The organism is Paracoccus sediminilitoris (assembly GCF_003259195.1).
Taxonomy (GTDB): domain Bacteria; phylum Pseudomonadota; class Alphaproteobacteria; order Rhodobacterales; family Rhodobacteraceae; genus Paracoccus; species Paracoccus sediminilitoris.
Map to the genome: position 1 here is coordinate 169874 of NZ_QJPK01000006.1, position 56415 is coordinate 226288.

Annotated in this window: 53 protein-coding genes and 1 tRNA gene (2 of these 54 only partly in view); 30 read left to right on the plus strand and 24 right to left on the minus strand. The window is 63.7% G+C overall.

All coding sequences use genetic code 11. From position 1 onward, the window contains the following. Together DKT70_RS08610 and DKT70_RS08615 are read left to right on the plus strand one after the other, a co-directional pair. Positions 1–569, plus strand: partial view of a pyridoxal phosphate-dependent aminotransferase gene (locus tag DKT70_RS08610; RefSeq protein ID WP_111558739.1) — the 3' end only. Its footprint begins 640 nt before the window's first position; only the last 569 of its 1209 coding nucleotides appear in the window; its start codon lies off the left edge, out of view; its stop codon occupies positions 567–569. A gap of 46 nt (positions 570–615) precedes the next feature. Next, entirely contained in the window at positions 616–1002 is a 387-nt protein-coding gene (locus tag DKT70_RS08615) for a baeRF12 domain-containing protein (RefSeq protein WP_158529979.1), read from the plus strand. 193 nt (positions 1003–1195) lie between these two features. Here DKT70_RS08615 and DKT70_RS08620 read toward each other — a convergent pair whose 3' ends face one another. Then, a complete protein-coding gene (locus tag DKT70_RS08620; protein WP_111558741.1) occupies positions 1196–1978 on the minus strand; it encodes a 3-hydroxybutyrate dehydrogenase in 783 nt (260 codons plus the stop codon). A gap of 262 nt (positions 1979–2240) precedes the next feature. Between DKT70_RS08620 and DKT70_RS08625 the strand changes: the two genes are divergently transcribed. From DKT70_RS08625 to DKT70_RS08630, 3 genes are read left to right on the plus strand one after another with little or no spacing between them, the layout of a single operon-like run. Next, complete coding sequence (locus DKT70_RS08625; protein WP_111558825.1) at positions 2241–4097, plus strand: extracellular solute-binding protein; 1857 nt, start codon at positions 2241–2243, stop codon at positions 4095–4097. Next, complete coding sequence (locus DKT70_RS18630; RefSeq protein ID WP_267895643.1) at positions 4097–4228, plus strand: hypothetical protein; 132 nt, start codon at positions 4097–4099, stop codon at positions 4226–4228. Before DKT70_RS08625 ends, DKT70_RS18630 begins: the two co-directional genes overlap by 1 nt. Beyond that, the gene (locus DKT70_RS08630; protein WP_111558742.1) at positions 4228–4563 is read left to right on the plus strand and encodes a hypothetical protein; all 336 of its coding nucleotides are present in this window, start codon (positions 4228–4230) and stop codon (positions 4561–4563) included. Before DKT70_RS18630 ends, DKT70_RS08630 begins: the two co-directional genes overlap by 1 nt. A 56-nt stretch (positions 4564–4619) precedes the next feature. Here DKT70_RS08630 and DKT70_RS08635 read toward each other — a convergent pair whose 3' ends face one another. Continuing rightward, positions 4620–5789: a BCCT family transporter gene (locus tag DKT70_RS08635; protein ID WP_111558743.1), complete on the minus strand. Its 1170-nt coding sequence runs from the start codon at positions 5787–5789 to the stop codon at positions 4620–4622. A 307-nt stretch (positions 5790–6096) separates the two neighbouring features. Here DKT70_RS08635 and DKT70_RS08640 point away from each other — a divergent pair, with 307 nt between their 5' ends. Continuing rightward, on the plus strand, positions 6097–6984 hold the full coding sequence (locus DKT70_RS08640; protein ID WP_111558744.1) for a cation diffusion facilitator family transporter: 888 nt from the start codon (positions 6097–6099) through the stop codon (positions 6982–6984). Here the strand turns inward: DKT70_RS08640 and xth are convergent. Further along, a complete protein-coding gene (gene xth / locus DKT70_RS08645; protein ID WP_111558745.1) occupies positions 6981–7766 on the minus strand; it encodes an exodeoxyribonuclease III in 786 nt (261 codons plus the stop codon). The genes DKT70_RS08640 and xth overlap by 4 nt on opposite strands. 57 nt (positions 7767–7823) lie before the next feature. On the opposite strand from xth, the gene DKT70_RS08650 reads away from it, so the two are divergent. Continuing rightward, positions 7824–8366 carry a hypothetical protein gene (locus tag DKT70_RS08650; RefSeq protein WP_111558746.1) on the plus strand — a complete coding sequence of 181 codons (543 nt, stop codon included), beginning with the start codon at positions 7824–7826 and terminating at the stop codon, positions 8364–8366. Here DKT70_RS08650 and erpA read toward each other — a convergent pair whose 3' ends face one another. Beyond that, positions 8367–8690, minus strand: a complete 324-nt coding sequence (erpA, locus tag DKT70_RS08655; protein WP_111558747.1) for an iron-sulfur cluster insertion protein ErpA — start codon at positions 8688–8690, stop codon at positions 8367–8369. A gap of 76 nt (positions 8691–8766) precedes the next feature. On the opposite strand from erpA, the gene DKT70_RS08660 reads away from it, so the two are divergent. Beyond that, on the plus strand, positions 8767–9930 hold the full coding sequence (locus DKT70_RS08660) for a deoxyguanosinetriphosphate triphosphohydrolase (protein WP_111558748.1): 1164 nt from the start codon (positions 8767–8769) through the stop codon (positions 9928–9930). A 59-nt stretch (positions 9931–9989) separates the two neighbouring features. Further along, a complete protein-coding gene (locus DKT70_RS08665) occupies positions 9990–10412 on the plus strand; it encodes an OsmC family protein (RefSeq protein ID WP_111558749.1) in 423 nt (140 codons plus the stop codon). Positions 10413–10465: 53 nt separating this feature from the next. Here DKT70_RS08665 and DKT70_RS08670 read toward each other — a convergent pair whose 3' ends face one another. After that, entirely contained in the window at positions 10466–12061 is a 1596-nt protein-coding gene (locus DKT70_RS08670) for a peptide chain release factor 3 (protein WP_111558750.1), read from the minus strand. 142 nt (positions 12062–12203) lie between these two features. Here DKT70_RS08670 and DKT70_RS08675 point away from each other — a divergent pair, with 142 nt between their 5' ends. Beyond that, positions 12204–13625, plus strand: coding sequence for a hypothetical protein (locus tag DKT70_RS08675; protein ID WP_111558751.1), 1422 nt, complete (start codon positions 12204–12206; stop codon positions 13623–13625). Here DKT70_RS08675 and DKT70_RS08680 read toward each other — a convergent pair. The 4 genes from DKT70_RS08680 to DKT70_RS08695 form a co-directional block, all read right to left on the minus strand. After that, positions 13622–15292 (minus strand): formate--tetrahydrofolate ligase, encoded by a 1671-nt coding sequence (locus DKT70_RS08680; protein WP_111558752.1) that lies wholly within the window; start codon positions 15290–15292, stop codon positions 13622–13624. The genes DKT70_RS08675 and DKT70_RS08680 overlap by 4 nt on opposite strands. A 36-nt stretch (positions 15293–15328) precedes the next feature. Further along, positions 15329–15754 (minus strand): universal stress protein, encoded by a 426-nt coding sequence (locus DKT70_RS08685; RefSeq protein WP_111558753.1) that lies wholly within the window; start codon positions 15752–15754, stop codon positions 15329–15331. Continuing rightward, the gene (locus DKT70_RS08690) at positions 15747–18551 is read right to left on the minus strand and encodes a TRAP transporter permease (RefSeq protein ID WP_111558754.1); all 2805 of its coding nucleotides are present in this window, start codon (positions 18549–18551) and stop codon (positions 15747–15749) included. The genes DKT70_RS08685 and DKT70_RS08690 overlap by 8 nt, the downstream gene beginning before the upstream one ends. Positions 18552–18632: 81 nt before the next feature. Continuing rightward, on the minus strand, positions 18633–19598 hold the full coding sequence (locus tag DKT70_RS08695) for a TAXI family TRAP transporter solute-binding subunit (RefSeq protein WP_407672199.1): 966 nt from the start codon (positions 19596–19598) through the stop codon (positions 18633–18635). A gap of 356 nt (positions 19599–19954) precedes the next feature. On the opposite strand from DKT70_RS08695, the gene DKT70_RS08700 reads away from it, so the two are divergent. Genes DKT70_RS08700 through DKT70_RS08715 form a run of 4 tightly spaced genes read left to right on the plus strand, consistent with a single transcriptional unit; the run spans position 19955 to position 24543 of the window. Beyond that, on the plus strand, positions 19955–20608 hold the full coding sequence (locus DKT70_RS08700) for an ABC transporter ATP-binding protein (RefSeq protein WP_072297339.1): 654 nt from the start codon (positions 19955–19957) through the stop codon (positions 20606–20608). Further along, positions 20592–22406, plus strand: a complete 1815-nt coding sequence (locus DKT70_RS08705; RefSeq protein ID WP_111558755.1) for a capsule biosynthesis protein — start codon at positions 20592–20594, stop codon at positions 22404–22406. The genes DKT70_RS08700 and DKT70_RS08705 overlap by 17 nt, the downstream gene beginning before the upstream one ends. Beyond that, entirely contained in the window at positions 22403–23245 is an 843-nt protein-coding gene (gene kdsA / locus DKT70_RS08710; RefSeq protein WP_111558756.1) for a 3-deoxy-8-phosphooctulonate synthase, read from the plus strand. Before DKT70_RS08705 ends, kdsA begins: the two co-directional genes overlap by 4 nt. Next, on the plus strand, positions 23242–24543 hold the full coding sequence (locus DKT70_RS08715; RefSeq protein WP_111558757.1) for a mechanosensitive ion channel domain-containing protein: 1302 nt from the start codon (positions 23242–23244) through the stop codon (positions 24541–24543). Before kdsA ends, DKT70_RS08715 begins: the two co-directional genes overlap by 4 nt. Here the strand turns inward: DKT70_RS08715 and DKT70_RS08720 are convergent. Beyond that, the gene (locus tag DKT70_RS08720; RefSeq protein ID WP_111558758.1) at positions 24540–25715 is read right to left on the minus strand and encodes a BaiN/RdsA family NAD(P)/FAD-dependent oxidoreductase; all 1176 of its coding nucleotides are present in this window, start codon (positions 25713–25715) and stop codon (positions 24540–24542) included. The two genes, DKT70_RS08715 and DKT70_RS08720, sit on opposite strands and share 4 nt — an antisense overlap. A 97-nt stretch (positions 25716–25812) precedes the next feature. On the opposite strand from DKT70_RS08720, the gene DKT70_RS08725 reads away from it, so the two are divergent. The 6 genes from DKT70_RS08725 (at position 25813) to DKT70_RS08745 (ending at position 29436) form a co-directional block, all read left to right on the plus strand. Further along, a tRNA-Gln gene (locus DKT70_RS08725) sits at positions 25813–25887 on the plus strand. A 115-nt stretch (positions 25888–26002) separates the two neighbouring features. Next, positions 26003–26167 (plus strand): DUF6538 domain-containing protein, encoded by a 165-nt coding sequence (locus DKT70_RS18015; RefSeq protein ID WP_158529981.1) that lies wholly within the window; start codon positions 26003–26005, stop codon positions 26165–26167. A gap of 22 nt (positions 26168–26189) precedes the next feature. Next, positions 26190–26633 carry a hypothetical protein gene (locus tag DKT70_RS08730; protein WP_111558759.1) on the plus strand — a complete coding sequence of 148 codons (444 nt, stop codon included), beginning with the start codon at positions 26190–26192 and terminating at the stop codon, positions 26631–26633. Between the two features lie 146 nt (positions 26634–26779). Continuing rightward, positions 26780–27619: a site-specific integrase gene (locus DKT70_RS08735; protein WP_146612609.1), complete on the plus strand. Its 840-nt coding sequence runs from the start codon at positions 26780–26782 to the stop codon at positions 27617–27619. A gap of 547 nt (positions 27620–28166) precedes the next feature. Next, entirely contained in the window at positions 28167–28592 is a 426-nt protein-coding gene (locus DKT70_RS08740; protein WP_111558761.1) for a VOC family protein, read from the plus strand. A 301-nt stretch (positions 28593–28893) separates the two neighbouring features. After that, positions 28894–29436 (plus strand): P-loop NTPase family protein, encoded by a 543-nt coding sequence (locus tag DKT70_RS08745; RefSeq protein ID WP_233490504.1) that lies wholly within the window; start codon positions 28894–28896, stop codon positions 29434–29436. A gap of 72 nt (positions 29437–29508) precedes the next feature. Here the strand turns inward: DKT70_RS08745 and DKT70_RS08750 are convergent, their stop codons facing one another. Next, positions 29509–29961, minus strand: a complete 453-nt coding sequence (locus DKT70_RS08750; protein ID WP_111558763.1) for a GNAT family N-acetyltransferase — start codon at positions 29959–29961, stop codon at positions 29509–29511. 643 nt (positions 29962–30604) lie between these two features. Here DKT70_RS08750 and kdpF point away from each other — a divergent pair. From kdpF to DKT70_RS08770, 4 genes are read left to right on the plus strand one after another with little or no spacing between them, the layout of a single operon-like run. Then, positions 30605–30706 (plus strand): K(+)-transporting ATPase subunit F, encoded by a 102-nt coding sequence (gene kdpF, locus DKT70_RS08755; protein ID WP_199559556.1) that lies wholly within the window; start codon positions 30605–30607, stop codon positions 30704–30706. A 10-nt stretch (positions 30707–30716) separates the two neighbouring features. Beyond that, positions 30717–32420 carry a potassium-transporting ATPase subunit KdpA gene (gene kdpA / locus DKT70_RS08760; RefSeq protein ID WP_111558765.1) on the plus strand — a complete coding sequence of 568 codons (1704 nt, stop codon included), beginning with the start codon at positions 30717–30719 and terminating at the stop codon, positions 32418–32420. A 39-nt stretch (positions 32421–32459) separates the two neighbouring features. Further along, entirely contained in the window at positions 32460–34469 is a 2010-nt protein-coding gene (gene kdpB, locus DKT70_RS08765) for a potassium-transporting ATPase subunit KdpB (RefSeq protein ID WP_407672200.1), read from the plus strand. Between the two features lie 11 nt (positions 34470–34480). Next, positions 34481–34882: a potassium-transporting ATPase subunit C gene (locus tag DKT70_RS08770; RefSeq protein ID WP_111558767.1), complete on the plus strand. Its 402-nt coding sequence runs from the start codon at positions 34481–34483 to the stop codon at positions 34880–34882. On the opposite strand, the gene DKT70_RS08775 is transcribed toward DKT70_RS08770, so the two are convergent. Continuing rightward, positions 34871–35218 (minus strand): hypothetical protein, encoded by a 348-nt coding sequence (locus DKT70_RS08775; protein ID WP_111558768.1) that lies wholly within the window; start codon positions 35216–35218, stop codon positions 34871–34873. The genes DKT70_RS08770 and DKT70_RS08775 overlap by 12 nt on opposite strands. A 160-nt stretch (positions 35219–35378) precedes the next feature. Here DKT70_RS08775 and DKT70_RS08780 point away from each other — a divergent pair, with 160 nt between their 5' ends. Continuing rightward, positions 35379–35864: a hypothetical protein gene (locus DKT70_RS08780; RefSeq protein ID WP_111558769.1), complete on the plus strand. Its 486-nt coding sequence runs from the start codon at positions 35379–35381 to the stop codon at positions 35862–35864. Between the two features lie 821 nt (positions 35865–36685). Here DKT70_RS08780 and DKT70_RS08785 read toward each other — a convergent pair. Together DKT70_RS08785 and DKT70_RS18710 are read right to left on the minus strand one after the other, a co-directional pair. Continuing rightward, positions 36686–37087, minus strand: a complete 402-nt coding sequence (locus DKT70_RS08785) for a hypothetical protein (RefSeq protein ID WP_111558770.1) — start codon at positions 37085–37087, stop codon at positions 36686–36688. A gap of 64 nt (positions 37088–37151) precedes the next feature. Next, positions 37152–40496 (minus strand): M10 family metallopeptidase C-terminal domain-containing protein, encoded by a 3345-nt coding sequence (locus DKT70_RS18710; protein WP_111558771.1) that lies wholly within the window; start codon positions 40494–40496, stop codon positions 37152–37154. A 694-nt stretch (positions 40497–41190) separates the two neighbouring features. Here DKT70_RS18710 and DKT70_RS08795 point away from each other — a divergent pair. Continuing rightward, a complete protein-coding gene (locus DKT70_RS08795) occupies positions 41191–41436 on the plus strand; it encodes a hypothetical protein (protein WP_146612610.1) in 246 nt (81 codons plus the stop codon). A gap of 17 nt (positions 41437–41453) precedes the next feature. Beyond that, entirely contained in the window at positions 41454–41867 is a 414-nt protein-coding gene (locus tag DKT70_RS08800) for a c-type cytochrome (protein ID WP_111558773.1), read from the plus strand. Here the strand turns inward: DKT70_RS08800 and DKT70_RS08805 are convergent. Next, positions 41861–43027: an iron-containing alcohol dehydrogenase gene (locus tag DKT70_RS08805; protein ID WP_111558827.1), complete on the minus strand. Its 1167-nt coding sequence runs from the start codon at positions 43025–43027 to the stop codon at positions 41861–41863. The genes DKT70_RS08800 and DKT70_RS08805 overlap by 7 nt on opposite strands. Positions 43028–43286: 259 nt before the next feature. On the opposite strand from DKT70_RS08805, the gene DKT70_RS08810 reads away from it, so the two are divergent. Further along, positions 43287–44090 carry a DUF4394 domain-containing protein gene (locus DKT70_RS08810; RefSeq protein WP_111558828.1) on the plus strand — a complete coding sequence of 268 codons (804 nt, stop codon included), beginning with the start codon at positions 43287–43289 and terminating at the stop codon, positions 44088–44090. A gap of 181 nt (positions 44091–44271) precedes the next feature. Then, entirely contained in the window at positions 44272–45249 is a 978-nt protein-coding gene (locus DKT70_RS08815; protein WP_111558774.1) for a LysR family transcriptional regulator, read from the plus strand. Here the strand turns inward: DKT70_RS08815 and DKT70_RS08820 are convergent. The 7 genes from DKT70_RS08820 to DKT70_RS08850 all read right to left on the minus strand — a co-directional run bounded on the left by DKT70_RS08820 (position 45237) and on the right by DKT70_RS08850 (position 53671). Next, complete coding sequence (locus DKT70_RS08820; protein WP_111558775.1) at positions 45237–46619, minus strand: FAD-binding oxidoreductase; 1383 nt, start codon at positions 46617–46619, stop codon at positions 45237–45239. The two genes, DKT70_RS08815 and DKT70_RS08820, sit on opposite strands and share 13 nt — an antisense overlap. After that, complete coding sequence (locus DKT70_RS08825) at positions 46612–47565, minus strand: ornithine cyclodeaminase family protein (RefSeq protein WP_111558776.1); 954 nt, start codon at positions 47563–47565, stop codon at positions 46612–46614. Before DKT70_RS08825 ends, DKT70_RS08820 begins: the two co-directional genes overlap by 8 nt. Positions 47566–47586: 21 nt before the next feature. Continuing rightward, a complete protein-coding gene (locus DKT70_RS08830) occupies positions 47587–48606 on the minus strand; it encodes a histone deacetylase family protein (protein WP_111558777.1) in 1020 nt (339 codons plus the stop codon). Between the two features lie 9 nt (positions 48607–48615). Next, complete coding sequence (locus DKT70_RS08835; RefSeq protein WP_111558778.1) at positions 48616–50244, minus strand: ABC transporter ATP-binding protein; 1629 nt, start codon at positions 50242–50244, stop codon at positions 48616–48618. Continuing rightward, the gene (locus tag DKT70_RS08840) at positions 50241–51080 is read right to left on the minus strand and encodes an ABC transporter permease (protein WP_111558779.1); all 840 of its coding nucleotides are present in this window, start codon (positions 51078–51080) and stop codon (positions 50241–50243) included. Before DKT70_RS08840 ends, DKT70_RS08835 begins: the two co-directional genes overlap by 4 nt. After that, on the minus strand, positions 51077–52048 hold the full coding sequence (locus DKT70_RS08845) for an ABC transporter permease (protein WP_111558780.1): 972 nt from the start codon (positions 52046–52048) through the stop codon (positions 51077–51079). Before DKT70_RS08845 ends, DKT70_RS08840 begins: the two co-directional genes overlap by 4 nt. Before the next feature lie 63 nt (positions 52049–52111). After that, on the minus strand, positions 52112–53671 hold the full coding sequence (locus tag DKT70_RS08850; RefSeq protein ID WP_407672201.1) for an ABC transporter substrate-binding protein: 1560 nt from the start codon (positions 53669–53671) through the stop codon (positions 52112–52114). Between the two features lie 367 nt (positions 53672–54038). Here DKT70_RS08850 and DKT70_RS08855 point away from each other — a divergent pair, with 367 nt between their 5' ends. Beyond that, a complete protein-coding gene (locus tag DKT70_RS08855; RefSeq protein WP_111558781.1) occupies positions 54039–55292 on the plus strand; it encodes a cation:proton antiporter in 1254 nt (417 codons plus the stop codon). Positions 55293–55311: 19 nt separating this feature from the next. Here the strand turns inward: DKT70_RS08855 and DKT70_RS08860 are convergent, their stop codons facing one another. Together DKT70_RS08860 and DKT70_RS08865 are read right to left on the minus strand one after the other, a co-directional pair. Beyond that, positions 55312–56040 carry an SDR family oxidoreductase gene (locus DKT70_RS08860; protein ID WP_111558782.1) on the minus strand — a complete coding sequence of 243 codons (729 nt, stop codon included), beginning with the start codon at positions 56038–56040 and terminating at the stop codon, positions 55312–55314. A gap of 55 nt (positions 56041–56095) precedes the next feature. Next, positions 56096–56415, minus strand: partial view of an SDR family oxidoreductase gene (locus DKT70_RS08865; protein WP_111558783.1) — the 3' end only. The gene runs 406 nt beyond the window's last position; only the last 320 of its 726 coding nucleotides appear in the window; the start codon falls outside the window, past its right edge; it ends in the stop codon at positions 56096–56098.

The following is a 56415-nucleotide window of genomic DNA, read 5'->3' on the forward strand; positions in this document are numbered from 1 at the left end:
GGTTCGAATTCTGTACGCCCGCGCAGGTCGAACCGCGCCTGAAGGAGCGCGTCTTGACCATGAACGGCGTCAGCAAGTCCTATGCCATGACCGGCTGGCGCATCGGTTACGGCGCGGCCCCCGAACCGCTGATCCGGGCCATGGCCAAGCTGCAGTCGCAATCGACATCGAACCCCTGTTCGGTCAGCCAATATGCAGCCGAAGCCGCGCTGACCGGCCCCCAGGATTACATCCACGACAGCCGGGCGGTCTTTCAGCGGCGTCGCGACTTGGTGGTGGCGGGGTTGAACGACTGTCCGGGGCTGGACTGCCCGGTGCCCCAAGGGGCGTTCTATGTCTATCCGTCGATCGCGGGGCTGATCGGTGCCACCACGGCGGCAGGCACGGTGATCACCGATGACGAGACCTTCGCCAATGCCCTGCTGGACGAAGAAGGCGTGGCGGTTGTCTTTGGCGCGGCCTTCGGGCTCAGCCCGCATTTCCGCATCTCCTATGCAACGGCGGATGACGTGCTGCGCAATGCGGTGTCACGCATCTGTCGGTTCTGCGAGGGGTGCAACCTGCGTTGATCGGACGGCGTTGGGTCCCGAACGAAGACCAAGGAAAGGACCTCTCATGCTGCCCCATAACACCATGGTGGTCGTCGCTGACGGCCATTCCGCGACGATCTATCGCAACACCGCCAAAAACGGGATCGAACTTTCGCAGACCGATCAGGTGACCCCTGCATCGCTGACCAAGCCGTCCCAGATGGCGATCCCCGATGAGGCCGCGCCGAATGACGAAAACGACGAGGCCGCTTTCGCCGTGGATCTAACGCATCACCTGAACACGCTGATGCTGCAGCAAGGCATGGATGACGTGGCGATCATCGCCGATCCGTCGACCCTTGGCGTGATGCGCAAGCATTACCACAAGGAATTGCAGCTACGCCTGCGCAAGGAAATCGCCAAGACCATGACGAATTCCGACATCCCCAGCATTCAGACCGCCCTGCAATAGGCCTTGGCCGGGCCATCGTGACTAAAGGGCGCCCTGCAATCGCAGGGCGCCCTTTTTGCATCAGAAGATGCCCAGAACGTACAGAACGACGATCACGACAACCGGCACGCCCAGAAACCAAGCCACGATACCCTTCATTGCGCTACTCCTTACGCGATATGACGGGTAACGCCGACGTGAGGGGCCGGTTCCGTCACAGGGCCGTCCATCCCCCGTCAACGCTGATCGTGGTGCCGGTGATCTGCGCCGCCGCGTCGCTGCACAGGAAGACAGCCGTGTCGCCCAGCTGATCGGTGGTGGCGAATTCCTTGGAGGGCTGGCGTTCCAGCAGGACTTTCTCGATCACCTCGTCGCGGTCCATGTCGTATTTCTTCATCGTGTCCGGGATCTGGGATTCGACCAGCGGCGTCAGGACATAGCCGGGGCAGATGGCATTGCAGGTGATCGGCTCGCGCGCGGTTTCCAGCCCCGTGACCTTGCTGAGACCCACGATGCCATGCTTGGCGGCGACATAGGCCGATTTGTAAGGACTGGCCGTCAGGCCGTGCGCCGAGGCGATGTTGATCACCCTCCCCCATCCCCCCTTGCGCATCATCGGCAGGGCCGCAGCCGTCGTGTGAAAGGCCGATGACAGGTTGATGGCGATGATCGCATCCCATTTCTCGGCCGGGAAATCTGGAATGGCTGCGACATGCTGGATGCCCGCGTTGTTCACGAGGATATCACAGGCCCCCGCCTGTTCGATCAGGGCGCGGCATTCGTCGCCCTTGGACATGTCGGCCTTGATGTACCGCACGGTGACGCCGTGTTCGGCGGCCATGTCGCGGGCCAGCTGGTGGTCCTGAACGCTGTCGGTGAAGCTGTTCAGCACGACATCGGCACCCGCGCGGGCCAGCCGGTGGGCCACACCCAGCCCGATGCCGGAATTCGATCCGGTGATGATTGCGGTCTTGCCTGTCAGGAATTTCTCGAACATCGGCTGCTCCTCGGGGTTGGCCCGACCGGCGCGCGGGGGCCGGTCGATGTTGCAGGCGCAGCATGGGCAAAAAAAAACGCCCGCACAAGGCGGGCGCAAGTTATGAGGCAGGTTTCATACAGGCAAGAAACCTATCGAGCAGTGCCCTATTTATACGCGAGGAACCGCCCGAGTCCAACACAGTTCTTGACCGCTTGGTTGACGCCCCCTTGGCGAGCCTGTTGATAATGCGGTCAAACAAGGACAAATGGGGCGGCGGGCGATGCGAATCTTAAAAATCCTTAACAATTGCGGAAGGGTTCGCGCCATTTCCGTGATCGCGGCCTTGACATGCGGTGTTGCAGCAATGCCGCTGACAACCCTTGCCGAACCTTCACATGGTCTTGCAATCTATGGCAAACCTGCCCTTTCGCCCGATTTTTCCCATCTTCCTTATGCAAATCCTAAGGCGCCCAAGGGCGGTGTGATTCGGCTGGCCGAACCGGGCGGGTTCGATTCCCTGAAACCCTGGGTTCTGAAAGGCAATGCCGCATGGGGCGTGGGCGTCCATGTGACCGAAACCCTTGCCATGCGCTCGATCGACGAGCCCTTCACCGTCTATGGGCTACTGGCCGAAACCATCGACACCGCCCCCGACCGGTCCTGGGTCGAATTCACACTGCGCCCCGAAGCCCGGTTTTCCGATGGCAGCCCGGTCACTGTCGAAGATGTGATGTGGTCCTATCGCACCTTGGGGACCAAGGGTCATCCGCGCTATCTGGGCACATGGTCCAAGGTCGCCAGCATGGAACAGACCGGCCCGCGCAGCGTCAAGTTCACCTTCACCGAACAGGACCGCGAGCTGCCCTTGCTGATGGGCCTGCGCCCGATCCTGAAGAAGGCCCAGTGGGAGGGTCAGGATTTCAGCGATTCCAGCCTGGAACCCCCGATCGGCACCGGTCCCTATGTGATCGACAAGGTCGATCCGGGGCGGGCCGTCACGTTCCGTCGCAATCCCGGCTACTGGGGCAAGGACCTGCCGCTGATGACCGGGATGAACAATTTCGACACCATCCGCTATGATTACTTCGGCGACGCCAATGCCATGTTCGAGGCCTTCAAGGCTGGCGAGGTGAACGCCTGGCGCGAGCTGTCGGCCCAGAACTGGGACAGCGAATACGATTTCCCGCTGGCCACATCGGGCGGCATCGTCAAGGACCAGATCCCCAATGAACGCCCGTCGGGGATCATGGGTCTGGTAATGAACACCCGCAATCCGATCTTCGACGACTGGCGCGTCCGGCAAGCGATGATCGAGATGTTCAATTATCGCTTCATCAACCGCACGCTGAACGGCGGCGACGATCCGCGGATCACGTCGTATTTTTCGAACTCGGTTCTGGCCATGTCGCACGGGCCCGCATCGGGTCGCGTCGCCGAACTGCTGGAACCCTTTGCCGCCGACCTGCCCCCCGGCACGATCGAAGGATATGCCCTGCCCGAGGGAAGCGAACGCCCGATGGACCGCGCCGCCGTGCGTCGGGCGCTGGCGCTGATGGCGGATGCGGGGTGGACCGTTCAGGACGGGCGCCTTGCCGATGCCGAAGGCCGTCCCTTCACCTTCGAGATCCTGCTGAACCAGTCGGGGTCCGCCATGCGCACCGGGTCGGAAACCCAGCAGATCGTGAACATCTATGTCGAGGCCCTGCGTCCCTTGGGGATTACCCCCCGGATCACGCTGCTGGATTCCGCGCAATACGTGGAACGTACCAATAATTACCAGTTCGACATGACCTGGTACGAACGCGGCCTGTCGCTGTCACCGGGCAACGAACAGCGTCTTTACTGGGGCAGCGAAGGCGTCACGACGCCCGGCAGCCGCAACTGGATGGGCATGGACAGCCCCGCCGCCGAGGCGATGATCGACGCCATGGTCACCGCGGAGGATGCCGAAGACTACACCGCCGCCGTCAAGGCGCTGGACCGCGTGTTGACCGCAGGACGCTATGTGATCCCGGTCAACTTTTCCCCGTTTTCACGTCTGGCCCATTCGGCCGAGCTGAAATACCCCGATGAAATACCGATTTACGGAGACTGGCCGGGATTTTTACCGGAAGTCTGGTGGCAGGAGACGAACTGATGCGCATGTTTTGGGTTACATTGCTGGCCTGCATCACGCTGGCCGGATGCAACACGATCGCCGGCATCGGCGAAGATATTACCGGAGTGGCCCGCTGGTCCCAGGGCGGCATATCCGGAGGAGGTTATTGATGAAGTGGCACCACGTTAAGGAAAACTGGCCGGCATTCTACGAGGCCATCGTCGACAAGTGGCCGCAGGTCGATGACAGCGACCTGGACGAGATCGACGGCGACCAAGGCGCATTCGTCTCCTACCTCGTCGAGGTCACGGGCCAGGATCGCGAGGAAATCCGCGAGGAACTGCGCGAATGGCTGGTTGGCGAGATCCCGTCGGACATCGTGATGGACCCCAGTCACGACAATCACTCGATCGCCCTCAGCGCCAAATATGTCAATGAAGGCGAGGACGAATACAGCGACGACGCGGCCTTCGGCGATGATGGCGAAAGCCCCGACGACGATTGATCAGCCGAAGCGGCAGCCGCCCAACCCCACGGGGTCGGGCGGCGCCTCCCGTCGCGTCAGGTGACGGGCTTGATGACCTGCCTGTCGCTCAGCTTCGACAGCTTGCCGATCTGCATGACCAGCAGCGCATAGATCACCGCATAGAGTCCCGCCACGATCAGGCCGACCCACTGGATCTTGAACGGGGTGAAGAAATAGGCCCCGACCAGCGCCAGCTGCAGCAGAAAATGCAACGGATAATACTTGCGGTCCCCCAGCGTCTCTCTCGACCAGTCCAGGTTCGCCGAATAAAGGCGGATCAGGCTGTCCAGCGAATTGACCACGAAGACGACGCCCACGAAGATCATGAACCAGTTCAGCCATCCGGGAATGACGACATGCCCCTGATGATAAACGAACAGGACACAGAACCACAGGCCAAGCGGGATCGCCGGCAGGATGACCATCGCCGCCGCCAGTTGCCAGACGCGCAGGCCGCTGACGAAGCGGGCGACGAACTGGCCGATCATGATGCTCCAGGCGAACCACCAGAACAGGTAGAATTCGTGGTAATCCGAGATCGGGGTCGCGAAGCGGCGGATATGGACGAAGTAATCCATCAACAGCCCGATATTGGCATAGAAATCGGTCATGCCCACGCGGCTGTAGAAGAAGGCGATCATTGCCAACGCCGTGAAGGCCAGCATCCCGAAGCCATAGCTGGACAGGATCGCCAGCCATTTCATCACCCGCATGTCGCCGCTGCTGATGACGGCGGTGGCAATGACCGCGACCACCAAGGCCCAGACCACGTTCATGGGCAGATTTGGGGCATAGGTCGGCAGGTTCGTCATGAACAGATAGCAGGTGAAGGAACAGGTCGCGATGACCGTCAGGTTATAGATCCATTTCACCACCGGGATCTCGAACAGCTTCAGGCGGGGTTCGATGGCGACGAAATAAAAGGTCGTGACGAAATACATCAGCCAGACCAGGGGCCCCCACATGCCAAATTCGACGGCCAGGGCGTTGGTGAAGCCGAAGGCCTCATCCGCCTCGTAGACCGGAAATTCGCTGAGAGGCAGCATGACCAGCCCCATGTCCAGCCCGGCGGTGAAAAGAAGGGCGATCAGCGTGAACAAGCCGACGGGCTGTTCCCCCTGCACACGCATGGTAGGCCAGCGGATCAGGACGAACAGCGCGCAGGCCAGCACGCTGAGATATGCAATTGTAATGATCGGCGTCATAGACGATCCTTTTCTGCTTCGGATTTTGTCTTGGCAGGGACCGACCCGCCTCAGCGCAGCCGCGACCGAAAGGCACAACTGCCGAAACGTTGCCGGCACAGCGCGTCAGCGCCGTTGTTCATTTGGTGTGGCGGCAGTATCCGGTAAATTGAGTGATTAGTCAATCAAGAAACCGCAAGCGATCGTTTGGGTTCCCTTGCCTCGGGCGATTGATGCGCTTACGCGACCCCGAGGGTTGAGTTCGACACCATATTCTGACAGATGCTCGGCGCTTAACATCGGGCTGACGGACAAAGGAACCGGGACCATGTCAAGCACCTTGAAAATCGCTGTGGGCAGCATTCTGGTGGGGTTGATGGTGCTGGGGCTCAAGACCCTTGCATGGTATCTGACCGGTTCGGTCGCGCTGCTGTCGGACGCGCTGGAAAGCATCGTGAACGTCGCGACCGCGCTGGCCGCCCTGGTGGCCATCAAGGTCGCGCAGCGGCCCGCCGATCAGGGCCACCCCTATGGTCACCACAAGGCCGAATTCCTCAGCGCTGTCCTGGAAGGCGTGCTGATCATCGTCGCCGCCATCCTGATCCTGTCCGAAGCCTGGCGTGCCTTCCAGGCGCCGGTCGTGATTCAGGACGCGGGCATCGGCATGGCCATCAACGCCGGCGCGGGCCTGATCAACGCCTTCTGGTGCGCCGTGCTGATCCGCCAGGGACGCAAGCTGCGGTCCCCGGCACTAGAGGCCGACGGCAAGCATCTGCTGACGGATGTGATTTCCTCGGGCGGGGTGCTGGTGGGCGTGGCCTTGGCCGTGACGACCGGTTGGGCGGTGCTGGACCCGATCCTGGCGATGCTGGTCGGCGTGAACATCCTGTGGTCGGGCTGGAAGGTGATGACGGCGTCGCTGTCGGGTCTGATGGACGAGGCCGTGCCCGACAACACCCTGAGCCAGATCCGCGACATCATCTCGGACAAGGCCACCGGCGCGATCGAAGCGCATGATCTGCGCACCCGTCATGCAGGCGCGGTCACCTTCATCGACTTTCACCTTGTGGTGGACGGACAGACCACCGTCTGTGACGCCCATGCGATCTGCGACCGGATCGAGGCGTCGCTGAAATCCAACCTGCCCGATGCCCAGATTACCATCCATGTCGAACCGGAACACCATGCCAAGCATTCCGGCGTCCTGGTGATCTAGGCCTCCAGGCGCACCCAGACTGGAACGTGATCGCTTGGCTTTTCACCGGCACGGGCTTCGCGGTCGACGCCGGTTTCGCACATCAGGTCGGCCGCTTGGGGTGACAGCAGCAGGTGATCGATGCGAATGCCGTCATCCTTGCTCCACGCCCCCGCCTGGTAATCCCAAAAGGTGAAGGGTCCGCGCGTGGCCCAAGGGTCGCGGGCGCGGATCGCCTCGGTCCAACCCTGGTTGACGATGGTCCGGAAGGCGGCGCGGCTTTCGGGCAGGAACAGCGCATCATCAACCCATTTCTGCGGTTGGGCCGCGTCGCGCGCCTCGGGGATGATATTGTAATCTCCCAGCATGACGACCGGCATTTCCAGCGCCAGCAGGTCCAGCGCGCGCAGGCGCAGGCGTTCCATCCAAGCCAGCTTGTAGTCGTATTTCGGACCCGGCGCGGGATTGCCGTTGGGCAGGTACAGCCCCGCAATGCGCACGGCCTGATCACCGACCACCGTCGCCTCGATATAGCGGGCCTGGTCGTCGTCATCGTCGCCGGGCAGGCCGCGGATCACGTCCTCCAGCGGCAGCTTGGACAGGATCGCCACCCCGTTGAAGCCCTTCTGGCCATGGGTTTCGACCGTCCAGCCAAGATCCTGGAAATGTTCGCGCGGGAACCCTTCGTCGACGGATTTGATCTCCTGAAGGACGACCACGTCGGCATCCGTCGCGGCCAGCCAGTCGCTCAGCGCCTGGATGCGGGCTTTGATGCCGTTGATATTGAAGCTTGAGATTTTCATGGCTGCATCTTTAGCGTGGTCCCTGTGTTTGGCAACCGCAAGCGCGAAAGGACCCTGATGCTGCGCGCGCTGATGCTGGTCGCCACCCTGCTGCCCGGCGCGGTCGATGCCGCCCCGCGTCCCGTGACGGGGCTGCTGGCCAAGAACGGCCCCCTGCCCGCGACCATCCCGCTGCAGATCCGGACCGATGCGGGCCACGATTACAGCATCGCCCTGACCGATCCGGCGATCGACGCGCCGGTCATCAGCGGCTATCTGCGTGGAGGAGAGTTCTTTCGCCTGCTGGTCCCGCCCGGCACCCATCGGGTGACAATGGCCGCAGGGCAGCCCGGTGACTGGCAGGGCATCGATACGGGATTTTCAGACGGGACGCAGGCCAAACTGACCTTGGATTTCGACATCAGAGCCAATCGGCGGCAAGGCCACCAGATGACCGTGGCCATTGTCGATGGCGGGCTTCGGGTGACCGACAGGCGCGATCAGGTCATCTGCCAAATCGCGGATTGGGACGTCGTCCAGAAGGAGTACGCCGTCGGGCGCCGGATCCTGCTGCGCTATCTGGACCAGAGCCTGACGACGCGCAGCAGGTTCTGCGACTGATCACATCGAGAAGGACGTCCCGCAACCGCAGCTGCTGGAGGCGTTCGGGTTGTCGATGACAAATCGCGCGCCGATCAGTTCATCGCTGAAATCGATGACGGCCCCGGCAAGGAACGGCAGGGATACCGGATCAACGACGACCTTCTGTCCATCGTTTTCAAGGATCAGGTCATCGGCCTCGGGCTGATCGAAGCGGATATCATATTGAAACCCGGAACATCCGCCTCCGGACACGGCCACGCGAAGCGGCAGCGACTCGCGGTCGGCGTTGATCTGGGCAAGGCGCTGAAACGCGCGTTCGGTAACTTTCGGCGGCAGGTTCATGGGGCGTTCCCGTTTTCGTCCGTAGGGTAGGAATATAGGGTTTCGGACGAACACTCGCAAGGAAGGGCCCTGCCCCGTGACTGCACTCGCGCCATATGCCTGCCATCCCGCCGACAGCCGCGGGCGGCTTCTCACCGAAAAGCTGTCCACCTTCCGCTCGCCCTGGCAGCGCGACCGCGACCGGATCATCCATTCCAGCGCCTTCCGCCGGTTGAAGCACAAGACGCAGGTCTTCGTCGAACATGACGGCGACGCCTATCGCGGCGATTACTTCCGCACCCGTCTGACCCACACGATCGAGGTCGCGCAGGTCGCCCGCACCATCGCGGGCGCGCTTGGGCTGAACACCGATCTGGCCGAAACCGTGGCGCTGGCCCATGACCTTGGCCACCCGCCCTTCGGCCATACGGGCGAAGACGCGCTGGCGGAACTGATGGCCCCCTATGGCGGCTTCGACCACAACGCGCAGGCCCTGCGGATCGTGACGCAGCTGGAACGGCATTACGCCGATTTCGACGGGCTGAACCTGACCTGGGAAAGCCTGGAAGGCATTGCCAAGCATAACGGCCCGATCACCGGCGATCTGCCCTATGCCCTGGCGCAGGTGAATGCCCAGTGGGACCTGGAACTGCATACCAATGCCAGCGCCGAGGCGCAGGTCGCGGCCGTGGCCGACGATGTCGCCTATAACCACCACGACCTGCATGACGGGCTGCGCGCCGAGCTGTTCACCGAGGCCGAGCTGGCCGAACTGCCCATCATCGGGCCGGCCTTCGCCGAGGTCGACCAACTCTACCCCGGTCTGGACCCCACCCGCCGCCGCTACGAGGCGCTGCGCCGCGTGTTTGGCGTCATGGTCGAGGACGTCATCGCCGTCGCCCAGAACCGCCTGACCGGGCTGCAGCCGCAATCGGTGGACGACATCCGCAACATGGACGGGCCGATCATCCGCTTTTCCAAGCCGGTCTATCAGAACATCAAGGCCATCAAGTCTTTCCTGTTCCAGCGCATGTACCGCGCCCCATCGGTGGTGGTCGAACGGAACAACGTGACGCGCATGTTGCACGACCTGTTCCCGCTGTTCCTAGACGACCCCGCCAAGCTGCCCGATCAATGGGGGCAGATCGCGCAGCAGATGGACGACCGGACAGAACGGGCGCGGCTGGTGCTGGATTACGTCTCGGGGATGACCGACCGCTATGCCATCGCCGAACACCAGCGCTTGATCGGGCCCGACTGAACCATCCGGCGGGGGGCTGCGTTGAGCGGGCGAAACGACGAACAAGGAAGGATCCTGTCATGATCAATCGTACCGGTTCTGCAAAATGGGACGGCGGCCTGAAAGAGGGCAAAGGCCAGGTCTCGACTGAATCTGGCGCCCTCTCGGCCCAGCCCTACGGCTTCAACACCCGCTTCGAGGACAAGGCAGGCACCAACCCCGAGGAACTGATCGGCGCAGCCCATGCGTCCTGCTTCTCGATGGCGCTTGCCATGATGCTGGAACAGGAAGGCGTCACGGGCGTCAGCATCGAGACGACGTCGAAGATCTCGATGGACAAGGAGGGCGACGGTTTTGCCGTCAAGAAGGCGCATCTGACCACCCAGATCACCGCCGATGCCGATGAGGCCAAGGTGCTGGAAGTGGCCAACAAGGCCAAGGAAGGCTGCCCCATCAGCAAGCTGCTGAACGCCGAAATCACGATGGACGCCAAGGTCGTCTGACCCTGTCCGATCCTGATGCGAAACGCCGGCGCGATCGCGCCGGCGTTTTCATGTCAGACCATCATTTCCTTCGTAGCCGTCAGCTTGATGTCGGGATGATCGCGCCCGATGCGGTCGATGTCCCACTGCAGCCGCGTCAGATAGACAAGATCACCGTCATGGTCGTGCGCCAGATGGCCCTTGTTGCTTTCGGCAAAGGCATCCACCTTGGCCTTCGGACCCGCGACCCAACGGGCGCTGGTGAACTGCGACCCCTCGAAGCGGACGGGGATGCCGTATTCCAGTTCGATCCGGCTGGCCAGAACCTCGAACTGCAATGCACCCACGACGCCGACGATGAAGCCCGAGCCGATGGCGGGTTTGAACACCTTGGCGGCACCCTCCTCGGCGAATTGCATCAGCGCCTTTTCCAGGTGCTTGGCCTTCATCGGATCGGTCGCCCGCACCGATTGCAGCAGTTCCGGCGCAAAAGACGGAATGCCCGTGAAACGCAGCGCCTCGCCCTCGGTCAGGGCATCGCCGATGCGCAGCTGGCCGTGGTTCGGGATGCCGATGATGTCGCCCGCCCAGGCCTCTTCGGCCAATTCACGGTCGGCGGCCAGGAACAGCACCGGGTTCGACACCGCCATCGGCTTCTTCGAGCGCACATGGGTCAGCTTCATGCCGCGTTCGAAATGCCCGGAGGCCAGGCGCACGAAGGCCACGCGGTCGCGGTGCTTGGGGTCCATGTTGGCCTGCACCTTGAACACGAAGCCGGTGACGCGGGTCTCCTCGGGGGCGATCTCGCGTTCGGCGCTGTTCTGGGGCTGGGGCGCGGGGCCGTAGGTGCTGATGCCCTTCATCAGCTCCTGCACGCCGAAGCTGTTGATTGCGCTGCCGAACCAGATGGGCGTCATGTGCCCTTCGAGGAACGACTGCCGGTCGAAGGCGGGCAGCAGCTCGCGCGCCATCTCGATCTCCTCGCGCAGCTGCGCCAGAAGGTGCTCGGGCACATGGTCGGCCAGGCGCGGATCGTCCAGCCCGTCGATGGCGATGGATTGCGCGACCTTGTTGCGGTCGGCGCGGTCCATCAGCTCCAGCCGGTCGTGCAGCATGTCATAGCAGCCCAGGAACTCGCGCCCGACGCCGATGGGCCAGGATGCCGGGGCCACGTCTATGGCTAGGTTCTCCTGGATCTCGTCGATGATCTCGAAGGTGTCGCGGGATTCGCGGTCCATCTTGTTGCAGAAGGTCAGGATCGGCAGGTCGCGCAGACGGCAGACCTCGAACAGCTTGCGGGTCTGCGATTCGACGCCCTTGGCGCCGTCGATGACCATGATCGCCGCATCCACCGCCGTCAGCGTGCGGTAGGTATCCTCGGAAAAGTCGCTGTGACCGGGCGTATCGACCAGGTTGAAGCGATGTCCGTCAAAATCGAACGACATTGCCGAAGCCGAAACCGAGATCCCGCGATCCTGTTCCATCTTCATGAAGTCCGACCGCGTCCGCCGCGCCTCGCCCTTGGCCCGCACTTGGCCGGCCATCTGGATTGCGCCGCCATAAAGCAGGAATTTCTCGGTCAGCGTTGTCTTTCCGGCGTCGGGATGCGAGATGATCGCAAAGGTCCGGCGGCGGGAAATTTCGGGCGGAAGTTCGGCGCGATTGGTCATGATCGCGGCTTTATCCTGCCCGATCACGCATGGCAATCGCCGGAATGCGTGACCCGTAAGACAAGATTTGAATTTTCCGCATCCCTTTGTTGAACCAGGACGGCCATGGCATGTTCACTGGCTTCAAATCGGAGAGCCTGCCATGCATCAGACAGTCGAACACCTGGCCCATACGGTATCCACACGTGGCCTGGAATGGCTGCGCCAGAAGATCATGGATCTGCCCGAATTTTGCGGACCCGATCATCCCGATCTGCTTGCCCTGGCGACCGCAGCGCGCGTGGGGCCCATCCTTTCAGGCTTGCGTGGACGCCCCTCGCCGCTGGAGGTGATCGTCAGGCGGCGCGTCACCCCCGACATGATCCGGCAGGCCGCAAGGCATTGCGTACAGGGCGGACGCGACCCTGCGGCGTTGCAGATGTTTTTGGCGGGCATCTTCCTGACGCCGCAGGACCCGCTGTGGCAGCTGGCTGGCCGTACCCTTGCCCAAGACAAGAACGTCCCCCTGTCCAAGCGGCTGGCGCTTGATGTGGACCACCGCCTTCACGGCGTCGCCGAACGCGCGCTGACCCGCCCCATCAACCAGCTGACCAGCCAACAGGTGATGGCCTATGGTCGCCTCTTGGTTCAGGTCTTCGATTTCGGCAGGACGCGCCCGCGGCTGGCGGACAAACGCTCGATCACGCGAATGTACACCATCCTGACACAGATGGAGGAATGGGCGCTGGCGAACCGCTGCACCTGTTCGGTGGCACTGACCACATTCTGCCTGCAACTGGTCGACCCCGATCACGATGCCACCGATGCCGTGGTCGAACTGATGCAGTATCAGCGCGGCGACGGGTCCTTTCCCCATCGCCTCGGCTTCTCGACCGACCCGCAGGAACTGACTACCGGTATCATGCCGACCCTGGTGGCGATCCTGGCGATCCAGGGCGCGATCTATCGACGCTGGCGTGGGCGGGTCACCGGCCCGGTGCAGGCCCGACCGTTCCACGCGGCCGCGCGGACCTTGGCCGAATGCGCCCTGCGGCGGTTGTCCGATGACGCCCCGACATTGGAGCAAGCCGTCATCCTGGGCCGGGCGACCGGACGCGACCAGATCGCCGCGCTTGGCGTTTCCCATTGGGTGCTGTCACCGGCGCAATCGGTCCGGCTTGCCGCGTTGTGCTTTCGCGACCCCATTTCGGCACGGCATGTGCGCAGCCGGATCAGGTTGAATGACGTGCCCGAACTGAACGATGTCGGTCAGGCCGAACTGAACTGGCTGCAGGGCAGGCCCATCGTCATCAGCGACCCGCTGCCCCCCGCGCTGCTGGCCTTGTGGGCTCGCGCGGCCACCGCCAATGATGATGCGACCTTCATGCATTGCACGCGTCTGGCCTCGCATTTTCACATGCGGCCCCTGCCCCGCGCCATTCATGCCATGTCCGACCGGCTGGCCAGCAGCGCCATTGCCGACAGCGACGACGCCCCGCTTGGACGGGTGATGAGCCATATTCACCATCTGACCCTGATGGCGCAGATCTTCGAACCCGCCGATCGGATGGAGGCCGCCGCCTAGAACAGGCCTTCGACATGGCCCTCGGGGTCAAGCCCGATCACCTCGGCCGCCGGGTGGCGCGGTAGGCCTGGCATGGTCATCACTTGGCCGCAGATGGCGACGATGAAGCCTGCGCCGGCGTTCAGCCGCACCTCTCGAACGGGGATGACATGGCCTTCGGGTGCCCCCCGCAACTCGGGATCGGTCGAAAAACTGTACTGGGTCTTGGCAATGCAGATCGGCATATGGCCATGCCCCGCGTCCTGCCAAGCTTGCAGTTGTTCGCGGACCCCCGGCCCCGCCTCGGCGTGGTCGGCATGGTGGATTCTGGTGCAGATCGTCTGGATCTTGTCCCATAAGGGCATCTCATCGGGATAGAGGGTCGTGAAACCACGACTGCCCTCATCGACCATCCGGACCACGGCATGCGCCAGATCCTCGGCCCCTGCCCCACCTTCGGCCCAATGGCGGGCAACGATGGCATCCACGCCGCGCGCCGCGCAATAATCCTGCAAGGCGGCGATCTCGGCCTGGCTGTCCCCGGCGAAATGGTTCAGCGCCACGATGACCGGCACGCCGAAGCTGCGCAGATTGTCGATATGGCGCCCCAGATTGGCGCAGCCGCGCGTCACGGCACCGACATCCTCGGTGCCCAAGTCTGATTTCGCGACGCCGCCATTCATCTTCAACGCCCGCACCGTCGCGACCAGCACCACCACCGAGGGCGCCAGCCCCGCAAGGCGGCATTTGATGTTCATGAACTTCTCGGCGCCCAGATCGGCCCCGAAGCCGGCTTCGGTCACGACGTAATCCGACATCCGCAGCGCGGCCTTGGTCGCGATGACGCTGTTGCAGCCATGGGCGATATTGGCAAAGGGGCCGCCATGCACCAGAGCAGGGTTGTTTTCCAAGGTCTGCACAAGGTTCGGCTGCAATGCATCCTTTAGCAGGACTGTCATCGCGCCATCCGCCTTCAGATCACCCGCCGTCACGGGGTTGCGGTCGTCGTTATAGGCCACGACGATGCGCCCCAGACGATCCTGCAGATCCTCCAGATCGCGTGCCAGGCACAGGATCGCCATGACCTCGGACGCGACGGTGATGTCGAAACCCGTCTGGCGGGAATAACCGTTCATCGGGCCGCCCAGCCCCACGACCGTATCGCGAAGCGCCCGGTCGTTCATGTCCACCACCCGCCGCCACGTGATGCGGCGCGTGTCGATCCGCAAGTCGTTGCCCCAATAGACATGATTGTCGATCATCGCCGCCAGCAGGTTATGCGCCGAGGTGATGGCATGGAAATCGCCGGTGAAATGGAGGTTCATGTCCTCCATCGGGACGATCTGGGCATAACCGCCACCCGCGGCCCCACCCTTCATGCCGAAATTCGGACCCAGGCTGGCCTCGCGGATGCAGATCGTCGCGCGCTTGCCGATCCGGTTCAGCGCATCGCCCAAGCCCACGGTGGTCGTGGTCTTGCCCTCGCCCGCCGGGGTCGGGTTGATGGCGGTGACCAGGATCAGCCTGCCCTGGTCACGTCCCTCCAGCGTCTTGATGGCCTCGTGGGAGATCTTGGCCTTGTCGTGGCCATAGGGCAGGATCTGCCGCTCGCTCAGCGCCAGCTTGGCTGCGATCTGGGCGATGGGACGCTTGACCGCAGCGCGGGCGATGTGAAGATCAGTCGTCATCTGGCTGATATTTCCGTTCTTTTTCTGAAACCGCGCCTAGCGGACGACCATGACCGATACGGGCGAATGGCGGACCACGGCATTCGCATCCCGGCTGACCAGGATGCTGCGCAATTCATCGGGCTGATGGCTGGCCATCACGATCAGGTCTGCCTGATACTTGCGCGCCGATTTCAGGATGGTTTCTGCGACATGGCCGTGGCCGACATGGGTGCGGATCCGCGAAGGATCGTCGAATTGCGCATCGGCAAAGGCGTCCAGCGCCTCTTTCATGGCCTGAAGGACGCGGGTCTCATAGCCCTTGGGCAGAAACGTCGCCACCATCGAGCTGCCGAAATCATGAACAACCCCCAGCAGGTGGATCGTCCCCTGATCCCCTGCCAGCCGCTTGGCGACCGGCAGGGCCTTTTCCCAGCTTTCTGGGTGCTGCAGATCGATAGGCAGCAGGATGTTGTCATGCATGGGCGTGATCCTTTCGCGGGGACGGGTCGGACGGCAGACGTCGCCGCTGCGCCCAGACCACCAGCATCAACAGCAGGAAGGCCGGAATATAGATCCAGTATTTCGACGGTGCCTCGACCGGCGCATTGACCGACAGGATGGTCTGGTCCCAATCCAGGCCGGCCTCTTGGGCGGGGCTGTCGAAGGCGACGTTGTCGATGACGACGCGGTCGCCGTCGGTCAGCAATTCGATCCCGGCGGCCTCCAGGCGGTCCTGCCCGGTTTCGCCTTCCGGCACCGGCAGCAGGGCCACGAATTCGACCGGGCTGCCGATCTCGTTCAGGCCCGAGATGCGCAGGCGCAGACCTTCACCGACTTCGCTGTTCTCCAGTGCCTGCACGAATTCCGTCGCCGGGCGTTCCTGATAGGAAGGGAAGGCATATTCCCAGAAGAAGCCGGGCCGGAAGATGGTGAAGGCGACCAGCAGCAGCATCGCGGATTCCCAGATGCGGTTGCGCGCCAGGAACCAGCCCTGCGTGGCCGCCGCAAACAGCAGCATGGCGACCGTCGCCGTCACGAAGACGAAGACGCCGTGGATGAAGTCCACGTTGATCAGCAGCAGATCGGTGTTGAAGATGAACAGGAACGGCAGGGCCGCCGTCCGCAGGCTGTAGAAGAAGGCGATGACACCCGTGCGGATCGGATCGCCGCCCGACACCGCCGCGGCCGCAAAGGACGCCAGCCCGACCGGCGGGGTCACATCGGCCATGATGCCGAAATAGAAGACGAACAGATGCACCGCGATCAGCGGCACGATCAGCCCGTTCTGCTGGCCAAGCGTCACGATGACCGGCGCCAGCAGCGCCGAGACGACGATATAGTTCGCCGTCGTCGGCAGACCCATCCCCAGGATCAGCGACAGGACCGCCGTCAGCCCCAGGATGGCCAGCAGGTTGCCGCCCGACAGGACCTCGACCACATCGGCCAGCGCCGATCCGACGCCAGTCTGGCTTACGGCACCCACGATGATGCCGGCGGTCGCCGTGGCGATGCCGATGCCGATCATGTTGCGCGCGCCCGAGATCATACCGTCGACCAGGTCGTTGACCCCTGCACGGATGGCATGGCCGGTCGTCGAGTTGCCGGTCCGGTCGCTGCCGCGCAGCATCACCATCAACGGACGCTGCGTGACCAGGATGAAGATCATGTAGGCCGTGGCCCAGAAGGCCGACAGGCCCGGCGATAGGCGGTCGACCATCAGCGCCCAGACCAGAACCACGACCGGCAGGATGAAGTGCAGGCCCGACCGCACCGTCGGTCCCGGCAGGGGCAGTTCGGTCACCGGCTCGTTCGGGTCATCGATCTCCAGCGGTTCCTCGCGCGAGGCGATCCACAAAAGGCCGACATAAGCCGCCGTCAGCAGCGAAAAGACCACATAGGGCGACGCCTCGCCAAAGGCGGGACGGATCCAGCCCATGCCGTAATAGACCGCGATCGACAGCGCGCAGATGCCCGCGATGATGAAGGCGGCGGTCAGCAGGCGGCGCAGGATCGGCGGCGGGGTATAGGACCGCGGCAGACCCTCCATCCCGGCCTTCATGGCCTCAAGATGGACGATATAGACCAGGGCGATATAGCTGATCGTGGCGGGCAGGAAGGCGTGCCGCACCACATCGAAATAGGGAATGCCGACATATTCGACCATCAGGAAGGCCGCGGCCCCCATGACGGGCGGCATGATCTGGCCATTGACGGATGATGCGACCTCGACCGCGCCCGCCTTTTCGGAACTGAAGCCCACCTTCTTCATCAGCGGGATCGTGAAAGTGCCGGTGGTGACCACGTTGGCGATGGACGACCCCGAGATCAGGCCGGTCATCGCGCTGCTGACCACGGCCGCCTTGGCCGGTCCGCCCCGCATGTGGCCCATCAGCGAAAAAGCCACCTGGATGAAGTAGTTGCCAGCCCCTGCCTTGTCCAGCAGCGCGCCGAACAGCACGAAGAGGAAGACAAAGCTGGTGGACACGCCCAAGGCGATGCCGAAGACGCCCTCGGTGGTGATCCACTGGTGGTTGGCGACCTCGGTCAGGGAATTGCCCCGATGCGCGATGATCGAGGGCATGTAGGGCCCAAGGAAGGTATAGACCAGAAAGACAGTTGCGACGATCATCAGCGCCGGCCCCAGGCTGCGGCGTGTGGCCTCCAGCAGCAGCAGGATGCCGACGACGGCGACCATCAGGTCGGGCGTGATCGGCGCGCCGACGCGGCGGCCCAGTTCATCGCTGTAGACGAAGACATACATCGTCACCACGACCGACAGGATCGCCAGCACCCATTCCCACCAGGGAATGCGCGCCTTGGGGCTGCCCATCAGGACCGCCGCGACAATGCCGGCCCCTGCCAGCCCGATGAACCAGGCCGGCATGTCCGAGGGCGCGCCATAGATGAACAGGCCCGACAGCAGCACTGGAACCGCAATACCCAGACCGATCTGAAAAGGCGACTTTTCAGCGGGATAGGCCATGAAACCCAGAAACATTGCGAAGGCCAGATGAACGGCGCGCGCATCGGTGGCGCTGATGATGCCGAAATTCAGCATGAACGGAAGGGGCGACGCGATCCACAGCTGGAACAGCGACCAGCAGAAGGCTACGACCAGGATCAGCTTGCCCACGAAACCGGGTGGTGTACGCGCACCCGTATCGGAGGAGGCGACCAGTTCGTCCAGCTCGGCCTGCGACAACTCTCCTCGGCCCGCGGCCTGCATTTCGACCGCACTGGCCTGCTGCTGGCGCTTCTTCGCGTCGTCTTCGTCCATCCTGCCCCCTTGTTGATCCGGTGTTACCATGGCGTCTTACTAAAAGGGCGGCCCCGAAGGACCGCCCCGTTCAGATCAGGGTCACTCGATCCAGCCCTGCTCGCGGTAATACCGCTCGGCGCCCGGATGCAAGGGCGCGCTGTTGCCGTCGGCGATCATTTCCTCGGGCTGCAGATCGGCGAATGCCGGGTGCAGGCCCTTGAAACGGTCGAAATTGTCGAAGACGGCCTTGACAACCTGATAGACGGTCTCCTCGGGGATGTCGGCCGAGGTCACGAAAGTCGCCTTGACGCCGAAGGTGTCGGTGCCTTCGTCATTGCCCGCATACATGCCGCCGGGAATGGTGACCTTGGCGTAATAGGGATTTTCCTCGACCAGCTTGTCGATCGCATCGCCGGCGACGGTGACCAGGCGGGCGTCCACGGTCGAGGTTGCCTCTTGGATCGAGCCGTTGGGGTGCCCGACGGTATAGGTGATGGCGTCGACCTGGTTGTCGCCCAGGGCTGCCGACTGTTCCGCCGGACGCAGTTCCGAGGCCAGCGAGAAGTCGTCCATCGACATGCCCATAGCGTCCAGAACGATCTCCATCGTTCCGCGCGAACCCGAACCCGGGTTGCCCACGTTGACGCGCTTGCCCTTCAGGTCCTCGAAATTCTCGATGCCGGAATCGGCGCGGGCGACAACGGTGAAGGGTTCGGGATGAACGGCAAAGACGGCGCGCAGCTTGTCGAAGGCGTCGCCTTCGTAATCCGAGCTGCCGTTATAGGCGTGGAACTGCCAGTCGGACTGGGCGACGCCCATCGTCATGTCGCCCGCCTTTATGGCATTGATGTTGGCGATGGAGCCGCCCGTGGCGGGGGCGGTGCAGCGCAGCCCGGTTTCGGCGGTCTGGCGGTTCACCAGGCGGCAGATCGACTGGCCCACGACATAATAGACGCCGGTCTGACCCCCGGTGCCGATGGTGATGAACTGTTCCTGCTGGGCAAGGACCGGCGATGCGGACAATGCGAAGGCCGCCCCCATCAGGATCGGTTTCAATTTGCTCATGCGGTATACTCCCTTGATTTCTTGGTGAGGATGCCCTGTGGCGAACCCCGGTTCTGCCGCCAAGGTTAAAGCACCCGGCGGTTTTGACAATCCCAAAGGGGCAACCGCCCCGTATCGGCGACGGTTCCCGAACCGTCCGCACCGCCATGAGCGGGCGGGTTTTCGGCATTGCCGTCGGGCAGTTGTCGGTGATTTCGTATTAAATTGACGGCAATTGATGCTGGCCATGGGTGACGCCCACAGGGCTAGCTTGCAAGGGTAGACAGCATCCGGCCGTCGCCCTAATGTCGCCCTGTGTGGCAAGGGCCTGCTGCATGGCGTGCCTCGTGCCCATTTTCTTTCGGTATTTCAACACCATGCTAGAGTTTGACAGCGTCTCCAAATCGTTCTGGACGGGGAAACAGCACAAGATCATCCTTGATCGCGCCTCGTTTCAGGTCGAGCTGGGAAATTCGCTTGGCATCCTGGCGCCGAACGGGACCGGCAAGACGACCCTGATCAACATGATGTGCGGCCTGGAACAGCCCGATGAAGGCCGCATCCGGCGCAATTGCCGGGTGTCCTTTCCGCTTGGCTTCATGGGCGGGCTGATCACGCGGCATACGGGCAATGAAAACGCCCGCTATATCGCGCGCATCTATGGGCTGGACCCTGATTACGTGTCCGCCTTCACGCGCTGGCTGACCGATATCGACGAATATTTCGACATGCCCGTGGGCACCTATTCCAGCGGCATGCGGCAGCGCTTTACCTTTGCCCTGTTGCTGGCCCTGGATTTCGACATCTACCTGATCGACGAAGGCATGCCTCAGACCACGGATGCCGAATTCAACCGCAAGGCGGGTCGCGTGCTGTTCGACCGGCTGAAGACCGCGACCACCATCGTCGTATCGCATCAGCCGACCACGATCGAGAAGTTCTGCAACCGGGCCGCCATCCTGCGCGATGGCAAATTGTACATGTTCGAGACCTTGGACGAGGCGAAGCAATACTATGACTACACCTCCTAAAGCGCGCCGTTACCACGCCTCGATCTCGGAATCCGTCACCCCCGGTACCGCCTCAAGGACCCACGATCCCGAACCTGCGACCGCGCCCGCCCCGCAGCCCAAGGCCGCCCCCAAGGTCCACTTGGAGGTCAGCCGCAAACCCGCCCCCCCGGCCGAACAGCAGGAAGACGCGCGCATGCAGAAATTCCTGGCGACCGAACCGATCGAGGACGGTTTTGGCGATCTGCGTATGACCGGCCCCGAAAAAGGGCCAGGCGCCAGTGGGGCGACCGAAAAGGCAGCGGGGCAGCCCGCCGCCGCCGGCGTCACCGAGGAACAGCTGGCGGCCATCCGGGCCGAAAAGCTGACCGAACGCCAGCTGCGCATCGCGGGGCGGATCGCCACCCTGCACCAGATCGAATTCGCCTCGAACGAGGAAGCCATCCTGCGGTTGCGCGAACGCGGCATCGATCCGTCGCAGCGCAGCGCCGTGGGACGCATCCTGTCATCGGAGGGCACCCGCGCCAAGGTCGGGGATGCGCCCCGCGATCCGGCCGCGACGACGCCGGCACTGCGGTCGGGCGGTCCTGCGGGCCTGCCCGCGCTGACGCCGGGCGACAAGCGCGGCAAGACCCCGGCCCTTCCCTCGCGCGAGGATCTGACCGAGGATAGGCGCGCGGCCGAAATCTATCGCATTCAGAAGGACTTGGCACGTCGTCGCCGCAAGCGAATGATGATGCTGGCCTTTCGCCTGCTGATCTTTGTGCTGATCCCGACATTCGCGGTCGGCTGGTATTACGCAAGGGTCGCTTCACCGCTTTACGCGACTTTCACGCAATTCCAGATCCAGACCGCCGATGGCGGCAGCGGTGGCGGCATGAGCAGCCTGCTTGGCGGATCGGGAATGGGCACCAACACGGATTCCGTCGCCGTCCAAAGCTATCTGACATCGCGCGACGCGATGCTGCGCCTGGACGCCGACAAGGGCTTCAAGCGGGCCTATCAGGACCCCAGCATCGACCCCATCAAGCGCCTCGAGGCGGATGCCACCAACGAAGCAGCCTTCGACGTCTATGAAGACTCGGTCAAGATCGGCTATGATCCCACCGAAGGCGTGCTGAACATGGAGGTCATCGCCCCGGACCCGCAGCTGAGCGTCGAATTTTCGCGCGCACTGATTTCCTATGCCGAACAACAGGTTGATGCGATGACTTCGCGGATGCGCGCCGATCAGATGGACGGTGCCATCCAGACCTATGAGGACGCCGAGGCGAAGATGTTGGCAGCCCAGCAGCGGGTGCAGGAACTGCAGCAGACCCTAGGCGTTCTGGACCCCGTGGCCGAAAGCAGCGTGGTGATGGGCAAGGTGACCGAACTGGAAAGCCAGTTGACGGCAAAGCAGCTTGAACTTGGTCAATTGCTGGCAAATGCCCGTCCGGTTCAGAGCCGTGTCGATGCCGTCCGCGGCGATATCGAGCGTCTGCGCGAGCTGGTGGCTGAAACCCGCCTGCAACTGACCCAAGGCAGCGACAGCCGCAACTCCCTTGCCGCCATCGGCGGCCAGTTGCGCGTGGCCGAGGCAGAGATGGCGACCCGCCAAGAAATGCTGGCCGCATCCGCCGCCCAGATGGAGGCCGCCCGCATCGAAGCCAACAAGCAGGTCCGCTATCTGTCGCTGTCGGTATCCCCGATTGCGCCGGACGAGGCGACCTATCCCAAGGCATTCCAGAATACGATCGTGGCCTTCCTCATCTTTTCAGGTATCTACCTGATGATGTCGCTGACGGCGTCGATCCTTCGCGAACAGGTGTCCACATGACCCAACCCAAACACGTCCGCATCGGTCAGGTGACCTGCGGAAACGACCTTCCGCTGACCGTCATTGCCGGTCCTTGCCAGCTTGAATCGCTGGACCACGCCATGATGATCGCCGAACAGATGGCCGAGGCCTGTGCCAAGGCGGGCGCCAGCTTTGTCTTCAAGGCATCCTATGACAAGGCGAACCGCACCTCTCTTTCGGGACGGCGCGGCCTTGGTATCGAGGAAGGCCTGGATATCTTGGCCACGGTTCGGGAACGGCTTGGCTGTCCCGTGTTGACCGACATCCATGACGCGGATCAGGCCATTCGCGCCGCCAAGACGGTTGATATCATCCAGATCCCTGCGTTCCTTTGTCGCCAGACCGACCTGCTGCTGACGGCCGGACAGACGGGCGCGGTGATCAATATCAAGAAGGGGCAATTCCTAGCACCCTGGGACATGCCCAATGTCGCCGACAAGGTCGCCTCGACCGGCAATGACAACATTCTGCTGACCGAACGGGGCGCCAGCTTTGGCTACAACACCTTGGTGGCCGACATGCGTTCGCTGCCGATCATGGCGCGAACGGGCTATCCTGTCATCATGGATGCGACACATTCGGTCCAGCAACCTGGCGGTCAAGGCGGCTCATCGGGTGGTCAGCGCGAATTTGCGCCGGTCATGGCCCGCGCCGCCGTGTCGCTTGGTGTCGCCGGCGTCTTCATCGAGACGCATGAGGACCCCGACAACGCCCCTTCGGACGGGCCGAACATGATCCACCTGGACCGGATGCCCGCGCTGATTGCGTCCCTGATGGCATTCGATGCGCTGGCAAAGGCTGATCCGCTTCCGGCATGATCCGCGTTTTCCTGTTCATTGCGCTGTGCTTCCTTGCGGCCCCTGCCATTGCGCAGGGGCCGCCTGAACCATCCGCACCCAGTGGCGCGATCGCGACTCATGACAACATCAACACGGACTTGGCAATCCTTAACAGGATTTCCAGCATTCTGGCGCAACTCCCTGACTTCGATAAAATTGATGCCAAAGTCGATGCCGGGATTGTCACGCTGAACGGCGAGGTTACCGAACAGGCCACGGTCGAGCGGCTCAAGACGCTGATCGCTCGCGTCGAAGGCGTCGTTGCCATCGAGGACAGTGTCGATCTGTCCACCGACCTGACCACGCGCCTTGAATCGGTCCGCGAACGGTTCCAGTCGCGATTGACCCAAGTGGTCGCGGGACTGCCCTTCATGGGATTGGGGCTGGCCGTCGGTGCGGTCATCGTGCTGGCCGGTGGATGGTTGTCACGCCGCGAACGCACCTTGGCCAGCATTGCACCGAACCCCTTCATCGCGGGATTTCTTGCGCAAGCGATCCGGTTGTGCACCTGGATTGTCGCCTTGGTGGTCGCACTGGACCTGATGGGTGCGCGGGCGCTGCTGGGGACGTTGTTGGGGGCTGCGGGTATCTTCGGCCTGTCGCTCAGCTTTGCGGCGCGCGACACGATCGAAGGTTTTGTCGCGACGATGCTTCTGTCTCTGCGCCAGCCCTTCAACCCCAATGATTTGATCGAGGTGAACGGCCTTCGGGGGCGCGTGATCCGGCTGACCAGCCGCGGGACGACACTGCTGACGCTGGACGGCAATCACATCCGCATTCCCAATCAGATCATCTACAAGGCGACGCTGACGAATTACACCTTGAACCCCGAACGCCGGTTCATGGTCGATCTGACCATCGATCCCGGCGCGGATCTGGGACGGGCCCGCGACCTGGTGGTGCGTGCCCTGAACGGCATGGATTTTGTTCTGAAACGGCCTGAACCCGTTGCCTGGCTGGACGCCGAGGGGCCTGAACATGTGGTGATCCGCGCCGGGGGCTGGGTGTCGCAGGATGGCACGGACTTCGAACTGGCACGGGGCGAAGCATTCCGGTTGCTGCGCTATGAACTGGATGCCAAGGGTTATCTGCTGCCCGAACCCATCCACAGGGTCCGTCTGGAACAGCCCGAAGAAGAGGCGCCATCGCGGACCCGCCCCGTGCGCCCAGCAGACCGCAGGCTGGCCGATCCGGCACCCGATGCCGCGTTTGAGGAAATGGTCGAACGTGGCCGTGTGGATGACGGTCGTGATCTGTTGTCGCCCGGTACGCGTTAAGCCGCGCGTCCAGCAGCGTCCGCCGATGCCCAGGCCCACTGGAAATTATACCCGCCCAGCCAGCCGGTCACGTCCACGCATTCGCCGATGAAATACAGCCCCGGAACCTGACGGGCCTGCAGGGTTCGCGCATCCAGATCACGGGTGTCGATGCCACCAAGCGTCACCTCGGCCGTGCGATAACCCTCGGTCCCGACGGGGCGCAGAGTCCAGCGGTTCAGCCGCGCACCCAAGGCGTCCAGCACCCTGTTGGGCTGATCGGCCAGCCGAGCCTTGGAGAGCCCCGCTTCGGCGGCGATCGCCTGCGCCAGGCGTTCGGGCAGAAGATGCGTCAGGGCGGTCGCCACGGCGATCTTGCCGCTTTCCTGCTTGCGCTGTTTCAACGCCGCCGCCACATCGGTTTGCGGACACAGATCGATCTGCAGGCTCTCTCCACCCTGCCAGAAACTTGAAATCTGCAGGATTGCGGGGCCGCTAAGACCGCGATGCGTAAATAGCAGCGCATCGCGAAACGACCCTTCCTTGTGGTCGATTCGGACCTCGAGCGATACGCCCGCCAGGGGCTTGCACAGCGCCAGGTCCTGCTCGGCAAAGGTCAGCGGCACAAGGGCCGGGCGCGTGTCCGTCACCCTCAGCCCGAATTGACGTGCCAGATCATAGGCAAAGCCCGTCGCGCCGATCTTGGGGATCGATTTTCCGCCCGTCGCCACGACAACCCGATTCGCCCGAATTACCCCTCCGGATGTCGCAAGAACGAATTGGTCCGAATCGCGCTGAACCGATTCGACCGTGGTCCGCAGGCGCAGTTCGGCGCCCTTCATGCGTTCCAGAAGCATGTCGGTGATCTGGGTCGCCTTGCCGTCGCAAAAAAGCTGTCCCAAGGTCTTTTCGTGCCAGGCGATGCCGGCCCGGTCCACCAGGGCCACGAAATCGGCGGGGGAATAGCGTGACAGCGCGCTGGCGCAAAATCGACGATTTTGCGACAGGAACCGATCAGGTCCGGTCGCCATGTTCGTGAAATTGCAGCGCCCGCCCCCCGAAATGCGGATTTTTTCGGCCGGGGTCGCCGCATGATCCAGCACCAGAACGCGCCTTCCCTGCCCCAAGGCCGAGCCTGCGCAGAACAAGCCGGCAGCACCTGCCCCCAAGATTACGACGTCAAACTGTTCCATAGGGCGCGAGATAGACCCGATTGAAAAAAGTGGCAAGAATTCTGCAAATTTCGACTTGCACCCCCCGAACAGCTTGGCTATTCACCCTCTCACAAGTTGGGGCGTGGCCAAGTGGTAAGGCATCGGTTTTTGGTACCGTGTACCGTAGGTTCGAATCCTACCGCCCCAGCCAATATCTTTTAAGTCGTTGAACTATATCGTCTTATCGAAGACGGACAGCCGATCTGGACCATTGTCCATCATCACTGTCCATCATGGCGTCTGTGTCCCCAGCTAAGGGACCCACCATGGGCATTGCTAATTTCACCTTCCGTCGAGGCGCGATCTATACATGGCGTCGCCGCATTCCCAAACGTGCCGATTCAGCTGCATCGAACCTGCAGATCTCGCTGCGCACCGCTTGCCCGTGGACAGCGCGCAGGCTGGCCGTCATCGTGACAGCGGAAAAGTGAGAAGGTATTCGACCGCATGGGAATGGATGGTCTGACGCCCGACGTGGCGCGGCAGTGGCTTGAGACGGTGATCCGCGACGAGTTGGAGGAGACGGCACGGCGCACCCGCGCGGCCTTCCATCTGCCGAAAACCGGAAATCCGGTGGAAAGTGCCCACCACGACCGACTGGCAGGCGAGGCCCTGCGCCTGGAGGCGCGCAAGGGTGCAGAGGTGGACCTGGACGAGGACGAACGCCGCGAACTGACCGCACGCGGCTATTCCAACGCCGATCTTGACTGGATCAATTACTACCAGCACCACCTCGGTCGCGCTGCCGCCACCGAAGCGATGGAGAACAGGATCAGCCGCCGTGTGGCCAAGATTGCAGGCAAGGAGCGGATCAGCGGGTATGAGTTCTTCGACGCCAAGCGCATCTACCTGAACGGACGCGCACCGGCGCTGCTGTCCGCGAAGGACAGCCTCTAGAGCGGCTTCGAGGACGCCATGCAGATGGCCCCAGCCGGATTCGGGAGGGCAAGCAGCCTGACGGGCCTCAGCCAGCCTCACAGGCCATTCAGGACCCTACCCCCGCCCCTAAACCTGAACCAGCCTTCGACCCGGCACTAGAAGCGGTGGCCGATCGTTTAGCAGGTCGCAAAGAGAAGCGCGGGCGGGTGACTGACAAGACCGCCTACCAGATCCGCAAAACTGCCGAGCTTCTGCGCGAAGCGACCGGGGTCGGTGACATCCGCATGCTGCGGCAAGAGCACCTGATGACATTCAGCAACATCATGCATGCCGTGCCCCCGACCTATCGCAAGACCCCGAAGGAGCGGGAGATGACATTGCAGGAGATCATCGCCGCAGCAGAAGCCGCAGGCGGCAAGCAAGGCTTTGCAGCAGCGACGATCAACCGAAACCTCGGCTTCGTGGGCCAGATCATCAAGCACGCCCGGTCAGAGGGCATTCCACTCGATCCTCTCCTGGATACGCGGGACCTGCGCGAGACAGACCCCGAGGATGAACAGGACAAGGTGGCCTCATTCAGCCGTGAGGATCTGCAGCGCCTCTTCGCAGGCCCGGTCTGGCAAGGTTGCCTGAGCGCAGGGCGGCGCACGCAGCCCGGTGTTGTTGTGATCAAGGACGCGCTCTACTGGCTGCCGCTGATCGCCGCCTATACAGGCGCAAGTCGCGAGGAAATCGCGGGCCTGGCGCGCGAGGACATCATCACCGAGGACGGCATCCCCGCCTTCCACTTTCGCCCGACCGAGATCAGGCGGCTCAAGAACCGTCCGTCGCAGCGCAAGGTGCCGATCCATCCACACCTGCTGGAATTGGGCTTCATGGAGCATGTTGCCCAAGTCGAAACAGGACAGATCTTCCCGGACCTGAAACAGCGCAAGGGACGAGGCACTTTGTCGGATGCTATCAGCTTCAACTGGCACAAGTTGCTGCACGCGCAATTGGACTAGGATGCCGCGAAGAAGAACTTCCATTCATTCCGCCACTGGGTCACCGACGAACTGCGCTACCGGCAGGAAGTGCCGGAGCTGTCACGCCACCACCTCCTCGGCCATGCTATCAGTTCTGAAGAGGACCGCCGCTACGGCTAGCGCACGCCCCTGCCCCTTCTGAAGCCATTGATAGACGGACTACCGCGTGTTTTCTGACCGCCGGGAGTGCGTCAAACTGAAAGCGGGCGAACAACATGCATCACTACCACCTTCGCGAACCGGCCCAAAGCGGCCTGACAGTGCCGGACTGACGCCGCCCTGCACCATTCCCAGATCGGACGTTCGTGCTTGGCGCAGCGAGATCGGCGGATCATAGTCTGCTATGCGGGACGGAGCTGCCGTTGACCGCCTTTAATATCCTGCCTAACCTCTGCCCGTCTAAAACAGGTTAGGCTCGGGAAGGTTGGCCCGGCCCCCGCGTTCTGCGGGTCCTTCCGCTGCAAGTCAGCGGCCCAAGACTATCAAGGCGTCTGCGCGGTGCAGCCGCCGATAGGAAGGGCATGACATGAAACCTAGAATTTCCGTTCTGACATTCGGCGTGAGCAATCTTGAACGGCCGCTTTCTTTCTATCGCGACGGTCTTGGGCTGCCAACGAAAGGCATTATCGGCCAAGAATTCGAACATGGTGCGCTGGCGTTCTTTGACCTCTCAGAGTGTTTAAAACTTGCCCTTTTTGCGCAAGCCAACATTGCCCACGATACCGGATTGCCGGTGCAGCCGGTCAGCTCGACTGCCATTACCATTGGCCACAACGTGTCACAAAAGGAAGAAGTCGATCAATGCATGGAGGCTGCAGCACAGGCAGGTGCCGAAGTGATCAAATCCGCCCAAGACACATTCTACGGTGGCTACGCGGGCTATTTCCGCGACCCTGACGGGCATCTCTGGGAAATCGTCTGGAACCCGGACCTGCCTCCGCCCGAAGACTGAGCCGTCATTCAATAGTCGCTGGCGCTTTGAGGGTCGGCAGCAGCTTTGGGCTCTTCGCGCCGACCTGCCTTCCCTGGTGCACGGGCCAGTTCGCGGCGGCCCCTGACCCGCGCTCCCGGCCCATTGCCGCCGGTCAGTCTCTGACTGGCGCTGCGGTGCAGCTTCCCCAGACCGGACGTTCGTGCCTAGCGCAGCGAGATCGGCGGGCCACAGTCTGCTATGCGAGACGAAGCGGACATTGTAGAAGGTGACGCGCGCCGCTATTGCCCACTTGGTTTTGACTGCTAACGGCGGGACTGACGTGCCAAGAATATACTTGATCGGAGCATCATGCTCGGGCGCCTCAACGCTTGGCGCGACACTGTCCGCGCAGATGGGCGTGCCACTGCTGGACGTAGACGACTTTTATTGGATGCCAACAGACCCACCATTCACGACAAAGCGCCTGCCAGAACATCGGGTCCGCTTGATCCGACAGCGGCAATCCCAGACGGACGGTTGGGTTCTGTCAGGCTCCTTTGTGGGTTGGGGGGATATCCTGATTGAGCATGTCGAGATCATCGCCTTCCTATATACACCTACCGCGATACGGCTGCGACGTCTGGAGAGCCGAGAGGCACAAAGACATGGTGATCGTATCCTGCCGGGTGGCGACATGTATGAAGGCCACCTGGCATTCCGTGACTGGGCATCTCGATATGATGACTCCTCGTTCACAGGACGCAATCTCGCGCAGCATGAACGCTGGCTCAAAGCACAAACCGCGCCGGTTCTGAGGCTTGACGGCACACAGCCGGCTGAAGTGTTGGCTGAGAAATTCACGGCCGCGCTGGAACGTCTCTGAAAGGCCACGAAGGGCTCGATCCCTACCTTCGTGAATGTGGTCTGGCAGGGAATAGCCCTGCCAGGCCTGTTCTCAGGTCTTGATACGGAGTGCCGCATTCGGGAACGGGAACCCGAAGTCATCGACCGCGCGCCGGGAAACCTCCTGAAATCCGAGCGTCCTGTAAAAGCGGACGGCTCGTTCATTCTCGATGTAAACCTCAAGGGACAGTTCGCCCTTTCGGGCCAAGGCATCGGCGATAAGCCTGCGCCCGATACCGTGACCTTGCCAGCCCGGCGCGATGAATATGCCGCCGATGAAACATCCCAGAAGGCCGATGAAGCCAACAGCTTCTCCGTCAAGGCAGACCACGGAAGTCTCCGCCTTCGGCAGATACGCCTCCTCGATCAGCTTGCGCTGTTCAGTCAACCTTTTTTCACCGATGAAGGGGTGCGCCTCCAGCGATGCTTCGAACCAGATGGTCGAAAGTATTTTAAGATCCGTTGCCGTGTCAAAGGGCCGGATCACCACGCTAACGTTCTTCATGACAACTTCACAGAAATCATGCAAAGAAGGTCGGCATCCATGTGTCGAGCGATGCCGCTACTTGCGGGTCAATCGAAGCCTCTGTGCATAAATCTTCGGCTGTGGCGGGCCGAACATAGGCCGCCCCGCCACCAGTTTCAATGACCGCAAAGGGCTCTCCACTTTGATCTGCCGCCCTTGGCGACGCCGCAGGAACGCGGGAGCCTCTGACCCGCGCACTCGGCCCATTGCCGACCTTGAAACTGGGTGACAACGCTGCGGCGCAGTTTTACCAAAGCGGTAATTCAAGCGTCGCGCAGCATTTTCAGACGGCCACCGTTGGTTCAGCGGGACCTTCCGGTCATTCGCTGCAATTACAGCGTCATCGTTGCCATTGGCTTATAAGGCACGCCGCGACGCAGCAGATAAATTTCTGATTGATGCAAAGCGGACACCGCGTCGCGTGAAGCGAGCTTGCCGCACCCCATTCTTTACACGTTCCTTACGCGCCTAGCCCACATCACGCATAGCCTCCTTACGCCGCCTTCGGTGATCGTCCATGCGACACAACACGAAGGTGACGCATGGACGATATCATTTATCTCGCTCTCGGCGCGGCCGGGTTTCTGGTCTTCATGGCCGGGACCCGCGCGCTGACGCGCCTGTGACGGAGGGCCAGATGTTCGATCTGATCCTCGGCCTTGTCGTCGCGGCGGGGCTTCTTGGCTATCTCGTCGTGGCGCTGATGCGCCCCGACCGGTTCTGAGGGCGGAGCCATGCCGTCAAGCTATCTCGTCCTCATTCTCTACTGTGCTGCAACGGTCGGCCTCGCCTGGTTGCTGGCGGGCTACATGCACCGGGTCTTTACCGGTCGACGCGTCTGGCTGAGCACCATCATTTCACCCATCGAGCGAGGCTGCCTTGCTGTCGCCGGGCCGGCCGCCACGCGTGCGCAAGGATGGGCCAGCTATGCCATGGCGGTCCTCGTCTTCAACATGGCTGGATTCGCGTTCCTCTATGTCGTCCTGCGCCTGCAAGGGATACTTCCATGGAACCCGGAGGGTATCAGGCCCATGTCTGCCGATCTGGCCTTCAACACCGCAGTCAGCTTCGTCACCAACACCAACTGGCAGGCTTATTCCGGCGAAGTGCAACTGAGCTATCTTGCGCAGATGGTCGGGCTGACCGCGCAGAATTTCGTCTCGGCCGCGACCGGGATGGCGGTGGCCGTCGCAGTGATCCGCGGATTTGTCGCAACGGGTGATGGAAGGATCGGCAACTTCTGGACCGACATGACGCGCGCAGTGCTCTACGTTCTTCTGCCGATCTCGATCCTCGTGGCGATTCTGCTGATCTGGCAGGGCGTGCCGCAATCGCTCGGCGCCTATATCCGCGCGACAACGCTGGAGGGCGCCAGTCAGGTCATCGCGCAGGGTCCTGCGGCCAGCCAGATCGCGATCAAGCAGTTGGGCACCAATGGCGGCGGCTTTTTCGGCGTCAACTCGGCCCATCCGCTGGAAAACCCGACGATCCTGTCGAACATGGTCCAGTCGGTGCTGATCCTGCTGATCCCGGTCGCCTTCTGCTTTCTCTTCGGTCGCATGGTCCAGGACCGGCGCCAAGGCTGGGCGATCTTTGCTGCCATGGGCGTGCTGTTCATCGCGGGCCTTGTCCTGATCAACGGCTTCGAGCAGGCGGGCAACCCGATGCTGACCGATCTGACCGGCATCACCGGCCCGAACATGGAGGGTAAGGAGGTCCGCTTTGGCGCCACGCTCTCGGCGCTCTGGGCACAAGTGACGACGGCGGCGTCGAACGGGTCTGTCAACGCCATGCATGACAGCTTCATGCCCATGTCGGGCCTGGTGATGCTGCTGAACATGCAGATCGGCGAGGTGATCTTCGGTGGCGTCGGCGCGGGCTTCTACGGGATGCTGCTCTATGTCGTGCTGGCTGTGTTCCTGGCCGGGCTGATGGTCGGACGCACACCGGAATATCTGGGCAAGAAGATCGAGGGCCGCGAGGTGACGCTGGCCGTGCTGGCCTTCCTGTCGATGCCGCTTGGCATCCTGGTCTTCGGTGCGATCTCGGCGGTGGTGCCGGCGGGGCTGGCGGCGGTGCAGGATGCGGGGCCGCATGGCCTGTCCGAGATCCTCTATGCCTACAGCTCGGCCACGGGCAACAACGGCTCGGCCTTTGCGGGTTTCGGGGCGGGTGCGCCTTTCTACACGACGCTGCAGGGCATCGCCATGCTGCTGGGCCGCTATGCGATCATCATCCCCATGCTGGCCATCGCCGGATCGCTGGCGATGAAGCGCCCGGCGCCGGCCACGGCTGGAACCTTCCCGACCCACGGGCCGCTTTTCGTGACCCTTCTGGTCATCACCGTGCTGATCCTGGGCGCGCTGACCTTCTTCCCGGCCCTCGTCCTGGGCCCCATCGCCGAGCATGTGTCCATGCTGGGCGGGCAAAGCTTCTGAGGCGGAACCATGAGCAAATCCACACTCCCCCTGCCGTCGATGACGTCCCTCGCCCCGGCGGCGGCGCGTCAGGCGCTGGTCAAGCTGGCGCCCCGCACCCTGATCCGCAACCCGGTCATCTTCGCGACCGCCGTGGTGGCGCTGATGGTCACGCTGATGGGGCTGCGCGACCTTGCGCTTGGCGTGCCCGGTGCGGGCGTCGCGGTGCAGATCGCGGCCTGGCTCTGGGCGGCGGTCCTGATCGCGAACTTCGCCGAGAGCCTCGCCGAGGGGCGCGGCCGTGCCCGCGCCGACAGCCTGCGGGCCACGAAGTCCGAAACGATGGTCCGCGTCCTCCCCGCCGCCGACAGCCCGCATGAGGCGGCCACGCGGGTCTCATCGGCCAGCCTCAAGCTGGGCCAGATCGTGCTGGTCCAGGCGGGCGACATCATCCCGGCGGATGCCGAGGTGATCCAGGGCGTCGCCTCGGTCGATGAAAGCGCCATCACCGGCGAAAGCGCCCCGGTGATCCGCGAATCCGGTGGCGATTTCAGCTCGGTCACCGGCGGCACGCGGATCGTGTCGGACTGGCTGGTCCTGCGCGTCACAGCCGAGCCGGGGCGCAGCTTTCTGGACCGCATGATCGCGCTGGTCGAGGGCGCCGAGCGTGGCAAGACCCCCAACGAGATCGCGCTGAACATCCTGCTTGCCGGGCTGACGCTGATCTTCCTCTTCGTGGTCGTGACGCTCGAGCCGTTCGCGGTCTATTCGGGAACGTCGATCCCGGTCGTGTTTCTGGCTGCGCTGTTCGTGACGCTGATCCCCACGACCATCGGCGGGCTGCTGTCGGCCATCGGCATCGCGGGCATGGACCGCCTGGCCCGCGCGAATGTTGTCGCCAAATCCGGACGCGCGGTCGAGGCGGCGGGCGACGTGGACGTGCTGCTTCTGGACAAGACCGGCACGATCACCTTCGGCAACCGCATGGCCGATGCGCTGATCCCGGCGCAGGGCGTCAGCCCGTCGGCGCTGGCCCGCGCCGCGCTCGGCGCCAGCCGCGCCGACGACACGCCCGAGGGCAAGTCCATCGTCGAGATCGCCCGCAAGCAGCCCGGCGCTGCCGAGGGGATGGTCGCTGTCGCCGAGGCGATCCCCTTCTCGGCCCAGACCCGGCTGTCGGGCGCGGACCTGACCGACGGCACGCAGCTGAGGAAAGGCTCGGTCGATGCGATCCTGCGTCATACAGGCGCGGCGCTGGACGCCTCGCTGGCGGCCAGCGTGGACCAGATCGCCCGCTCGGGCGGCACCCCGCTGCTGGTCAGCGAAGGGCCGCGCATCCTTGGTGCGGTGCATCTGAAGGACATCATCAAACCCGGCGTGCGCGAGCGCTTTGCGGAATTGCGGGCGATGGGCATCCGCACGGTGATGATCACCGGCGACAACCCCCTGACCGCCGCCGCCATCGCGGCCGAGGCCGGGGTGGACGATTTCCTGGCCGAAGCCACCCCCGAGAACAAGCTGGATCTGATCCGGGCCGAACAGGCCAAGGGCCAGCTGGTCGCCATGTGCGGCGACGGCAGCAACGACGCCCCTGCGCTGGCGCAGGCCGATGTGGGTGTGGCGATGAACTCGGGCACCTCGGCTGCGAAGGAGGCCGCGAACCTGATCGATCTGGACAGCGATCCGACCAAGCTGATCGAGGTCGTGCTGGTCGGCAAGCAGCTGCTGATCAGCCGCGGCGCGCTGACCACGTTCAGCATCGCCAATGACGTGGCAAAATACTTTGCCATCCTGCCCGCGCTGTTCATCGCCGCCTATCCCGGCCTTTCGGTCCTGAACGTGATGGGGCTGGGAAGCGCACAAAGCGCAATCCTCTCGGCGGTGATCTTCAACGCGCTGGTGATCCTGGCGCTGATCCCGTTGGCGCTGCGTGGCGTCAAATACGCCCCCGCCAGTGCCGCTACGCTGTTGCGGCGCAACCTGACCCTCTACGGTCTTGGGGGGCTGATCGTTCCCTTCGTCGGCATCAAAGCCATCGACATGGCCGTGATCGCCCTTGGCCTGGCCTGAAGGAGTTGACCATGAATGAACATATCCGCCCCGCCGTGGCGACCCTCGGCCTGATGATCGCCCTGACCGGGATCGCCTATCCATTGGCAATGACGGGGCTGGGGCAGGCCTTGTTGCCCGAACAGGCGAATGCAAGTCTGATCACTCGCGACGGGCAGATCGTCGGCTCGGTCCTTGTCGGCCAGCCCTTCGCCGCGCCGCAATACCTGCATCCGCGGCCCTCGGCTGTGGGTTACGACGCGGCCAGCGCCGGGGCCAGCAACCTTGCCCCGACCAGCGCCGCACTTCTGGCCGAGCAGGCCGCGCGGGCCGAGGCCTTCCGCGCCGACACTGGCACCGCACGGGTGCCCGACGAGGCCGCGGGACCCTTGTTCGAGGCCATGACCGCAAGCCTTCGCGCCTCAAGTACCTAGGTCGGAATGGTCGACATCATGCGCCTTGCCAGCGTTGCGGTCTTCCGGGTCGACGCCATCACCGTCATTCTTCACCCCGAAGGCCTTGAGGTCCAGGTCCAACCTGTCCCACCGCCGCGCCCCAGCCTGGAACGGGCCGCCGACGCCATCGCGCGCATCGTCGCCGAAACCGGAACGGCCGGGATCGTCAATGACGCGCTGTTTGGCGCCTGCAGGCTGCTGGATGCGCCAGCGGTCATTCCGCTCCAATTCGATACCGAACGACAGATGCTGGTCACGCTGGCAAGCCACGGCTGTCCGCGAACCGGGGCGGGCTCGAAAATCGCCATCGGTCACGGCATCGCGGGCGCGCTCGCAGCGCTTGGACGGCCGGTCAGGGTCAGCGACATGAGGCGCCTGCGCCGCTTCGGGGCGGCGATCCGTGACGCCTCCTCCCCTGAGGAAAGCTGCGCGATCCCTCTGACGGGCATGTCCGAAGCCCTGAGCCAATTTTGCCATGACGATCCATGTCAAGGGAATGCTCTACGGTGTTCTGTTTGCCGAAATCCCAGGGCGACTTGCCTTCCCCCGACACGACGCGGCGGCCCTATCGATGATCGGCAATCACGCGGCCGCGACGCTTCTGATCAGCGAAGTCATGGCGAACGACGCAGTGGCAGACCCGCCAAGGGTGGGCGCAAGGCTGCCGAAAGAAAGCTTCCGCGTCGTCCATCACACGGTCGATGACAGCGTCCTCATCGACAACGACTATGTGATCCGTGACGTGGCCGGGCGGCTGCTGGTCTATCTGCTCGAACGATATCTGGTCGAAGGCCGCGCCGAGTTTTCGAACCGCGAGATCCGGCTGGCAGCCGAGCTTCGGTTGCCGGATTTCAAGAACAATCTTGAAGCCAGACTGCTGCTTTTGCGCCAGCGGCTGGAGAGAAATGCTGCCCGGTGCGCCTGGTCAGCATGGGTTGGGAGCTTGTCCGTCTTCAGATGACGTACCGCCCGGAAATCAGGCGCGCGCCCTCGGACCGAGGGTCCCATCACGCTCCTCTGGTCTCTTATGAAAATCGGACGCCGCGGCATGCATTGTTTTGCCGCCTGCCGAGGCTCTTAAGAATGACCATCGACGATGTCGAAACGCGGAAAATCGCGCCGGTCGGAGCAAGCCGCTTCGACGTGCCACGCACGGGATGCAGTACATCCTTTGCATGAAAGGCGCATCCGTCAGCCATTCCGTCTGATGGAACTTGCGCCGATCCCCCAAAATCGGACACCGACGATCGGGCAAAAGGTCCTTCCCGATACCGCCCAGCTTGGCTTCGGCGCCTGAAAGCCTACTTCGCCAGTGCGACGTTGCTTTCTTAATCTGGTTGCAATCCTAGACCGGCATGGTCGCCCGGTGCTGGTGTGGCGAATTCTGAAAATCTGCGGATGGTCCGCACTGGTCAAAGGTCTGTGGCACGTCGACGCGCCCTGTCTTGCGCCACGGTACTGACCGAAGCGATCTGTCGGATAGGGCCCTGCGAGATCATTGACACCGCTCAGGGAACGCGAAGCACATCGTTCGCATAGCCAGACGGCCAAACACCCGTGCCTGCATGGTCGCCAAGGGTCGCGACCGCGGCAACAGCACTTTGAATGACCGCATTGCAATCTCAATCGAAGGACAGCACGTCGGGATACGATTGCATAAAAATGCTGCACAAACCCGGTTATGATCCGGCGCGGCGCCAGACGAGAACGAGCCTGTCACGCTGGCCGTCGCCCCAAGTCTTCAGGTAGCCGTCAGGAGTACCGCATCGAAGCAAGATGCGATCAATACATCACTTGGTGCAACGTGATCTCGATGGGTTGGTCCGCCTGGAACCGGGCGCTGCCGCGCGCCAGCAGCCAGCCATCCGCCCGTGTCATCTGGGCGACGATCTGCGCCTTGCCCGAACCTGTCCTGCCGGCGGGCGATGGGGCGGGAACGGGGACGGCAATCTTTCGATCTTTGCCGGTGCTGCTCACGCGCCACGTCATGTCCTGAAGGGCGGTCTTGTCAGCTATGGCCGGGTCATCCAGCATGATGTCGATAGATCCCTTGGGGATCTGGTTCCCGCCCTCGAAGGTCAGGATCACCTGAATGTCGGGGGACGGTTCGGAATGGGCCTGCCGTGCCATCAGGACCGCACCGACGCCCAGCATCAAGGTGCGGCGTTTCAGATGGTCGTTCATGATGCAAACCTTTCCGGATGGAATTGGACCGAGGGGAGCACGAATGCACCCCTCTTGTCACCTGTCAGACGATCACGAAATCCGAAGCCGACAGCGTCAGCGACGCGTTCAGCTGCGCAAACTGGATCGCGGCCAGATCGCCCGAACCATCGGCATCATAGGACAGTGATCCGCTGTTGCTGTCATAGATGACACGGTCTTCGGCGCCGAAGGACAACCCGCCCGGGTTGCTGACGAAGATATCCTCGGACAGCGCACCTTCGCCACCCAGATCGGTGAAGATGAAATCATCTAGCAGGATCATGTCCTCGGCGCTGTCGAAATCATTGATCCGATCGACATTGCCGTCACCCAGTTCGGTCGAGAAGCGGAAGGAATCTGCCCCGTCGCCACCGCTGAGAGTATCGGCACCCAAGCCGCCATCCAACAGGTCGTCGCCGGCCCCGCCGCGCATCCGGTCATCGCCGGCCTCGCCCGGCTCTGCCGGAGCGGGCGGGAAGTCCACCGAGACGTTCAGCTTGTATTCCGACCCTTCCGGGACGGTTTCGGACCAGCCATCACCCGGCGCGTCGGGCGACCAGCTGCCTTCCACGATATAATAGGTACCGCTTTCCTGCGCCACGAAGACAGTGCTGGAATCACGGTTGCTGTTCGAACCGGGATCGCCGCCGCCATCGTCGTTCTGCGCGACGATATTGCCCTCGGCATCCAGCAGCCGGACCCAGCTGTCATGGACGTTGGGATCGGCGATACCGTCGATGTCGATGGTCAGGACGGTGCCCGCAGCCAGGTTCAGGCTGTAATAGCCACCCTGCCCGTTGCCGGTCGCATTGACGGTGGTGTGCAGCACCGTGGTCGAGTCGAAGATGTCGGGATCGGCCGTCAGCGAGAAGTTGTCCGAAATGTCGAACGCCGTCTCGATCGAGTTGTTGCCCGCATCCGCGTCAAGCGTGCTGTAGCCGCTGCCCATGCCGGGACGCGGAATGGCATCCTCACGGTCGCCGAAATCGCCCAGCAGGGTGTCGTTGCCGGCCCCGCCCTTGATGATGTCGTCACCGCCCTGCCCGGTCAGCACGTTCGCGCCGTCATCGCCGGTGATGCGATCCTTGAAGCCGGTGCCGGCAAGGTTCTCGATCGACACATAGGTGTCGCCGCCATTGCCGCTGCGATCCAGCATCAGGCGGATGCCGCGGTTCACGTCCGAATAATCGGCCGTGTCGTTGCCCGCGCCGCCATTCAGAATGTCGGACCCGCCACCGCCGGTCAGCGTGTCGTTGCCCGCGCCGCCCATCAGCGCGTTGACCCCGTCTGTGCCGATCAGGCGATCGTCGTGGTCGGAACCGACGACGTTTTCGACATCGACGATGATGTCATGGCGGATCAACGTGCCGCGGCCCACGATCTGGACCGGGCCGTCGGCTTCGCCGCCATTGGCGGTGCCTGCCGCCAGATCGACGGTGACCCCGGTTTCGCTGTCGGCATAGACGATCGTGTCATTACCCGCACCACCATGCAAATAGTCCTGTCCGGCCCCGCCGATCAGCACGTCGTCGCCACCCTCGCCATAAAGGATGTCGCCGTCGTTTCCGCCATCCAGCGTGTCGTTGCCGTCACCGCCGTTGAAGAAGTCACCACCGCCACGACCCCAGAAATGGTTGTCATCCGCAGTGCCGATGAAGCGGTCGATGCGGTCGTCGGACCCGATCAGGTTCTCGATCCCATAGAAGGTGTCGCCCGACGCGGTGCCGCCGCTGGCGATGTTGGTTTCCAAATTCACGATCAGCTGGAAGGGGCTTTCGTTGCTGTAATCGACCGTGTCGGTCCCGGCGCCACCGATGAAGACGTCGATGCCGTCCTGGCCGCTCATCACGTCGTCGCCTTCGCCGCCATCCAGGATGTCGTTGCCTGCGCCGCCGAAGATGGTGTCATTGCCATCGCCGCCGAACAGCGCATCACCGCCATCGTCGCTTTCGGTCTGATCCTCCAGCTGGGATACGGGGATGGTGTTGTTGATGTCGCGGCTGGCCAAAGAATCGCGCCCGCCGATGATCACATCGTCACCGCCCATGCCATAGATGGTGTTGCTGCCCGCACCACCATTCAGCGTTTCGCCCGTTTCATTACCAAAGATGATGCTGGTCAAGGTCGTGTCGCCGATGATCGGCGCAGGGCCGTCCTCGGTCATGCCCGCCGCCTGCAACGACGAGTCGTCGGCATAGATGATGCGTTCGACATTGGCGATCTTGCGGATGTTCAGGTCGCGCGACAGCAGGACCACCGTGTCGAAGCCGCCGTCCTTCTCCTCGCGCACGATGTCATCCAGCGAGTCCACGTAATAAACGTCGTCGCCGCCATAGCCCGCCATGCTGTCTGCCCCGGCAAGGCCGTCCAGGACGTTGTTGCCGTCATTGCCGATCAGCACGTCGTCGAACTGGCTGCCGATGCCGTTCTCGATGTAATATTCGGTGCCATCCTCGTTATGGCCCGCATAGATCGAGACGTTGTTGCGATGTCCGTTGACGCTCGAAAACTCGCCGGCGCGCAGGTCCAGAATGGTGCCCGCGGTCGAACCGGAAAAGTCGATCGTGTCGGTGCCGCCGGTATCGTGAATGACGAAGCCGATATCATGCTGCATCCCCGACGAGGTCAGCGTGTATCCATATTCGGTGCTGCCGAAGCCATAGATGTTGTCGCCCGTGTTCAGGTCGATCTTCTGGAAGGTCCGCACCCCGTCCTCGTCGACGGTCGAGAAGAAGCGGCGGTTGATCGCCTCGATATCGGCCATCAGCGGCGTGACGGCCGCCCAGCTGGACCGTTCGCCCACATCGATCCCGTCGAAATAGGACATGACGCTGTATTGCTGGCGGTCATAGCTCCAGGTGGCGTTGTTCAGATAGTTGATCTGCACGCCGCCCGGCCCGCTGTAGTTATACAGACCCGGATGGTTCAGCCCGAATTCATGACCGAATTCATGCACGAAGCTGTCGAAGACATAGCCGCCAATATCGGTCTTGTTCGGCTCTGTATCGTGGAAGCGCTGGCCGATGCTGACATAGCGATTGCTGGAAAAAGCGCTGCCGTCGCTCTGCTCGCCCAGCTCGGGGCTGACGACCTCCATCCAATCGGTCGCACGATCGAAGGGCGTGTCATAGACGATCTCGAAGGTCAGCGGCGTGACCGACGACCACATGGTCAGCGCACCGACTGCCGCAGACTGGTAATCGGGATGATCGTTCAGTTCGGACACGTTGATCCGCAGCGGTTCGGCCGCAATCGCGGGCGTCAGGTCGCGCCGCAGCGCACCGACGTAATCCAGAAAGGCTTCGTAATCGTCGCTTTTGCCAAAAGGATCGTCCGGGCTTTGGTCATTGATCCACCACGGGTCCTGCGTCTGGCTTGCATTCGGCATCTTCGGGATTCCCTGTCTGACAACCACAAGTAATGACGGCTGTTCGCTTTGATGATCGGCAAGGACCGCATATGCGGCCTGCCAAGATGGTTAATATGCAGATCATGCAAGTTAAATCTGGACCTGTCTACACATCCGTTCACGCGCGTATGTTGATTTTTCCATTCATATTCAATTATTTATCAATAGATTAAATTTTATCTATCTGCATCAGTGTGATAGATTGATGACTTTACCATAGGTCAAGTCGGCAACATCAGCCGACGCGGACAAGCAACGATGCGTCAACTTGAGGGCGATTTTCGCGCAGGTTGATGATCCGGCACCCCGGAACCTGCACGCCGGTCCATCTGCACTGTCGCAAGGCCCCATGCCGATCGGTCCGCCCTCATGGCTGGCGCTGCCTGGGGGTAGGACCTGATGACATGCTCTACCTTTCGAACTCCTCGCCCTGCAACATCTGCGAACGCGAGGACGACTTCGGAGAGATCCGCTCCAAGGGGCTGGACAGCAGCGATGCTCAGCCCATTCTGGCGGGCATGCGCAACTTCGTCGGCTTCGACTGGAACCCCAAGACCGGAAACCTGTGGTTCACCGACCCGGAATTGGACCGCAGATGCGATGAATTCACCGATCCCAGAGCGCTGCCGGGACCCATACCGCGCCCTTGGAAGTGCAATTCTATCAGGGGGACATGTTCGGCAATGACTACAAGGGACAGATCTTCATCGCCAAACCCGGTCCGTGGAATTGCACCATCAAGGAAGGCACCGAGGTCGCGGTCGCCTATCTGGACGGCGACACCGGAATCGCCCGGACCGAGTTCTTCCTGACAGAGTTCTTCGTGGGCACGAATGTAGGCCGTCCGGTCGATGTGGCGAATACCCGACAACGCCCTCCTGGTGTCGGACGACTGGAACAGTGCGATCTGGCGCGTTGACCAAAGTCCGGCGCATCATGGCAAACTGGGTCATCATCGCCGGATCAGCCTTTCCCGCGCTGGCCCAGGATCAGTTCACTGCCACAAGGGACAGCTGCGCCGCCTGCCACGGTGAAGATGCCGCCGGGGACGTGCCGCATCTGGGCGCGCTGGACACCTATTGTGCGCTTGCTGGTGTCAGCTGCACCGACCTGGCCCAGGATCACCGCTGCGCCTCCTGTCACGGCGCGGAAAACATGGGCGGCCGCCAGATGCTGCCCCTGCGTCACCAACGTGAAGGCTATCTGGCCAAGGCCCTGACCGATTACAGGGCCGAACGCCGTATCGGCGACCGCGCCGCCATGGTCAAGATCGATCCCCTGTCCAATGAGGAGATCGCGATGCTATCCTATTACCCGGCGCACCTGGACCAGGGCGCGACCGGTCAATAGGCCTCGCGGTAAAGACGCAGGGCGGTGGCCTCGTCGACTTCGACCGGGTTGTTGACCAGCAGCCGCGTCTGCAGCATCGCATCGCTCGCCAGCATCGGCAGGCTGTCTTGGGGCACATCCACATCCCGCAGGCGGCGCGGCGCGCCCGACTGGTCCATCAGGTCTTCGATGAAGGCCACGAAGGCGGCGGCACGGTGCCGGATGTCGCCGTTCGACGGTCCAATCACAACATCGGCCAGTTCGGCATAAAGGGGCGCCGCCTTGGCCATATTCAGTCGCAGGACAGGCCCCAGCATCAGGGCGTTCGTCAGCCCGTGCGGCAGATGGAAATGACCGCCAAGCGGATAGGCCAATGCGTGAACCGCGGCCACCGGACTGTTGGCAAAGGCCTGGCCCGCCAGATTGGCACCCAGCAGCATCGCCTCGCGCGCGGGGCGGTTCCCGCCATCCTTGCAGGCCGTGATCAGGTTTCCCGCCAGCAGCCGCAGCGCCTCTCGCGCGAACAGATCCGAAAGCGGGTTCTTGTGGTGACGCCCCGTATAGGCCTCGATCGCGTGAACCATCGCATCGATCCCCGTGGCCGCCGTCTGCGCGGCAGGCAGGCCCACCGTCAACTGGGCGTCCAGCAGCACCAGATCGGCGAAAAGCTGGCGGGCGACGATGCCCATCTTGGTGGTGCTGCCGGTGGTCAGGATGGTGATATGCGTCACCTCGGAACCGGTTCCGGCGGTGGTGGGCACCTGGACCAGCGGCAGGCGGCCACCCCCTACCCTGTCGATCCCGTAAAGATCCCGCAGGGGCTGGTCATTGACCAGCAAGACGGACACCAGCTTGGCGATATCCATGGACGACCCGCCCCCCAGCCCCATCACCATGTCGCAACCCCGGTCGCGCCCCAGCCTGACGCAGCTTTTCACCACCTCCTCGGGCGGATCCGCCACCACGTCGTCAAACACCGTCGCCGCGAAACCCTGTTCGGCCAGCGACCTGATGATCGGGTCCAGCAGGCCGCTTTCATGCAGGAACCGGTCGGTGACGATGAGCAGGCGGCGTGCACCAAAGCGCCGGGCCAGCATGTCGCCCATGCGCGCCGCACCGCCCCATTCGACCGTCACGGCACCGGGGGTCTGGAAGTCGAAGGGCTGGGTGGGGTCTGTCATCTGATGATCCATCTGCTGCGCATGGTCGGGCGTGACCGCATGGTATCTCGCCGGGCCGTGGCTGTCAGGGGGGGCTGGTCATGCAGATGCGCAGGCCACCAAAAGTCCGGATTCGTCTGTCGTGGGGGGGATGAAATGCGCGAGCTGCCGCCCGGATGAAAAATTTCATCCGTTTTGCATCCATGCGGTCATCGGCGGCGTCTTCGGTTCATACAGGCAGCGGAATGGCCGCCGCCCCCGACCAAGGAGCCGACCCATGATGACCAAACTGAGCGCCCTGACCATTGCAGGCCTGATCTGTGGAACCTCCGGCGCAGCCCTGGCCGACAATCACGCGATGACCGCCATCGGCCTGTCGGGTGACAAGATGCTGCACAAGATCGATGCCGGCACGGCGACGGTCACGGAATCGATGGAAGTGACGGGCGTCGACCGCCTGCTGGGCATCGACCTGCGCCCTGCGACCGGCCAGCTGATCGGCGTCAGCGACGCCTTCGAGATCGTCGAGATCGACCCCGCCACCGGGGCCGCCACGGTCATCTCGACCATGGATACCGAACTGACCGTTGCGGATGGCGGATCGGTGATCGTCGACTTCAACCCCATGGCCGACAAGCTGCGCTTCATGTCGGGCACGACCAACCACCGTGTCGACGTCGAAACCGGCGCGGTGACGGTTGACGGCTCGCTGGCCTTCGAAGAGGCCGACATGCATGCGGGCGAGGAACCGGCCATCGTCGCCGCCGCCTATATCAATTCCTTCGGCAAACCCGAAGCGACCGCCATGTATGATATCGACAGCACCATCGTGGCGCTGATCCAGCAGACCTCGCCCAATGACGGGACGCTGGCGGCCATCGGCAAGCTGGGGATCGACGGCGCCGACAGCTATGCCTTTGACATCGCAACCGACGCCGAGGGCACGAACACCGCCTGGCTGGCCGCCGGCGGCCAGCTGCACAGCGTGTCGCTGGAAGACGGCTCGGTCCAGGAAAGCTGGGACATCAAGGATGCGGGCGACGCGGTGCTGCGCGACATCACCTTCATGACCGCCAAGATGTGATCACCGCCACGCGCGGACAGGATGGGGCCGGGGCGTGTCAGCGCCCCGGCCCTTTCGCATGGCCGTGGCCTGCGAATTCGCGCGGTGGCGTCTGGATGTTTCCCGCCCTGCGGCGCTAGCATGCGGCAGCGCGCTGCCAAGAGGGCGGCGGCGGCACCCCGGCATCAGGACGGCGCGACACATGACACGGCACCCTCACCCCCGCAGCCTGGATCCGCAGCGGCTGGTCAACGATCTGGACTGGAACCTGCTGCGCAGTTTCGTGGTGATCGTGCAGGCCGGCGGCATCTCGAAGGCGGCCGAGGTGATGAACCTGACGCAGCCCACCGTCAGCGCTGCGCTGAAGCGGCTGGAGGATCGCCTGGGGCGGCGGCTGATCGAACGCGGCCCGACCGTCTTTGCCCTGACCGAGGCCGGCGAACGGCTTTACGCCGAAGCCGTCGAGATCCGTGGATCGGTCCTGCGGCTGGCGACGATTTTGCGCGACGTGACCGATGCCATCAAGGGCCATGTGAGGCTGGCCATCGCCAGTCACGTCATCTCGCCCCTGCTGGATGATTGCGTGCGCGATTTTCACAAGGCCTGCCCCCTTGCCACGCTGGAGATCGAGGTGATGGCCAGCCGCCAGGTCCAGGCACGGCTGGCCGACAGTGCGGTGTCGGTGGGGATCTGCCTGGCCCTGAACCGCCAGGAACGGCTGGAATACCGGCGGCTGTTCAGCGAATATTTCGGCATCTTCTGCGGCCGCAGCCATCACCTTTACGGCCAGCAGGATATCGGTCCCGAGGCGCTGCGCGGCGAAAGCTCGGTCAGTTTCGTCACCGACCAGATGAGCGATGCGCTGCGCCCCGTCACCGTCATGCGGGCCAGGCTGGGCCTGTCGGACCGGCTTGTCGGATCGTCCCCGAACCTCGAGGAGGTGCGGCGCATGATCTCGGCGGGGCTGGGCGTCGGGCCCCTGCCCGTCCATGTCGCACGCCCCGATGTCGAGGCGGGCGTGCTGTGGCGCCTGCCCCCCTATGACCAGTTGCCGCGCATCGACGTCAACGTCGCCTGGAACCCCAAGGCGCGGATGAACCGTGCCGAACAGGCCTTTCTGGACCTGCTGCTGAAAAAGATCGCCGACACCCCCGACGCCCTGCGCGATTACCGGGCCTGATCCAGCACCTTGCCGGGATTCATGATGCCCTTCGGGTCCAGCATCCGCTTCAGCTGCCGCATCAGCGACAGCGTGTCGGGCGATTTCGATGCCGCCAGCCTTGCGCGTTTCTGCAACCCGATGCCGTGTTCGGCCGAAAAGGACGCCCCCGGCGTCGCGGCCAGCGTGGCATAGAACAGATCGTCGATGCGCCCGCGGTCCTGCTTGGCCTGGGGCGTCAGCGCCACGCAGACATGCAGGTTGCAATCGCCCAGGTGTCCGAAGACATGGGACTGGATATCGGGCATATCACGCTCCCGGGCGTCGTCCCACCGGCGCAGGAAATCGTCGATCCGATCGGCCTCGATGCTGACGTCAAAGGACAGCATCGCGCCCAAGGGGCGGGCGATCAGGTCGGTATCCTCGCGGATGGCCCAGATGGCGGCGCGTTCGCTGTCGGATTTGGCGATGACGCCGTCCTGCACCAAGTCCCTCTCGGCGGCGGCCTCGAAGATCGACAGCAGCAGTGCTTGCGCCGCGTCCTGCGTGGCGCCCGTCACCTCGACGATCAGGTGCAGCGCGGGACCGGGGGCCAAGGGTTCGCGGCCCGGGCACAGAAGGCTGGTCGTCAGGCGATAGAAATCGGGCCACATCGCCTCGAAGGACAGCAGGCTGCCCGGTGCGATGACCTGCGCCATGGCCAGAACCGCCTGCGCCGCACCCAGGTCCCGACAGGCCAGCAGCGCCGAGGCACTGGCGCCGGGCCGCGGATAAAGCCTCAGCACCGCCGCGGTGACGATCCCCAGCGTGCCCTCGGCCCCGATGAACATCTGCTTGAGGTCATAGCCCGTGTTGTCCTTGGGCAGGGTGTTCATCTCCTCGATGATCCGCCCGTCGGCCAGCACCGCCGTCAGCCCCAGCACGTTGTCGCGCGTCATGCCGTACCTGATCACCCGCACCCCGCCCGCATTGGTGGCGATGGCGCCGCCAAGCGTGGCGCTGTCGCGCGACGGGATGTCGATGCCGGTCGTCAGCCCGTGTTCCGCGGCGGCGCGGTCCAGATCGGCGATGGTCGCACCGGCCTCGGCGATGATGATGCGCTGCAGGGGATCGACCCGCAGGATGCGGGTCATGCGATCCAGCGACAGGGCCACCTGGTCGTCCGTCGTGGCGGTGGCATCGGTCAGTCCCGTCAGCCCGCCCTGCGCCACGATGGGCGTGCCGGTGTCATTGGCACGGCGGCAGATGGCCGCAACCATGGCGGTGCTGTCCGGCCGCAGCAGCAGCCCTGCGGCGCGGCTGGCATCGCAATAGCCGGGGTCCATGCCGCGCAGCCGGTCGGGGCCGACCATCGCCCCCGCCGGGCAGATGTCGGCGAACCGATCACGCATCCGCGTCGGCCTTCCACGCGCCCATGATGGCCTGGGCGATCATCAGGTCCAGATGCGCGCCGCCGCCATTCTTGAACAGCGTGATGTCCTGCCGGGTCATGCGCCCTGCGCGACCGGCCTCCAGATCATGGAAATCGCCCAGGACGCTGTCGCGTGAGATGACGCCCGCAGCCAGCGGGATCCTCAATTCGCCGATATGGTCCAGCGTGGTCTGGCGGCTGTCGACGAAGATGCGCGCGCGGCGCAGCAGGGCGTCGTCGGCCTCGCGCATGTCGGCGCGGAAGGCACCCACCAGGTCCACATGCGTGCCGGGGCGCACCCATTCCCCCCGCAGGACCGGGTCGCGGGCCATGGTGGCACTGGCCACGATATCGGCCTGCCCCACGGCCTGCGCCAGATCGGTCGCGGCGGTTGCAGGAATGCCATCGGCCGCCAGCCTCTCGGCCAGGTCGCGGGCCGTCGCGGCGGTGCGGTTCCAGATCTGGATGCGCTTCAGGTCCGGGAAGGTCGCATGATAGACCCGCGCCAGCGACCCCGCCACCTGCCCCGCGCCGATGATGACCATCTGCCGGCTGTCGGGCCGCGCCAGATAGCGCGCGCCCAGCCCCGAATCCGCCGCCGTCTTCCAATAGGTGACCAGCGCGCTGTCGATCAGCGCCACGGGCGTGCCCGTCTGGTCGTCAAACAGCACCATCACCCCCTGGACCGAAGGCAGGCCCCGCGCGCCGTTGCCCTGCATCACCGTGACCGTCTTCAGGCCCATGCCGATCCCGTCCACCCAGGCGGCGCGGTTCAGCAGGGTGTCCCCGTCGCGCGTCAGGAACAGGTCCCCGATCCGGGCCGGGGGCAGCCGATGCCCATCCGCGATGGCCTGGACCATCATCGGCCAGTTCAGATGCGCATCGACGTCTTCGGCACGCAGATAGGGCAGGTTCGCGGCAGGCATGGCGGGTCCTTTCGAAATGGCTCAGGCGGTGAAGGCGCCCAGATAGCTGGCAAGATTGTCCCCAAGCGCGGGCTGCATGTAGCCGCCTTCCTGCACGTTCAGGACAGGCAGGTCCACGGCCCGGATCGCCGCACCGATCGTGGCGAAATCGCTGGTGGTCAGCGTCATGCCGCGAAACGGATCACCCTCATGCGCGTCCAGCCCCAGGGCCACGACGATCACCGTCGCGCCGTAACCGGATACCCGGGCCAGTGCCGTATCCAGCGCGGGCAGATAGGCGGCGATGCCCGAACCGCGCGGCAGGGGCAGGTTCAGGTTGTACCCCTCGCCGCGCCCGTCGCCGCTTTCCCCCGCAGCCCCCGCATAGAACGGATAGAATTGCATCGGATCAACATGCAGCGATATCGTCAGCACGTCGGCGCGGTCGTAAAAGATCGCCTGCGTGCCATTGCCGTGATGCACGTCGATATCCAGCACCACGGGCCGGTGCCCCTGCGCGCGCAGATGTTCCGCCGCGATGGCCGAATTGTTCAGAAAGCAGAAGCCGCCCGCGATCTCGGAATAGGCGTGATGCCCCGAGGGACGCGACAGGGCGTAGCAGGCCCGCGCGCCGCCAAGGATATCATCCGCGCCCGACAGCGCGGTTTGCGCCGACCAATAGATCGCGTCCCAGCTGTACGGGCCGATGGGACAGGATGTGTCGGCGTTGTGGAAACCGATCTGCGCCTCGGGTTCGGGGCTGTAATGGCGCATCGGGTCGAGGCAGAAGCGGCTGGGGACGACCTCGGACAGGTCTGGATATTCCGCGCGCCGCCTGTCGTGGATCGATGCCAGATAATCCAGATAGCGCGGCGTATGCAGTGCCGCCAAGGGCGCCATGCCGTGATCGGTGGGGGCATGGCGCGTCAGACCCGCCCGCGTCGCGCCATCCAGCAACAGGTCCACGCGCTCGGGGCGGTCGGGGTTCTGGGTGACGCGGCCGTTCAGCAGGCGGAACTGCGGATCATGGGCGCGCTGGTGGTCGTCGTGAAAGAGATTCATCATATGTCCTCATACCCGCGCGGCGGCGCGGGCCGTTTCGAAGTCCCGCCCCGGAAGCGCCGCCAGCAGGCCACGCGCATAATCCGAAGACGGCATGTTCAGGATGCGGGCGGCGTCGCCCGTCTCGACGATGCGGCCCTTCTGCATGACGATCAGCCAGTCGCAGATCTGTCCGGCGACCCGCAGGTCGTGGGTGATGAACAGCATCGACAGGTTCAGGTCGCGCTTCAGCCCCGCCAGCAGGTCCAAGACCTGCGCCTGCACCGACACGTCCAGCGCCGAGACCGCCTCGTCGGCGACGATCAGTTCGGGGTCCAGCACCAGCGCGCGGGCGATGCCGATGCGCTGGCGCTGCCCGCCCGAAAATTCATGCGGAAAGCGCGACATCGACCCGGCATCCAGCCCGACACGGTCCAGGATGGCCGCGGCACGGTCGCGGGCCTGCGCGATGGGCGTGCCATGGGCCACCTGCCCTTCCGTCAGGGTCTTGCCGATGCTCTGGCGCGGCGGCAGGCTGGAATAGGGGTCCTGAAAGATCATCTGGACGCGCTTGCGGTCATGGCGCAATGCCTCGCCGCGCAGGGCCGCCATGTCGCGGCCGTTCAGCAGCACCTGGCCCCGGTCAACATCCTGCAGCCGCACGATGGCGCGGCCCAGGGTGGATTTGCCGGACCCGCTTTCGCCCACGATGCCGATGGTCTCGCCGGCCTGCAGATCAAAGCTGATGTCGTCCAGCGCGGTCACCACGCGGGGCTTGCCGCCCAGCCAGCCGCCGCCGCTGCGGAACTGCTTGTGCAGCCCCTTGACCTGCAGCAGGGGCGCGGCGGTCGGGACCGGCGCATCGTCGGTCATGCCCTTCAGCTGCGGGATCGCATCCAGCAGGGCCTGGGTATAGGGATGCTGCGGGCGCAACAGCACGTCGGATGCCGCGCCCTGTTCCACGATGACGCCGCTTTGCATCACCAACACGCGGTCGGCGATGTCGGCCACGACGCCCAGGTCGTGGGTGATGAACACCACGCCCATGTCGTGCCGGCGCCGCAGATCGTCCAGCAGCCGCAGGATCTGCGCCTGCGTGGTGACGTCAAGCGCAGTGGTCGGTTCATCGGCGATCAGGATCGCGGGCTCCAGCGCCAGCGCCATGGCGATCACCACCCGCTGGCGCTGCCCCCCCGACATCTGGAAAGGATAGGCGCGCGCACTGGCGGAAGGGTCCGGCAGGCCCACCTCGGTCAGCAGGTCGATGACGCGGTCTCGGCGGGCGGCGGGTGTCAGCATGCCGTGGGCCTCGAAGACCTCCTCGATCTGGCGACCGACGGGCATCAGGGGGTTCAGCGCGGTCAGGGGTTCCTGAAAGATCATCCCGATCCGACGGCCGCGGAGGGTGCGCATCTGCGCCTCGGACAGCCGGACAAGGTCCTGGCCGTCGAAGGTGATCGAACCACGGGCCACGGACAGCCCCTCGGCCAGCAGCCCCATGACGGCATTGGCGGACATGGATTTGCCCGACCCGCTTTCGCCCACGATGCACAGCATTTCGCCGTGGTTCAGATCAAAGCTGATATCCTTGACCGCATGGGGGCGGTCAGCCCCCTTGGGCAGGGCGATGGTCAGGTTGGTGACGGAAAGCAGGCTCATGCGTCGCCCCTGTTCAGTTTGGGGTTCAGGGCGTCGTTCAACCCTTCGCCCACCAGGTTCAGCGCCAGGACGGTGAAGACGATGGCGATGCCCGGAATGAAGGACAGCCACCATGCCGTGCGCAGCGCCGTCCGCGCCGCCCCGATCATATAGCCCCAGGACATCACGTTCGGATCCGACAGCCCCAGGAAGGACAGTGAACTTTCCAGCAGGATCGCCGTCGCCACCATCAGCGACGCCAGGATGATGATTGGCGCCAGCACGTTCGGCATCACGTGATGGATCAGGATATGGCGGTGGCGCAGGCCCTGGACGATGCCCGCTTCGACGAATTCGCGTCGGCGCAGGGACAGCACCTCGCCGCGCACCAGGCGGGCGACGGGGGGCCAGCTGACCAGCGCGATGGACAGGACCACGAAATGCAGCTGCGGCTGAAAGATCATCAGCAGCACGATGGCCAGCGCAAAGCTGGGGATGGTCTGGAAGAACTCGGTAAAGCGCATCAGCAGGTCGTTTGGCCAGCCGGGAAAATATCCGGCAACGGCCCCCACCGGCACGCCGATCGCCAGGGCCGCCAGCGTCGAGACCAGGCCGATCAGCAGCGACACCCGCGCCCCGTGGATCAGCTGGCTGAGGACATCGCGGCCAAGCGCATCGGTGCCAAGCGGCAGCGCGCTGTCCTGGAAGGGCGGCAGGAAGGGGCGCTGCACCATGCGCCACGGGTCCTGCGCCGTCAGGAAGGGACCCAGAACGGCCATAACGACGACGACGCCCAGCAGCACTAGGCCGATCACGGCGCCCCTGTTGCGGGCATAGCGGGACCAGAACTTGTTCATGATTGCAGCCTGATGCGGGGATCGACGACCATATAGAGCAGGTCGGTGATCAGGTTGAAAAGAAGGACCAGTGCGGCCGACACGAAGAAGACGCCCAGGATGATATTGTAATCGCGTTGGGCGATCGCCTCGAACATCAGGCGGCCGATGCCGGGCCAGGCAAAGACGGTTTCGGTCAGGACGGCGCCGCCGACCAGCTGTCCGGCCTGAAGACCGGCCAGCGTGATGATGGGCAGCAGCGCGTTGCGCAGCACGTGGCGGCGGGTGATGACGGATGGGCGCAGCCCCTTGGCGCGGGCGGTCTTGACGAAGTCCAGCCGGTTCACCTCCAGCATCGAGGCGCGGGTCATGCGGGCATAGACGGCGGTGAAGAACAGCCCCAGGGTCGTGGCGGGCAGGATCAGGTGCAGCGCGATGTCGCCCATCCGCGCAAGCCCGGTATAATTCGCCCCCACGGTTTCATAGCCAAAGCCCGGCAGCCACCCCAGCCCCACCGAAAACAAAAGCGACGCCATCAGCGCCATCCAGAAGAGCGGCGTCGCGTAAAACAGCAGCGCCACCGTCGAGATGATCGTGTCGCCCCAGCCCCCCTGCCGCCGCGCCGCCAAGGCCCCCGCCAGCACCCCCAGCCCAAGCGAGATCGCAAAGGCCGTCATGGTCAGCAGCAGCGTCGCGGGCAGGCGATCGGCGATCAGGTCGAAGACCGGGACGTCGCGGCGGAACGACCAGCCCATGTCCAGCGTCAGATAGCCCTTGATGTAAAGCGCCAGTTGCATCGGCAGTGACTGGTCCAACCCGAACCGCGCGCGCATGTCGGCCAGCACCTGCGGGTCCGACGACCCGGTTTCGGCCATCATGATCATCGCCGGATCGCCGGGGGCCGCGTGGATCAGGAAGAAGTTCAGGACCAGGATGGCCAGCAGCGTCAGCGCCGCCTTGACCAACCGGCCCAGGATGAAACGTGCCATCGCTCAGGTCCTTTCAACGGGTCCGTCCGCAGGGCGCAGTGCCCTGCGGACGAAACGCCGGGTTCAGCGGTCGATCCAGGTGTCGCGCATGCTGTCGTTCATCCCGATGGCCGAGGTGACGATGTCCTTGACCTCGCAGCGATAGACGGTGGGCTGCTGCATTTCGGTCAACCAAGCGACGGGGGCCTCCTCGACCAGCAGGGATTGCGCCTCGGCATAGATGGCGCCGCGTTCCTCGTCGGTGAGGGCGGTGGCGCCTTCGGCGAACAGGCGGTCGACCTCGGGGTTCTCATAGCCCTCGACGTTGTTCCACTGCGATCCCTTGGCGATGTTGGTCGAGACATAGTTGCGCGCCACACCCAGGGCCGGATCGCCGTATTGATAGACGAAGGTGAAGGCCATGTCGTAATCCCAATCCGCCAGCCGCTGGTTCCAGCCCGCGACATCGCTGGCGACCAGTTCGGCATTGACGCCGATATCGGACAGGTTCTGTCGCACGGCCTCGGCCCAACGCTGCCAGACCTCGCCGTAAGGCAGGGGCAGCAGGCGCAGGGTCTGGCCGTCATAGGACGACGCCTCGACCAGCTCGCGCGCGGCATCGGCGTCGAACTGGATCGAGGGCGTGTCGCCGGAATAGAAGCGGGTCGAAGAATTGACCGGCCCCGTCGCAGGACGCCCAAAGCCTGCAAAGATCGCGTTCACCGCGAAATCGCGGTCGATGGCCATGTTGATGGCGCGGCGCAGCTTGGCATCGTCCAGCGGCGCATTGCGGTTGTTCAGCCAGATCAGAGACAGCGGGCCGAAGAATTCCCACCCCTTGTCGGTGACGCAGACATTGTCCATCGCCTGGATGCGCGGCAGGTCGAACATCTCGACGCTGCCGGCGGGCAGGACGTCGACCTCGCCGGTCTCGAAGGCGATGGTGCGCGATGCGGCATCTGGGATCACGCGGTAATAGATCTCGTCCAGCCGGGGCAGCCCGTCGCGGTAATAGTCGGGGTTCTTGACCAGATGGATATAGCTGCCCTGTTCCCAGGCTTCGAACTTGAACGGCCCGGTGCCGACGGGCGTCGCATTGGCGGGATTGCCCGCGAAATCCGTGCCCTCATAGATGTGGCGCGGCAGGATCGGGCTGGACCCGGATTCAAACGACCGAAGGAAGGGACCGAAGGGCGTCTTCAGCTGATAAACGACGGTCCGGTCGTCGGGGGCGGTGATGCTGTCGACATGCTCCAGCACCGTGCGCCAGCGCGAGCTGGTTTCGCGCAGGAAGACGTCATGGGAAAAGACCACGTCGGCGGCGCTGAAGGCCTCGCCGTCATGCCAGGTCACGCCGTCCTGCAGGGTGAAGGTATAGGTCAGCCCGTCATCCGAGACCGTCCATTCGCGGGCCAGGCCGGGCATCGGGTCAAGGTTTTCATCATAGCGCAGCAGGCTTTCATAGATCTGCCCCGCCACCATCTGGGTCGGTGCATTCTGCAGCAGGCCCAGGTTCAGACCGGTGGGTTCCGGCTGGACGATGGTGTTCAGCGTGCCGCCCATCTTGGCGTCCTGGGCGGCGGCGGCACATGCGATTGCGGATACGCCTGCGGCAAGCGCCAGCGTCCTGAGCGATGTCATCATGTCATTCCCTGTCGTTTTTGTGCCGGTGGGTTCAACGCCCACGACCTTGGTGGCCTGCCCGACCCGGCTGTTGACTGGGGCAACCCTAGCAAGATCAGCTTCATCGACGGCATCATGAATCTGAATGATCAATATAGACGGGGTCTATGATGCCCCAAGGTCCAGCCCCTGCTGGCGGATCGCGCCGAAACAGCCCTGCCCAATGGACAGGCAGCGGCATTTACGCGGCCGGACCGGACCCCGCACCGCCCCGAATGGATGAATATCCGCCCCGCGACTGAACCCTTGCCATCCCGGTCGGCTTATCCTTGGACCGTTCCTGACACCGGGACGATGCCCCTGCCCGCCATTGCAAAAGGACCAGCCCATGAGCCCACTTCAGATCGCTGCGGTCATCCTGGCGCTTGCGGCCGCCTCTGGCAGCTTCAACTATTTCGTCTTCCGGCTGCCGCCCTCGATCGGGATCCTGGTCACGGCACTGCTGGGGTCCATCGCGATCCTGGGGGTCGATCTTTACCTGCCCGACCTGCAGCTGGTGGGGCAGATGCGCGACCTGGTCGCGTCGATGCAATTCTCGGGGTCGCTGCTGGACGGGATGCTGGGGCTCTTGCTGTTCGCCGGGGCGCTGCACGTGTCCATCGCCGATCTGCGCAAAGAGGCCCTGCCCGTCCTGCTGATGGCCACCTTGGGCATCGCCATTTCCACCGCCATCGTGGGCTTCGGCTTTTCCTGGATCACGGGCATGCCGATCCTGATCGCGCTGGTCTTCGGCGCGCTGATTTCCCCCACCGATCCGGTGGCGGTGCTGGGTATCCTGCAGGACGCCAAGATCCGCAAAAGTCTGGAAACCAAGATCGCGGGGGAATCGCTGTTCAACGACGGCGTCGGCTATGTCGTCTTCCTGTTGCTGGTCGGGCTGGCCTTTCCATCGGGCGACAGCCACGGCCCTGCGGGTTTCGACCTTGGCAGCGCCGTCGCGTTGTTCCTGCAAGAGGCGTTAGGCGGCGCGGTTCTGGGTGCCGTGCTGGGCTGGTCGGTCTTCCAGCTGATGCGCCGCATCGACGATTACCCGTTGGAGGTGATGCTGACGCTGGCGCTGGCGCTTGGCGGATATGAACTGGCGCTTGGGCTGCATGTCTCGGCCCCGATCATGGCGGTCGTCGCCGGCCTGATGATCGGCAATGTTGGTCGCCGCGATGCCATGTCCGAAGAAACGCGCACCTATGTCGACGGCTTCTGGCGCCTGATCGACGAAATCCTGAACGCCGCCCTGTTCCTCATGATCGGGATGGAAATTTTCCAGCTGACCGTCAGCCGCGACATGGCCGTCACCCTGCCCGCCGCCATCGCGCTGGCGCTGGTGGCGCGGCTGATGTCGGTCGCCCTGCCGGTGCTGATCCTGCGTCCCATCCGCCACGAGGCCCGCGACGTGATCCCGTTGATGACCTGGGGCGGACTGAAGGGCGGCATTTCAGTGGCACTGGCGCTGTCGCTGCCCGACAGCGACTGGAAGGCGCCGATCCTGGCGGCGACTTACGCGGTCGTGGTCTTCTCGATCCTGGTGCAGGGGCTGACACTGGGTCGCCTTGCCCGCTGGCTGGGCCGTCGCCTGAAACACTGAGGCGACGACCCATGCGCGATCAGATGTCGAACGCGCTTGGCAGGATGATGATGTCGCGGATGGTCACGTTGCGGGGCCGCGACATCATGAAAATCAACGCATCGGCCACCTCGGCGGGTTCGATCAGCCCGCCCGCATCCTTGGCGCGCTGCAGGCGGTCAGGTTCCCAATCCGACAGCAGCGCCGAGATCACCGGCCCGGGCGACACCTGCCCCACGCGGATGCCATGCGGCAGCAACTGGCGGCGCATCGTCTGGACAAAGCAGGTGATCGCCCATTTCGACGCCGCATAGACCGGCTCGACCTCGACCGCCGTGTGACCCGCGACCGAACAGGTGACGAAGATGTCGCCCGTGCCGCGCTTGATCATGTGCGGGGCCACGGCCTGCACGTTCTTCATCACCGCGTTGACGTTCAGCGTCATCATCCGGTCGATGGCCTCGGGGGTGGTCGCGCCCAGATCGCCACCGATATAGGTGCCAGCGTTGCAAAGCAGGATGTCCAGATGCCCAACCTTGTCCAGGATCTGCGGCACCATGGCGTTGCAGCTGTCGTCATCCAGCAGGTCGGTCACCTGGGGGATGGCCTTGGGACCCAGTTCGGCCACCAGGTCGTTCAGCGCCTGTTCGTTGCGGTCCACCATCACGACGCTGGCCCCTTCGTTCAACAACGCACGGGTCGCCGCAAGGCCGATCCCCGAGGCTGCGCCCGTAATCGCCGCGATCTTGCCGTTCAGTGTTTCGGACATGTCAGTCTCCTTCTTTTTGCGGATCAGGTGCCGCAGGTCTTGGGTCACAGGGGTTTTAGACGGCCAGAAAGCCGCCATCCAGCGGCAGCACCGCGCCGGTGATCATCGCGGCATCGTCCGACAGCAGCAGGGCGATGGCGCGGGCGACATCATCGGCCTGCGCGAAACGTCCGGCGGGGTGGCGATCCAGCATGGGGCCGCTTTTGGCAGGATCGCTCCAGGCGGCGGCGGCCAGTTCGGTCATGGTGACGGTGGGCGCGATGGCCGCGACCCGGATGCCATGGGGGCCCAGTTCGCGCGCCATGACGCGGGTCGCCCCCTCCAGCCCCGCCTTCGAGGCGGAATAGCACAGGTGATCGGCGAAACCGCGATGGC

Excerpts from the sequence above, each read along its gene's own strand:
- DKT70_RS08615 (WP_158529979.1), top strand. The coding sequence starts at position 616 with ATGCTGCCCCATAACACCATGGTGGTCGTCGCTGACGGCCATTCCGCG.
- DKT70_RS08620 (WP_111558741.1), bottom strand. The coding sequence starts at position 1,978 with ATGTTCGAGAAATTCCTGACAGGCAAGACCGCAATCATCACCGGATCG.
- DKT70_RS08625 (WP_111558825.1), top strand. The coding sequence starts at position 2,241 with ATGCGAATCTTAAAAATCCTTAACAATTGCGGAAGGGTTCGCGCCATT.
- DKT70_RS18630 (WP_267895643.1), top strand. The coding sequence starts at position 4,097 with ATGCGCATGTTTTGGGTTACATTGCTGGCCTGCATCACGCTGGCCGGA.
- DKT70_RS08630 (WP_111558742.1), top strand. The coding sequence starts at position 4,228 with ATGAAGTGGCACCACGTTAAGGAAAACTGGCCGGCATTCTACGAGGCC.
- DKT70_RS08635 (WP_111558743.1), bottom strand. The coding sequence starts at position 5,789 with ATGACGCCGATCATTACAATTGCATATCTCAGCGTGCTGGCCTGCGCG.
- DKT70_RS08640 (WP_111558744.1), top strand. The coding sequence starts at position 6,097 with ATGTCAAGCACCTTGAAAATCGCTGTGGGCAGCATTCTGGTGGGGTTG.
- xth (WP_111558745.1), bottom strand. The coding sequence starts at position 7,766 with ATGAAAATCTCAAGCTTCAATATCAACGGCATCAAAGCCCGCATCCAG.
- DKT70_RS08650 (WP_111558746.1), top strand. The coding sequence starts at position 7,824 with ATGCTGCGCGCGCTGATGCTGGTCGCCACCCTGCTGCCCGGCGCGGTC.
- erpA (WP_111558747.1), bottom strand. The coding sequence starts at position 8,690 with ATGAACCTGCCGCCGAAAGTTACCGAACGCGCGTTTCAGCGCCTTGCC.
- DKT70_RS08665 (WP_111558749.1), top strand. The coding sequence starts at position 9,990 with ATGATCAATCGTACCGGTTCTGCAAAATGGGACGGCGGCCTGAAAGAG.
- DKT70_RS08670 (WP_111558750.1), bottom strand. The coding sequence starts at position 12,061 with ATGACCAATCGCGCCGAACTTCCGCCCGAAATTTCCCGCCGCCGGACC.
- DKT70_RS08675 (WP_111558751.1), top strand. The coding sequence starts at position 12,204 with ATGCATCAGACAGTCGAACACCTGGCCCATACGGTATCCACACGTGGC.
- DKT70_RS08680 (WP_111558752.1), bottom strand. The coding sequence starts at position 15,292 with ATGACGACTGATCTTCACATCGCCCGCGCTGCGGTCAAGCGTCCCATC.
- DKT70_RS08685 (WP_111558753.1), bottom strand. The coding sequence starts at position 15,754 with ATGCATGACAACATCCTGCTGCCTATCGATCTGCAGCACCCAGAAAGC.
- DKT70_RS08690 (WP_111558754.1), bottom strand. The coding sequence starts at position 18,551 with ATGGACGAAGACGACGCGAAGAAGCGCCAGCAGCAGGCCAGTGCGGTC.
- DKT70_RS08695 (WP_407672199.1), bottom strand. The coding sequence starts at position 19,598 with ATGAGCAAATTGAAACCGATCCTGATGGGGGCGGCCTTCGCATTGTCC.
- DKT70_RS08700 (WP_072297339.1), top strand. The coding sequence starts at position 19,955 with ATGCTAGAGTTTGACAGCGTCTCCAAATCGTTCTGGACGGGGAAACAG.
- DKT70_RS08705 (WP_111558755.1), top strand. The coding sequence starts at position 20,592 with ATGACTACACCTCCTAAAGCGCGCCGTTACCACGCCTCGATCTCGGAA.
- kdsA (WP_111558756.1), top strand. The coding sequence starts at position 22,403 with ATGACCCAACCCAAACACGTCCGCATCGGTCAGGTGACCTGCGGAAAC.
- DKT70_RS08715 (WP_111558757.1), top strand. The coding sequence starts at position 23,242 with ATGATCCGCGTTTTCCTGTTCATTGCGCTGTGCTTCCTTGCGGCCCCT.
- DKT70_RS08720 (WP_111558758.1), bottom strand. The coding sequence starts at position 25,715 with ATGGAACAGTTTGACGTCGTAATCTTGGGGGCAGGTGCTGCCGGCTTG.
- DKT70_RS18015 (WP_158529981.1), top strand. The coding sequence starts at position 26,003 with ATGGGCATTGCTAATTTCACCTTCCGTCGAGGCGCGATCTATACATGG.
- DKT70_RS08730 (WP_111558759.1), top strand. The coding sequence starts at position 26,190 with ATGGATGGTCTGACGCCCGACGTGGCGCGGCAGTGGCTTGAGACGGTG.
- DKT70_RS08740 (WP_111558761.1), top strand. The coding sequence starts at position 28,167 with ATGAAACCTAGAATTTCCGTTCTGACATTCGGCGTGAGCAATCTTGAA.
- DKT70_RS08750 (WP_111558763.1), bottom strand. The coding sequence starts at position 29,961 with ATGAAGAACGTTAGCGTGGTGATCCGGCCCTTTGACACGGCAACGGAT.
- kdpA (WP_111558765.1), top strand. The coding sequence starts at position 30,717 with ATGCCGTCAAGCTATCTCGTCCTCATTCTCTACTGTGCTGCAACGGTC.
- kdpB (WP_407672200.1), top strand. The coding sequence starts at position 32,460 with ATGACGTCCCTCGCCCCGGCGGCGGCGCGTCAGGCGCTGGTCAAGCTG.
- DKT70_RS08770 (WP_111558767.1), top strand. The coding sequence starts at position 34,481 with ATGAATGAACATATCCGCCCCGCCGTGGCGACCCTCGGCCTGATGATC.
- DKT70_RS08780 (WP_111558769.1), top strand. The coding sequence starts at position 35,379 with ATGACGATCCATGTCAAGGGAATGCTCTACGGTGTTCTGTTTGCCGAA.
- DKT70_RS08785 (WP_111558770.1), bottom strand. The coding sequence starts at position 37,087 with ATGAACGACCATCTGAAACGCCGCACCTTGATGCTGGGCGTCGGTGCG.
- DKT70_RS18710 (WP_111558771.1), bottom strand. The coding sequence starts at position 40,496 with ATGCCGAATGCAAGCCAGACGCAGGACCCGTGGTGGATCAATGACCAA.
- DKT70_RS08795 (WP_146612610.1), top strand. The coding sequence starts at position 41,191 with ATGTTCGGCAATGACTACAAGGGACAGATCTTCATCGCCAAACCCGGT.
- DKT70_RS08800 (WP_111558773.1), top strand. The coding sequence starts at position 41,454 with ATGGCAAACTGGGTCATCATCGCCGGATCAGCCTTTCCCGCGCTGGCC.
- DKT70_RS08805 (WP_111558827.1), bottom strand. The coding sequence starts at position 43,027 with ATGACAGACCCCACCCAGCCCTTCGACTTCCAGACCCCCGGTGCCGTG.
- DKT70_RS08810 (WP_111558828.1), top strand. The coding sequence starts at position 43,287 with ATGACCAAACTGAGCGCCCTGACCATTGCAGGCCTGATCTGTGGAACC.
- DKT70_RS08815 (WP_111558774.1), top strand. The coding sequence starts at position 44,272 with ATGACACGGCACCCTCACCCCCGCAGCCTGGATCCGCAGCGGCTGGTC.
- DKT70_RS08820 (WP_111558775.1), bottom strand. The coding sequence starts at position 46,619 with ATGCGTGATCGGTTCGCCGACATCTGCCCGGCGGGGGCGATGGTCGGC.
- DKT70_RS08825 (WP_111558776.1), bottom strand. The coding sequence starts at position 47,565 with ATGCCTGCCGCGAACCTGCCCTATCTGCGTGCCGAAGACGTCGATGCG.
- DKT70_RS08830 (WP_111558777.1), bottom strand. The coding sequence starts at position 48,606 with ATGAATCTCTTTCACGACGACCACCAGCGCGCCCATGATCCGCAGTTC.
- DKT70_RS08835 (WP_111558778.1), bottom strand. The coding sequence starts at position 50,244 with ATGAGCCTGCTTTCCGTCACCAACCTGACCATCGCCCTGCCCAAGGGG.
- DKT70_RS08840 (WP_111558779.1), bottom strand. The coding sequence starts at position 51,080 with ATGAACAAGTTCTGGTCCCGCTATGCCCGCAACAGGGGCGCCGTGATC.
- DKT70_RS08845 (WP_111558780.1), bottom strand. The coding sequence starts at position 52,048 with ATGGCACGTTTCATCCTGGGCCGGTTGGTCAAGGCGGCGCTGACGCTG.
- DKT70_RS08850 (WP_407672201.1), bottom strand. The coding sequence starts at position 53,671 with ATGATGACATCGCTCAGGACGCTGGCGCTTGCCGCAGGCGTATCCGCA.
- DKT70_RS08855 (WP_111558781.1), top strand. The coding sequence starts at position 54,039 with ATGAGCCCACTTCAGATCGCTGCGGTCATCCTGGCGCTTGCGGCCGCC.
- DKT70_RS08860 (WP_111558782.1), bottom strand. The coding sequence starts at position 56,040 with ATGTCCGAAACACTGAACGGCAAGATCGCGGCGATTACGGGCGCAGCC.